General features: G+C 53.5%; 42 protein-coding genes and 1 pseudogene (1 of these 43 running past the window's edge). 18 read left to right on the plus strand and 25 right to left on the minus strand.

Annotated elements, in window-relative coordinates; all coding sequences use genetic code 11:
* Together NT140_08515 and NT140_08520 are read right to left on the minus strand one after the other, a co-directional pair.
* On the minus strand, positions 1-2,324 hold a 2,324-nt coding region (locus NT140_08515), incomplete at its 3' end, for an MMPL family transporter (protein ID MCX5831913.1).
* A gap of 50 nt (positions 2,325-2,374) precedes the next feature.
* Positions 2,375-3,430 (minus strand): YCF48-related protein, encoded by a 1,056-nt coding sequence (locus NT140_08520; GenBank protein MCX5831914.1) that lies wholly within the window; start codon positions 3,428-3,430, stop codon positions 2,375-2,377.
* A 244-nt stretch (positions 3,431-3,674) separates the two neighbouring features.
* Here NT140_08520 and NT140_08525 point away from each other — a divergent pair, with 244 nt between their 5' ends.
* The 5 genes from NT140_08525 (at position 3,675) to NT140_08545 (ending at position 11,133) form a co-directional block, all read left to right on the plus strand.
* Positions 3,675-4,313 (plus strand): TetR family transcriptional regulator, encoded by a 639-nt coding sequence (locus NT140_08525; protein ID MCX5831915.1) that lies wholly within the window; start codon positions 3,675-3,677, stop codon positions 4,311-4,313.
* A gap of 397 nt (positions 4,314-4,710) precedes the next feature.
* A complete protein-coding gene (locus NT140_08530) occupies positions 4,711-5,130 on the plus strand; it encodes a hypothetical protein (GenBank protein ID MCX5831916.1) in 420 nt (139 codons plus the stop codon).
* Positions 5,131-5,178: 48 nt separating this feature from the next.
* Positions 5,179-6,516: an efflux RND transporter periplasmic adaptor subunit gene (locus NT140_08535; protein ID MCX5831917.1), complete on the plus strand. Its 1,338-nt coding sequence runs from the start codon at positions 5,179-5,181 to the stop codon at positions 6,514-6,516.
* A gap of 12 nt (positions 6,517-6,528) precedes the next feature.
* Positions 6,529-9,660, plus strand: coding sequence for an efflux RND transporter permease subunit (locus NT140_08540; protein ID MCX5831918.1), 3,132 nt, complete (start codon positions 6,529-6,531; stop codon positions 9,658-9,660).
* Between the two features lie 39 nt (positions 9,661-9,699).
* Complete coding sequence (locus NT140_08545) at positions 9,700-11,133, plus strand: efflux transporter outer membrane subunit (GenBank protein ID MCX5831919.1); 1,434 nt, start codon at positions 9,700-9,702, stop codon at positions 11,131-11,133.
* On the opposite strand, the gene NT140_08550 is transcribed toward NT140_08545, so the two are convergent.
* The 4 genes from NT140_08550 to NT140_08565 all read right to left on the minus strand — a co-directional run bounded on the left by NT140_08550 (position 11,082) and on the right by NT140_08565 (position 17,230).
* Entirely contained in the window at positions 11,082-11,438 is a 357-nt protein-coding gene (locus NT140_08550; GenBank protein MCX5831920.1) for a ferredoxin:thioredoxin reductase, read from the minus strand. The genes NT140_08545 and NT140_08550 overlap by 52 nt on opposite strands.
* Positions 11,435-11,686 carry a glutaredoxin family protein gene (locus NT140_08555; GenBank protein ID MCX5831921.1) on the minus strand — a complete coding sequence of 84 codons (252 nt, stop codon included), beginning with the start codon at positions 11,684-11,686 and terminating at the stop codon, positions 11,435-11,437. Before NT140_08555 ends, NT140_08550 begins: the two co-directional genes overlap by 4 nt.
* 88 nt (positions 11,687-11,774) lie before the next feature.
* Positions 11,775-14,630 carry a DEAD/DEAH box helicase family protein gene (locus NT140_08560; GenBank protein ID MCX5831922.1) on the minus strand — a complete coding sequence of 952 codons (2,856 nt, stop codon included), beginning with the start codon at positions 14,628-14,630 and terminating at the stop codon, positions 11,775-11,777.
* Positions 14,630-17,230 (minus strand): DNA methyltransferase, encoded by a 2,601-nt coding sequence (locus tag NT140_08565; protein MCX5831923.1) that lies wholly within the window; start codon positions 17,228-17,230, stop codon positions 14,630-14,632. Before NT140_08565 ends, NT140_08560 begins: the two co-directional genes overlap by 1 nt.
* 342 nt (positions 17,231-17,572) lie before the next feature.
* On the opposite strand from NT140_08565, the gene NT140_08570 reads away from it, so the two are divergent.
* From NT140_08570 to NT140_08590, 5 genes are all read left to right on the plus strand, one after another.
* Positions 17,573-19,255 (plus strand): DUF262 domain-containing HNH endonuclease family protein, encoded by a 1,683-nt coding sequence (locus NT140_08570; GenBank protein MCX5831924.1) that lies wholly within the window; start codon positions 17,573-17,575, stop codon positions 19,253-19,255.
* Positions 19,256-19,334: 79 nt separating this feature from the next.
* Complete coding sequence (locus NT140_08575; protein ID MCX5831925.1) at positions 19,335-19,544, plus strand: hypothetical protein; 210 nt, start codon at positions 19,335-19,337, stop codon at positions 19,542-19,544.
* Positions 19,537-21,366 carry a hypothetical protein gene (locus NT140_08580; protein ID MCX5831926.1) on the plus strand — a complete coding sequence of 610 codons (1,830 nt, stop codon included), beginning with the start codon at positions 19,537-19,539 and terminating at the stop codon, positions 21,364-21,366. Before NT140_08575 ends, NT140_08580 begins: the two co-directional genes overlap by 8 nt.
* A gap of 157 nt (positions 21,367-21,523) precedes the next feature.
* Complete coding sequence (locus NT140_08585) at positions 21,524-21,715, plus strand: hypothetical protein (protein ID MCX5831927.1); 192 nt, start codon at positions 21,524-21,526, stop codon at positions 21,713-21,715.
* The gene (locus tag NT140_08590) at positions 21,708-21,968 is read left to right on the plus strand and encodes a type II toxin-antitoxin system RelE/ParE family toxin (GenBank protein MCX5831928.1); all 261 of its coding nucleotides are present in this window, start codon (positions 21,708-21,710) and stop codon (positions 21,966-21,968) included. The genes NT140_08585 and NT140_08590 overlap by 8 nt, the downstream gene beginning before the upstream one ends.
* 92 nt (positions 21,969-22,060) lie before the next feature.
* On the opposite strand, the gene NT140_08595 is transcribed toward NT140_08590, so the two are convergent.
* Positions 22,061-22,240, minus strand: a complete 180-nt coding sequence (locus NT140_08595) for a hypothetical protein (GenBank protein MCX5831929.1) — start codon at positions 22,238-22,240, stop codon at positions 22,061-22,063.
* A 457-nt stretch (positions 22,241-22,697) separates the two neighbouring features.
* On the opposite strand from NT140_08595, the gene NT140_08600 reads away from it, so the two are divergent.
* Complete coding sequence (locus tag NT140_08600) at positions 22,698-25,373, plus strand: UPF0182 family protein (GenBank protein MCX5831930.1); 2,676 nt, start codon at positions 22,698-22,700, stop codon at positions 25,371-25,373.
* 65 nt (positions 25,374-25,438) lie between these two features.
* Positions 25,439-27,403: an ATP-dependent helicase gene (locus NT140_08605; GenBank protein ID MCX5831931.1), complete on the plus strand. Its 1,965-nt coding sequence runs from the start codon at positions 25,439-25,441 to the stop codon at positions 27,401-27,403.
* Between the two features lie 13 nt (positions 27,404-27,416).
* Here the strand turns inward: NT140_08605 and NT140_08610 are convergent, their stop codons facing one another.
* The 5 genes from NT140_08610 to hisS are packed head-to-tail and all read right to left on the minus strand — an operon-like array spanning position 27,417 to position 34,213.
* A complete protein-coding gene (locus NT140_08610) occupies positions 27,417-27,956 on the minus strand; it encodes a PilZ domain-containing protein (GenBank protein MCX5831932.1) in 540 nt (179 codons plus the stop codon).
* Between the two features lie 11 nt (positions 27,957-27,967).
* Positions 27,968-29,197, minus strand: a complete 1,230-nt coding sequence (locus NT140_08615) for a PilT/PilU family type 4a pilus ATPase (GenBank protein MCX5831933.1) — start codon at positions 29,195-29,197, stop codon at positions 27,968-27,970.
* A gap of 12 nt (positions 29,198-29,209) precedes the next feature.
* Positions 29,210-31,099, minus strand: coding sequence for a histone-lysine N-methyltransferase (locus tag NT140_08620; GenBank protein MCX5831934.1), 1,890 nt, complete (start codon positions 31,097-31,099; stop codon positions 29,210-29,212).
* Between the two features lie 47 nt (positions 31,100-31,146).
* Positions 31,147-32,925: an aspartate--tRNA ligase gene (gene aspS, locus NT140_08625; GenBank protein MCX5831935.1), complete on the minus strand. Its 1,779-nt coding sequence runs from the start codon at positions 32,923-32,925 to the stop codon at positions 31,147-31,149.
* Between the two features lie 16 nt (positions 32,926-32,941).
* Positions 32,942-34,213 carry a histidine--tRNA ligase gene (gene hisS / locus NT140_08630; GenBank protein MCX5831936.1) on the minus strand — a complete coding sequence of 424 codons (1,272 nt, stop codon included), beginning with the start codon at positions 34,211-34,213 and terminating at the stop codon, positions 32,942-32,944.
* 193 nt (positions 34,214-34,406) lie between these two features.
* Here hisS and mtnP point away from each other — a divergent pair, with 193 nt between their 5' ends.
* Positions 34,407-35,174, plus strand: a complete 768-nt coding sequence (gene mtnP / locus NT140_08635) for an S-methyl-5'-thioadenosine phosphorylase (GenBank protein ID MCX5831937.1) — start codon at positions 34,407-34,409, stop codon at positions 35,172-35,174.
* 30 nt (positions 35,175-35,204) lie between these two features.
* Positions 35,205-36,935, plus strand: a complete 1,731-nt coding sequence (gene ade, locus NT140_08640) for an adenine deaminase (GenBank protein ID MCX5831938.1) — start codon at positions 35,205-35,207, stop codon at positions 36,933-36,935.
* Between the two features lie 40 nt (positions 36,936-36,975).
* On the opposite strand, the gene NT140_08645 is transcribed toward ade, so the two are convergent.
* The 10 genes from NT140_08645 to NT140_08690 form a co-directional block, all read right to left on the minus strand.
* Positions 36,976-38,331, minus strand: a complete 1,356-nt coding sequence (locus tag NT140_08645; GenBank protein MCX5831939.1) for a phosphomannomutase/phosphoglucomutase — start codon at positions 38,329-38,331, stop codon at positions 36,976-36,978.
* Positions 38,332-38,360: 29 nt separating this feature from the next.
* Entirely contained in the window at positions 38,361-39,350 is a 990-nt protein-coding gene (locus NT140_08650; protein ID MCX5831940.1) for a KpsF/GutQ family sugar-phosphate isomerase, read from the minus strand.
* A 168-nt stretch (positions 39,351-39,518) separates the two neighbouring features.
* Positions 39,519-40,283: a 5'/3'-nucleotidase SurE gene (gene surE, locus NT140_08655; GenBank protein MCX5831941.1), complete on the minus strand. Its 765-nt coding sequence runs from the start codon at positions 40,281-40,283 to the stop codon at positions 39,519-39,521.
* Entirely contained in the window at positions 40,280-41,545 is a 1,266-nt protein-coding gene (locus NT140_08660) for a penicillin-binding protein activator (protein MCX5831942.1), read from the minus strand. The genes surE and NT140_08660 overlap by 4 nt, the downstream gene beginning before the upstream one ends.
* Positions 41,542-42,141 (minus strand): phospholipase D-like domain-containing protein, encoded by a 600-nt coding sequence (locus tag NT140_08665; protein ID MCX5831943.1) that lies wholly within the window; start codon positions 42,139-42,141, stop codon positions 41,542-41,544. Before NT140_08665 ends, NT140_08660 begins: the two co-directional genes overlap by 4 nt.
* An 82-nt stretch (positions 42,142-42,223) precedes the next feature.
* Positions 42,224-44,149, minus strand: coding sequence for a molecular chaperone DnaK (gene dnaK, locus NT140_08670; GenBank protein MCX5831944.1), 1,926 nt, complete (start codon positions 44,147-44,149; stop codon positions 42,224-42,226).
* A gap of 42 nt (positions 44,150-44,191) precedes the next feature.
* The gene (locus tag NT140_08675; protein ID MCX5831945.1) at positions 44,192-44,758 is read right to left on the minus strand and encodes a nucleotide exchange factor GrpE; all 567 of its coding nucleotides are present in this window, start codon (positions 44,756-44,758) and stop codon (positions 44,192-44,194) included.
* A gap of 119 nt (positions 44,759-44,877) precedes the next feature.
* Positions 44,878-45,462, minus strand: coding sequence for a D-sedoheptulose 7-phosphate isomerase (locus NT140_08680; protein MCX5831946.1), 585 nt, complete (start codon positions 45,460-45,462; stop codon positions 44,878-44,880).
* Positions 45,463-45,594: 132 nt separating this feature from the next.
* Entirely contained in the window at positions 45,595-47,658 is a 2,064-nt protein-coding gene (gene nrdD, locus NT140_08685; protein ID MCX5831947.1) for an anaerobic ribonucleoside-triphosphate reductase, read from the minus strand.
* A 16-nt stretch (positions 47,659-47,674) separates the two neighbouring features.
* Positions 47,675-49,090, minus strand: coding sequence for an HD domain-containing protein (locus NT140_08690; GenBank protein MCX5831948.1), 1,416 nt, complete (start codon positions 49,088-49,090; stop codon positions 47,675-47,677).
* 154 nt (positions 49,091-49,244) lie between these two features.
* Here NT140_08690 and queF point away from each other — a divergent pair.
* Positions 49,245-49,619: pseudogene (gene queF, locus NT140_08695) on the plus strand (preQ(1) synthase).
* 352 nt (positions 49,620-49,971) lie between these two features.
* On the opposite strand, the gene NT140_08700 reads toward queF, so the two are convergent.
* Together NT140_08700 and lsrF are read right to left on the minus strand one after the other, a co-directional pair.
* Positions 49,972-51,012, minus strand: a complete 1,041-nt coding sequence (locus tag NT140_08700; protein MCX5831949.1) for an alcohol dehydrogenase catalytic domain-containing protein — start codon at positions 51,010-51,012, stop codon at positions 49,972-49,974.
* Positions 51,009-51,800, minus strand: a complete 792-nt coding sequence (lsrF, locus tag NT140_08705; protein ID MCX5831950.1) for a 3-hydroxy-5-phosphonooxypentane-2,4-dione thiolase — start codon at positions 51,798-51,800, stop codon at positions 51,009-51,011. The genes NT140_08700 and lsrF overlap by 4 nt, the downstream gene beginning before the upstream one ends.
* Positions 51,801-51,990: 190 nt before the next feature.
* Here lsrF and NT140_08710 point away from each other — a divergent pair, with 190 nt between their 5' ends.
* The 3 genes from NT140_08710 to NT140_08720 all read left to right on the plus strand — a co-directional run bounded on the left by NT140_08710 (position 51,991) and on the right by NT140_08720 (position 56,080).
* Positions 51,991-53,643 (plus strand): GAF domain-containing protein, encoded by a 1,653-nt coding sequence (locus NT140_08710; GenBank protein MCX5831951.1) that lies wholly within the window; start codon positions 51,991-51,993, stop codon positions 53,641-53,643.
* Positions 53,644-55,416, plus strand: coding sequence for an ABC transporter transmembrane domain-containing protein (locus NT140_08715; GenBank protein ID MCX5831952.1), 1,773 nt, complete (start codon positions 53,644-53,646; stop codon positions 55,414-55,416).
* A gap of 85 nt (positions 55,417-55,501) precedes the next feature.
* Positions 55,502-56,080 carry a hypothetical protein gene (locus tag NT140_08720; protein MCX5831953.1) on the plus strand — a complete coding sequence of 193 codons (579 nt, stop codon included), beginning with the start codon at positions 55,502-55,504 and terminating at the stop codon, positions 56,078-56,080.
* A 147-nt stretch (positions 56,081-56,227) separates the two neighbouring features.
* Here NT140_08720 and NT140_08725 read toward each other — a convergent pair whose 3' ends face one another.
* A protein-coding gene (locus NT140_08725; GenBank protein ID MCX5831954.1) for a DEAD/DEAH box helicase crosses the window boundary here: on the minus strand, positions 56,228-57,671 show its 3' portion. Its footprint extends 377 nt past the window's final position; 1,444 of the gene's 1,821 nt are visible here — the last part of the coding sequence; its start codon lies beyond the right edge, outside the window; it ends in the stop codon at positions 56,228-56,230.

The following is a 57,671-nucleotide window of genomic DNA, read 5'->3' on the forward strand; positions in this document are numbered from 1 at the left end:
AGCGGATGCAGGGTCATGGTGAGCACAATATTTGTCCCCATTATCATTGAAAGAAAGAAACCTACTTCTGCCTGAAACTTCATTTCCGAGAAGAAATACCAGGTGAGGATAGGCAGAATGATCGTTATTCCAGTATAGACAACTGCCTTACCGCAGGTGCAGATTGACTGCATAATAGTTTCGGTCCAGTTTCCCCCTTGAACGGGAAACTCCTCTTGACAGCGGCTATACAGATAAATGGCAAAGTCTACCCCGACACCGACCCCTATAGCTGCTACAGGAAGCGTATTGATGGAAAGACCGATGCCCTTCCATGCCATATACGCTGCTGCCACACTATTGGCGAGGACAAGAGGAAGCGTGAGCATCAGTCCCGCGGTAATGGATCGGTAGGATAGTGCGCAGAGAATAAAGATAGCCCCCAGGACTGTAAGGTCGATCAGCACATGGGCGCGCTTCATTTCTTCATTAAGAGCGATCTCCATTCCGATCCTTCCGCCGGCAAGCTTGAATTCTCCGTTTGGCATTTTCATTGGCTTTGTCTTGAAAAAATCATTGGCGGCATCACGTATACGGAGCAAGTTGTCTGAAGTGTGGTCCGAGAAGAAGAGCGTAATCTGTGTGCGCTCCAATTGATCATCAATAAAACGACCAAGAGTACTCCTGTTCGTGTTCTGTCGGACGTACCCCATAAGCCCGGTCAACATGGTCTCGTTCCGGGGAAGCTGATACCAGACTTCATCCCCATCATGAAAGATCACATTTACCATCTTCACAGTATCTATAATGGAGGTTGAGGAGCGGTAGATATCCGGCAACCTATTCTTCATGTGCCTGGCAAAGGCCTCAAAAGTAGTAAGCACGACCGGATCATAGACAGAACCCTTTTCCCCTTCATAAAAGAGCATCAGGTTTTCCGATGAGGCATCAAATGTTTTGTTGATAACGGTCTGATCCTTGTTGTAGGTATGGGTGTCATAGAAAATTGGCGAACCAGGAGTCGGATCTCCTATCTTAAGTCCCTCCATCTGCCACATGCAAAGGATTGTTAATGCAATAATAAAAAACCCAACCACATATCTGCCCCGGGGGGAGATGGAGAATCCAGCGATCCGCATCATGATCTTTGCCTTCCAGTCAACCCGGGATTTCCCCTTATCCCACTCATCGCTTGCTACCTTGATGGGGATTAGGCTGCAGACCACGGGAACCATGAAACCCGTGAGAATAATACTCATCATCCAGAAAGTCATAATGATAGCGAGATGCTGCATGAGGACGATCTTGGCAAGAATGAGGATGGCAAAACCGGCCGCATCGGTTGTTACTGCCGCAAAATTCGGCGCGAGCATAGTCCGCATGGTCTCATAACAAGCGCGGAACCTATCGCCGCCACTGGCGTTTAATTCCTCAAAATATCTATAAGCTATCTGGTGGGAGTTGCCGATCATCCGGGAGCCAACAAGGAAGGCCAGTACGTAGAGCATGGGGTTGAAATTTATCCCTGTGAAGCCTATAAACCCCAGGCCCCAGATGGTAAGAACTGCGGCGTTAACAAGGGGCGAGATCATACCGGGGATATTTCTAAAAACCAACCACAAAACAACCGCAATCCCAATGATGCTTATCGCAAACACTTGGTACATCTGCGATCTCGCTTCATAGATCCAACCCATAAGCATTGGATATCCGGTTATATGGATTGATATATTTTCGTCAGAATAATCCTTTCTCAATTTTTGCATCAGTTGAAACGCTCTCTCGTAAGAGATGTTTTCCTTAAATTCCGTTAAGATTATGGCGCCGGTTCCATCTCTCGACACCAGGGAACCATTATAGGCGGGATTAGAAAAAATGTTCGTCTTGAGTACCTCTGTTTCTGAAGGAGTCTTCGGGATATCAGGCCACATGAGTGGCGCTATTACAATTTCTCCCTTGCCTTTTGCGGTGACAATCTTGGTAGCAGGACTGGCGATGGACACCGTGAGGACTCGATAAACCTCATCCCACATTGCAACTTCCTCGGTCATCTTTTTTATTTTGCCCAGGTTAGTTTCATTAAAGATATCGCCGCTATTTGTCTTAATTGCAACAACGACTCCTGAACCGCCACTTCCGAAAACCCGGGCAAAACTGGCGTGGAGCTTGAGATATGGGTGGTCATAGGGTAGCATGTCCTGCAGCACGACTTCCCCTTTAACCTTGAACGCGCCATATAAAAAGACCCCGGTTATGGCAAGGATAACCAATAAAACCGCCAATCTATGGCGAGACAGAAACCAGGATATTTTGTCCAGCCCTTTGCGATTGTTGCTACTCTCCATGCTTACCCCTCTCCCACTGCGTTGACGATGTGGATTGAGACACCATCAGCTTAATAATTACTTCTTTGCCACAATGCCGACGCTTTACCGCCGTCGTGGCGGTAGATGGCCCCCTCTCCGCCCACCGCCGTAAAGCCTGAAGCACCTCGGCTGGTAAGTCCATAGAGCCATCCATAGGTAAAAGCTGGCTTAAATTCAGGTTTATTCCAGGTAGCGCCCCCGTCAACAGACCAGACAAATGCGCGTTTCCCCCCGATCGCAATAGTGCCGGTCTTATTTGTCGCTATGCAGAAAAGAGAGTTTTTGGGCACCGGTACCTTTACATCTTTCCAATTCTTGCCTCCGTCAACAGTCTTGGCCACGCGGCCGTCTATGCCCACCGCCCAGGCTATCTGCGGAGTAACCGCAGTAATACGGAACAGTTGATCCTCCCCTTCCACCATGCCGGTCCTTTCGGAAATAGTGAAAGAACCTGCCTCTTTAACCCAGGTTTTTCCTCCGTCTTTGGTGTGGTAAATGAGACCGTATTCACCCGCTGCCCAGCCGTTTAGAGGATCGCAGAATGAAACTGATTTGAGGATATAATCATCTTTTTTGAACTGGATATTCCAATGCTTGCCGCCATCCTCGGTGCTCAAGATATGGGTACGTTCGGTGACAATCCAACCTTTGCTCGGTGTAACGAACTGTACCGCCATCAGAAAGAAAGGCACGGGACTTATTTGTGCATTCCAGGTCTTCCCGCCATCGGCGGTGTGGATGATCGTACCCTCGTCCCCGATGGCCCACCCATGTTGCAGATCAACAAAGGATATGGAGGTGAGCGTGTAGTCCGTTCCCGTTTCCTGGCGACTCCAGGTCTTCCCGCTGTCGTCAGTGCGGAGAACAGTACCCCATCGGCCACAGGCCCAGCCGTTATTTTCTGTGGGAAAGGTGACGGAGAAAAGGTCATCACGCGATATTTGCGGTCCTTTTTTATCCGGTGAAGCCAACGCGCCCCAAACGAAAGAAAAGAGGAGCAGAAGGATGCCAAAAACGCTTACCACTTTTCTGGTCTTTGGCGTAAGAAGCGTAAGAACAAATTTTCCGGGAGCTACCAATTTCATATTGTCCCCCCATGGGTAGGTTTTTCACATTGTTTATTGCGCTATATCAATCGTTCGATCTAATGTCAAGAAAAAATGTATCAATCGTTCGATTTATTTTTTAATACGGATTTTTCTATAGGACGGAGCATAAGTAATTAGAGTTACGGCGAATTACAATTGTGGTGCATTGGCTATAAAAGATTTTCTAAACTCGGCGGACTTTTATCTTTACAATATATCGAACGTATGATATACAACCCACATGAAAGCAAAGAAATTACCGAATCAGGAAGCGGACACCGCTCAAAAGCTTATAGAGGTCGCGATCGAGCTTTTTTCAACCGCAGGCTTTGCAGGGACATCAATACGGGATATCGCAAAAGCGACTGGAATGAGCATTTCCAATATCTACTATTATTTCGGCAATAAAGATGGCTTGTTGTTGGCTATTCTGGAGCATTCGTCTAGGCATCTCGTTGATTCGCTCAGTAATGTTGCCGAGCTTGAGATGGAGCCGTTAGAGCGGTTTAAGCTGCTGGTAAGGACGCACCTTCAGCTCGTTAAATTACACAAGAGGGAATCGAAAATATTTTTTCTTGACGAAGACCACCTCACACCCGAGGGGTTTAAGATTAACAAAAAGTTCCAACTCGATATCCTGAACATTTACCGGCATGAAATAGAAATATTGAAGGAACAAGGGTACATTAACTATCAGCACCTTACCGTATTGGCCTTCAACATCCTGGGGGTAGTTAACTGGCATCTGCGCTGGTACCGTCCATCAGGTCCGTTATCATTAGATGAGTTAACCGAAGAGATCATGATCTTCATTCTCAAGGGCGTCCTCAACGGCCCTGCTTCAGTTGCGGGGCCAATTTCAACCATTGACGGGGAGTAACCATTCCTGGCAATCGCGCATTTCATTTTTCAACACCCTTCCTTGTTGGCACAATCTATATGGGCGCACCTGTAGTTAGCCAGGCCCCAATCCGGAAATAGTAAGCAGCTTGTCCACCGTTACGAATTGTATTCATTGATCTTCCGTGATACAGCCCAATGTAGGCTTGAGGTGAAAGTCCGTCATAGCGCATTCAACAGATTATAAAATCAAAAGTATGCATGAACCGGATAAACCATAAAACCCAAGGAATGATCTTTCATCGGTAAATATTTCTTGACAAGAGCCCCGCCTTGCATCAATATGAACGGCAATTCATATATTGAATCAATATTCACAAAATGAACAGAACATTAAAATAGCCAAATATTCCAGGATAAACTCTATGGAAGCAGGGATGACAAGATGTACCGATCGCTTGCAGTTCTGCCTGATAATGGTGATGATTTTGGCCATGCCTTTCTGCCCGGCCGATCTGGTTTTTAATGTTTCCTATCTGCCAATTCGGAACATGCATGCCGGCGTCACCTACCGCCTCCTGACGCCATTTAAACTCCATGCTTCCTTCGACTGGCGAAGTGAACGATATTTCCGTGTCGATCGTATTGACGAGGCGAAGCGATTGTTTTACAATGAAAAAAAGTTGACCGTCGGCGGTCAGTGGCAGGTGGGCCAGGGCGTTACTTTCGATTTTTCCGGCGGCTATACCTTTGATCGTATGTACTTTGAAGGAGAGGGCTACAGCGATCGTGACTTCAACCGGATCGCCATTGCCAACGGCCCCTTTATCGCCGTCCGGGCGGGGCTGAATTTCTGATGCATCGACTTCAGGCAAATAAAATGAACGTTCGTTATGAGGTGTCTTATGTGGATTTTTGACAGAGCTAAACGAATCACCGTGGTGGGGATTCTTGCAGGGTTTTTCATTCTGGGAGGCTGCGAACAACAGACCAAAACTGGTCCCCACACACAGGGCGGCCCTGCGGAAGTCGCCGTCGTGACCGTAAAACCGCAGCGGTTGGTTATCACGACCGAATTGGCCGGCCGGACGTCCGCCTATTTGGTTGCTGAAGTCCGTCCTCAGGTGGGTGGCATCATCCAGAAGCGCCGGTTTGTTGAAGGCTCCGATGTCAAGGCTGGCCAAGTGCTCTTTCAGATTGATGCGTCTCCCTTTCAGGCGGCGCTTGACAATGCCACGGCGAATCGCACCGCCATGCAGAAGAACGCCGCCCGCGCTCAGGCTGCTCTGCAGGCAAGCATCGCCGGCGTCACCCGGCAGCAGGCAACTATGCATTTCGCCCGGACGAACCGCGAGCGCTTCGAGGAACTGTCCAAAGACGGTGCTGTCTCCGCCAGCCAGCGCGACCAGGCCGTGGCCGAGGCCGACGTGGCTGAGGCTACTATCCGGGCGGTGGAGGCACAGGTGGAAAACGACCGTGCGGCGGTCGCGGCGGCCGAGGCGGCCATTGATCAGGCCGAAGCCGCCTTGAAGACGGCCCGCATCAATTTGGCATATACCTCCGTCACGGCACCCATCTCTGGTCGTATCGGAAGATCAAGCGTAACGGAGGGCGCCCTGGTCGCGGCATATCAGCCCGTGGCTCTGGCTACCATTCAACAAATGGATCCCATGTACGTGGATGTGCCACAATCCACGACGGCACTGCTGAGATTGCGGCGGCGCCTCGAGGAAGGCCAGCTTTATCACAACGGGCAACTCCGGGATAAGGTCCATCTGTTCTTCGAAGACAACGCCAAATATCCCTGGGAAGGGGCGCTTCAATTCCGCGACGTCACGGTAGATCCCACAACCGGATCAGTCATTCTGCGGATTGTCTTTCCCAATCCAAAAGGCGTTCTGCTGCCGGGCATGTTCGTCCGGGCGGTGGTGGAAGAGGGCATTAATCGGCACGCAATATTAATTCCTCAACAGGCCGTTTCACGCAACCCGCAAGGCAATCCCATGGCACTGATCGTGGATTCCGCAGCGAAGGTCCAACAGAGGATACTTATGCTCGATCGCGCCATCGGCGATGCATGGCTTGTTGCAGCGGGCCTGGCGCCCGGCGAGCAGGTGATTGTCGAGGGCATGCAAAAGGTCAAACCCGGCGTTTCCGTAAAGGCTGTCCCCTTTGCAAACGGTAGTGGAGAAGCGAATCGGGAAGGTAAGAAAACGATCCCGCTATCGGCAAAATCGAACTGACGGAGGCGCGCGATGTTATCGAGATTTTTTCTAAAACGGCCGGTCTTTGCCTGGGTTATCGCCATTATTCTGATGGTGGCGGGCTGCCTGGCCATCTACAACCTGCCTATATCGCAGTATCCGCCCATCGCTCCGCCTTCCATCGCCCTTACCGCTTTTTATCCGGGCGCGTCGGCTGAGACCGTGGAAAACAGTGTGACGCAGATCATCGAGCAGAAGATGACGGGTTTCGACAAGATGCTGTATCTTTCTGCCAGCAGTGATTCGGCCGGCGCTTCCCGCGTTGAGCTTACCTTTGCTCCGGGAACCGATCCGGACGTGGCCTGGGCCCAGGTGCAGAACAAGCTCCAACTCGCCATGGCGAGCCTGCCCCAGGTAGTGCAGCGCCAGGGCGTCATGGTGAGCAAGTCCACCCGGAACTATCTGTTGATGGTAGGTCTGCGCTCGGAAGACGGGAGCATGGACGGAAAAGACCTGCAAGACTATGCTCAATCCAACCTGGAGAAGGTGCTCTCAAGAGTGCCGGGGGTGGGCGAGGTACAGATCTTCGGCAGTCAGTATGCCATGCGGGTCTGGCTGGACCCAGACAGGCTTACGGGTTACCAGATGACGGTTCAAGATGTCATCACGGCACTCCAATCCTACAACGTGGAAGTGTCCGCCGGCCAGTTCGGCGGGGCGCCCGCGGTGAAGGGCCAGCGCCTGAATGCCGCCATCGTTGTTCAAAGCATGCTCAAAACGCCCGAGGAGTTTGCCGCAATTCCCCTGCGAACTAACCAGGATGGATCCATTGTGCGGGTTAAAGATGTGGGACGGACTGAGCTCGGGACCGAAGCCTACGATGCCCAAATCTACTTCAATGGAAAGCCGTCAGCCGGCCTGGCCATTCGTCAGTCGGCCGGCGCCAATGCCCTGGATACAGCCAACGCCATCAAGGCCAAATTGGCGGAGATGAGCCATTTTTTCCCCCCCGGTATGAAAGTCGTTTACCCCTTCGACACCACCCCGTTCGTCAGGGTGGCTATCATTGAGGTGGTCAAGACCCTTTTCGAAGCGATCCTGCTGGTTTTTCTCGTGATGTATCTCTTCATGGGTAACATGCGAGCGACCTTAATTCCGACTATTGCCGTGCCGGTCGTCATCCTGGGGACATTCGCGGTGCTGGGGCTCTGCGGATTCTCTATCAATATGCTCACCATGTTTGCTATCGTGCTGGCCATCGGGCTCCTGGTAGACGACGCCATCGTGGTGGTTGAGAACGTGGAACGAATCATGAGCGAGGAAGGCCTTTCACCCCGAGAGGCTACGCGCAAGTCCATGGACCAGATAACCAGCGCCCTGATCGGCATCGGGCTTGTGCTCTCTGCGGTCTTCGGCCCGATGGCGTTTTTCGCCGGTTCCACGGGGGTCATCTACCGTCAGTTCTCGATAACCATCATCGCCTCCATGTTGCTATCAGTGGTAGTCGCTCTGGTCCTGACGCCTGTGCTGTGCGCCTCACTTCTCAAGCCGGTGCCCAAAGGACATGAACCGGCAGAGTCGGGAGTCTGGTTTTTGCGACCGTTTTTCCGCTGGTTTGACCGTATCTTTTTTCGAGCCAGAGATCAGTATCTGCGACTGGTGAGGCAGTCCCTTACCAAAGAGATTCGTTACTTGGTCATATTTCTTCTGATCGTAGCGTCACTGTGGTTTTTGTTTCAGCGGATGCCCACGGCCTATCTCCCGGATGAAGACCAGGGGATACTGATGGTGCAGGCGATGCTTCCGGCAAACTCGACCCTGGAGCAGACCGACAGGGTTATGGAAGGCGTCAGAAACTATTTTTCGGAACAGGAGAAAGAAGGAGTGGAATCCGTTATGACGATTGCCGGCTCGAACTTCTCCGGCCGGGGCCAGAATGTGGGGATGGCCTTCGTCAAACTGAAGGATTGGAAACTTCGCAACCGGCCGGAGTTGAAGATCGGCGCTGTGGCGGGCAGAGCCATGGCGAAATTTTCCAAGATCAAAAACGCCATGGTGTTTGCTTTTGCGCCGCCTGCGGTTATCGAGCTGGGCATGGCCAAGGGCTTTGACTTCCAGTTACTGGACCGAGGCGGTCTGGGCCACGCGGCGCTGATGACGGCCCGCAACCAGCTCCTCGGCCTGGCTGCCAAGAACCCGGTCTTGACCAAGGTCAGGCCCAACGGCCTGGAAGATGTCCCTGAGTACCGGATTGACGTTGACTGGGAGAAAGCCGGCGCCTTGGGAGTGCCCATCGCCTCAATTCACAATACTATCTCGGCGGCCTTCGGCAGCGCCTATGTTAACGACTTCATTCAAGGCGGTCGCGTGAAGCGGGTGTACATTCAAGCCGACGCCCCTTATCGCATGTTGCCACAGGATATGGAAAGACTTCATGTGCGCAACAATGCAGGCAAGATGGTTCCCTTTTCTTCCTTTGCGTCCGGACACTGGACTTCCGGCTCTCCGAAGCTGGAACGCTTCAACGGCTTTCCTTCCCTGAACATCCAGGGCGAGGCGGCACCCGGGAGGAGCTCCGGTGAGGCGATGCTGGCCATGGAAGGGTTTGTCAGGCAACTGCCGCAGGGAATCGGCTTTGACTGGACCGGGCTTTCCTATCAGGAGCGGCAGGCCAGTTCTCATGCGGCTCCCCTTTACGCCTTTTCCATTCTGGTGATTTTTCTTTGCCTGGCGGCCCTGTATGAGAGCTGGCCCATCCCCGTTTCAATCCTGCTGGCCCTGCCCCTGGGGGTGATCGGCGGCGTGATCGGTTCGACAATTCAGGGATTGCCTAATGACGTGTATTTTCAGATCGGACTTTTGACGACCCTCGGCCTGACCACCAAGAACGCCATCCTGATTGTCCAATTCGCCAAGTCCCGAGTGGGAGAAGGGATGGGGCTGAGCGAGGCAACCCTGGAAGCGGCAAAACTGAGGCTGCGTCCCATCATCATGACCTCGCTGGCGTTCGGCTTCGGCGTTATGCCGCTGGCCTTTGCGACCGGGGCGGGCGCAGGCGCGCAAAGGGCCATCGGCACCGCGGTGCTGGGCGGAGTGGTTACCTCCACCTTCCTGGTCACCCTATTTGCACCGCTCTTCTTTGTGCTGATCGAAAAGCTCTTCGGCAAAAAAATCGGAACGTAACCACGACAGATGATGTAACTCAATCAGAGGATCGATGATATGAATAGCAAATTGTTTTTTCTCCCCCTATGGGTGATCGTAGCTTTTCTGGGGGGGTGCACCCTGACCCCGGAATACACTCGGCCTGTCTCTCCTGTTCCTGTCGCCTGGCCGACCGGCACCGCCTACCAAGCAGCAAATCTTGCAAACGGCGCAACGACAGTTTCAGAGTTGAAGTGGAAGGAATTTTTCACCGACGAGAAGCTCCGTCAAGTCATCGCAATGGCCTTGAACAACAATCGTGATCTGCGCCTTGCCGCCTTGAATGTGGAACGGGCACGTGCCCTGTACGGCATCCAGCGCGCCGGACTTCTGCCCACGGTCAACACAGTCGGAACCATCAGTAAACAGCGTGTGCCGGGTGATCTTTCGAGCTCCGGCAACGCGACGAACCTTGAACAATACAATGTCAATCTCGGTATCAGCTCCTGGGAAATAGATTTTTTCGGCCGCATCCGCAGCTTGAAAGATAACGCACTGGAACAATACCTTGCCATGGATCAAACCCGCCGCAGTGCGCAGATTCTGCTGTTGTCTGCCATTGCCAACTCCTACCTTGCCCTTGCGGCGGACCGGGAAAGTCTCGCATTGGTGACCTCTACTCTTGTGGCGCAGGAGGCCTCCTGCAAATTAGTCCGGAAGCGTTATGATGTGGGGCTTGCCTCCGAAATAGACCTGAATCGGGCGCAGAGCCAAGTGGAAACAGCCAGAGGAGACATCGCCCGCTATACGCAACTGGCCGCGCAAGATGAAAATGCCTTGAGTCTGCTGGTTGGTTCGCCGGTGCCACAGGCGCTTATGCCGCCGGAACTGGGCAGCGTCAGCCCTCCGAAGGAGATTTCTCCAGGCCTTTCCTCCGAATTGCTCCTGCAACGACCCGACGTACTGGCTGCGGAACATGGGCTTAAGGCGGCCAACGCTAATATCGGTGCCGCCCGGGCGGCTTTTTTCCCCCGCATCTCCTTGACGACCTCTATCGGGACCGCGAGCGCCGATCTCTCCGGACTCTTTAAATCCGGTCAGGGCACCTGGAGTTTCGCACCGCAGATCACGATACCGATTTTCGATGCCCGCACCTGGTCGGCCTACGACGTCACCATGATAGAACGGGAAATGTCCGTGTCCCAGTATGAGAAAGCCATCCAGGTCGCCTTCCGGGAAGTGGCCGATGCCCTCGCCGTGCAGGGCACAGTAAATCAGCAGCTAACGGCGCAGCAATCACTGGTCAATGCGGTGGCAAAAACCTACCGTCTTTCCAATCTACGGTATAATAAGGGAATTGACAGCTACCTTGACGTCCTCGATGCGCAACGCTCACTCTACGCGGCGCAACAGGGCCTCATCATGCTTCGCCTCTCCCGGCTGACGAATCTGGTAACTCTCTATAAGGTGCTGGGGTGGGGTGAGGAAGGCGGCCGCCGCTCGGGAACATAGACATGGGGCGCCTTGCCTTCGTTCCATTCCTTAGATACATAGAGGTTGCAGTAACAACTGCCGTACTCCTCAACATCCTGCTGCCGGTAGAGGCACGGACAAAAGATATCCCTGTCCTGTCCCCTGTCTCCGGAAGCGAGACGGCAGGGGCAGGCCATGTATCCATAGCGGGCCTTGTTGACGAGCAGATCACCGATAATGCTCAACGTCCACTCACGGTCCCCGTTGAGGAAATATCCCTGCGGCTCCTGGATCTTTTTTAGCAGATCGTAATACCTTTCGGCTTCCGTCACAATGGCCGTCATAATCCCAGCGCCTTTCTGATCTCGGCCTCCTTGAATCCCACGATTACCTGGTCGCCGATGATCATCGTGGGAAAGGAGCATTGCGGATTCAGTTTCCTGACCACCTCCAAAACAGCCGCCCTTTCCTGCCCCGATAACAGGTCAACATCGGTTGCTTCATACCTGACCGTGCAATCATCAAGTAACTTCTTGGTTGCCTTGCAGTGGCTGCAAGTGCTCAGTGAATATAATTTTACTTTCGGCTCCATCTTATTCCTCCTTAAAACTGATTACTTTATACCTTTTTTCCCCCGCCAGTATTGATACTCATGGGGTCATCCTTCTTTGCTACACTAATTATTTTTTTAGTCCGTCCCCAGTGTCGTGAGCTGGCAGCAGAATGTCTTTGATTTGCCCGGGCTGATACGCTGTTGCCCACCGCCAGCGCCCGAAACCGCCCTGCGTATTGACGGCCTGCACCCATTCGTCGAGATATCGCCGCTTTACCCGGTCTTGCTCCGTATCCTGTCCCTTTGTTTCGAGAATCAAGGTGTCACCCGACACCAGGCGAACCAGAAAGTCCGGCCGATATTTGCGCACCACGCCACGATAGACATAAAGCACCTCAAACCCCAGATGGTCATTTTTAACCCATGCCTCTACTGCGTCGCTTTCGTCCAGCGCAAAGGCGTCGGAGGCTTCCCACGTGCTGTCAAAGACGCAGACATTGATGTGCGACTTCTTGGTGCGTTCGCACGGCTTGCCGGTGTACCAGGTGCGCATTTCTCCTGTGGCGCGAATGGGATGATCTCTATCGAAAATCGGCTCCAGCCGCTCCGTATTTTCATAGCGCACGAATTCCCAGATGTGCTGCACGACACGGGACATATTGAGCGTAATGATCAGGCGGCGGCGCAATTCGTCCTGGTAGAACAAGGGCGGATCGATCTTAATCTTGTCGCTGCCGATAAACTTCCCCACCAACAGCACCAATTGAGCCAGCAGGAGTTCCTTGTTGCCCGGCCAGTCTCGCTTCATCTGGTCGAAAACGTCGCGCGCCGTCTCGAAGATGATCCGCTGCGTCCGAAACTCACGCGCCAGCCGTTCCAGTTCAATGCGGTTGATATTGGTTACGTCCGGCTTGCCCTCCAGGATGGGCGCCAGCTCCGCCACCTGAGCGGTTTGAGCGGCATCCAGCGTCAAGGACGGCATCTTTGAAAAATCCAGTGAAAGCGTCGGATGGAAAACGTGATCAATGCGCACCACGTTCGGCCAGCGGATTTCATACTGCCTCCTGGCCGGGTCGGGTTCAACCGCCGTCTTCGGCGCGGGTGGCGGCGGCGGGCCATCCTGTCCGCCCTCGTGGGGTAGAAAGGTGAACGGAACGCCGAAGATGTTGACATACTCCGGCTCGAATAGCTCTATTGCTTGACCTGTGTATGGATCAACGGTCTTTTTCACTTCATAGGAGGTGCGCCGCAGACCTCGCCCGACCACCTGCTCACACAGCAACTGGCTGCTGAAGGCGCGCAGCCCCATGATGTGCGTCACGGTCTTGGCGTCCCAACCTTCGCTCAGCATCCCCACCGAAATCACGCTCCGGATTTTCTCGCCCGGCTGCCCCACCCGCCCTACCGTGTCCACTGTCCGTCGCAAAAACTCCGCCTGCTCGGCCTTGGTCAGTTTACGCTCCAGTATATCCTCGTCTGCGACGGCATCATCCGCATCCGTCACCGTCTCGACGAGTTCCTCCTTGGCTTCCGCTTGGGCAAGCACCTTGGAATCAATATGCAGGATGCGCTCGGAATCGCACAGTTCGTCAATGTGAATGCGCCGGGAATCAAAGGCGTGTTTGACCCGCGCAGCCGTCTCGGTGCGGTTGCAGACCGTGATCATCACCGGCGGTGTCCGCAAGCCTGCTGCCGCCCATGCCTTGTACGCTTCGCGCCAGTCGTAGCCCAGCAGATAATAGGCATTCAGCACCAGGTCGGGCAGCGGTTCCTCCGGATTTGCCGGGCGATTCAGGTCGTCCTTTACGTCCTGGTCGTTGTAAATGTGATACAGGCGTGATTTGTAGGTTTTGGCGTCCGGTACGGCATCGTCGCGCACCACCACACGCGGTGTCTTCACCAATCCGGATTCAATGGCATCGTTCAGGCCAAAGTCGCTCACGACCCAACCGAACAGCGCTTCCTCGGAACTCTTCTTTCCCGATGGGGTGAGCGGGGTGGCGGAAAAGTCGTAGCACTGGAGGATTCCCCGCGTGCGATGAATGCGGTCCAGACCGCCGATCCACACCGTCGCTTCCTGGGCGCTGTCCTTCAGGTCGCGGGCGCGCAGATACTTCCCTTCCGCATCCAGGTTCACACGCCAGGCATGATGCGCTTCGTCGTTGATCACCAGCAGGTTGCGCGCATTGGCCATTTCCTGCAAGACTTCACGGGTGTAGGCCTGGTCGCTCTTGACGCCGCGCTTGTCCACGCTGCGGCGTTTCTTGAGCTGCACCTCGCTTTCCCAACTCAAGGCATGCCAGTTGCGGATCAATACCTTACCCTGGCGCAGCTTGTCCAGCATACCCGCCGGCACAATGCGGAACTCCTCGTAGTAGTTCCCCGCCGCCGCGGGCGCCAGCACCGCCAGACGGTTCTTTACCGTCAGTCCGGGAGCGATGACCAAAATGTTCCTGGAAAAGCGGGCATCCTGCGGATAGGCCACCTTGTTCAGGATATGCCAGGCAATCACCATCGTCATGACAATGGTCTTGCCTGATCCGGTGGCCATCTTGCAGCACTGGCGGACGAACGCGCCGCCATCGCCGGGGATCTCTATCCCCACCCGCTCGGCGGCAGGGGCCTCGGTCAGCCAGATGAGGGCTTCCACCGCTTCCAATTGGCAGAAGAAGAATCGTCGCGATTCGAATTCCTCGGGATCGCACCAGTGTTCCAACAGGCGCTTGGTGATGCTGGAAACGCCCGGCCAGCCCGCCTCGCGCCACGCCTTGACGCGGGGGCGAATCTGATTGACCAGCGGAATTTCAACGAAAATGCCCGGATCGTCAAAGGCCCTGGAGTTCTCGGAGGCCACCACATACCCGGCCGGCCGGCGGCCATCCGCAAGCGAGAAGAGCCGCGTCTCGCGCTCGTAGCGCCAGTGACGCGCCGGCTCCTCGTAGGGCGAGTTGATGATCAGGCGGTCGATGGTGCTCTGGGCCATCACGCCACCTCCATCACTTTCAGGCTCTCGATCCCCCGGTCGTCCACGATCTTGACGGCGATACGCTGATGCTTGCCTGGTTCAAAGGGCAGCGACACCGTGCCGCGATAGGCTTCGATCAGTTCTTCGTCAATCTCTGCTTTCAGGTTGCGGGCCAGTTTCGCCCAGCCTTCGCTATCTCCTGCCATCGGGAAAAAGACCTGGCGCGGGAACAGGCTGCGTCCGTCGTAGTCGGTGTCCAACAGCCAGACGGCGATACGGTCGCTGCCGCCGGACTCGATGCCGCCGGTCTTGGTGTTGTAATAGTCGAACCCCTGGACGCTGACGCGCCATTTCCCCATGTCCTCGCCGGCGGTTATCTTCTCCAGCCGCACATCGGGCTGACCGATGAGCCAGAAGGATTCGTTGCTGGCGCGCTTTTTCTTGAGGTCGTCGGTCAAAAGATCGGCGTTCATCTGGACCTTGAGGAACTGCATCCCCGCGAGTTCCGGCTTCATCTCGTCAATATCCTTGGCCGCTTCCGGATCGAACTGGAAGGCCGCAAAGACCAGCAGTTTGGGCCGCGGCACCAGTGTGCGGGCTTCTTCCCAGGCGTGCTCCACTTGCCGCTGTTCTAATGGCGCATGCTCCGGGCCGAAAGAAACAACGATGCGCTGGGGGCTGTAAGCCGTGCCATCTTCTCGCACGCGGTCGGCTCCCTCGGCGCTGGGCCTGGTCTCGCCGTCGGCGTGCAGCCAGCGGCAGCCGGGCAGCGGCTCGATACGGGCAAAGCGGAAGTGCTGACCGGCCTTGCCCCGGATGCCAGCGCGTAAGAGTTCATCCCGCCATTCGCTCTGGCGCAGGGTTTCGCCGGAACGGGCGATGGAGGCGTCTGCTGACGGCGGGGCATCGCCGATAATCTCCTCCACCGACTTTACTGTGGGGGCGGGCACCGCCTCGACGGTGAAGGGGCCGCTGACGCGGTTGCGCTTGCGGTCCACCAGCGGCTGATCGTAGAGCGTTTCCGTGGCGGGCGGCTCGTTGTTGGCAACGGACTTGAGGGTGACGTGCGGCACGGTCTTGTAGACAAAACCGCTACCCACGCCTTCCTGCGGGTGGGCCAGCTCGTAATAATCAAAGACGGCGGTCATCAACCGCTGTTTAGCCAGGGTGAGCGCCACGCGCGAGGTGTCGCAGGTAATCCACCTGCGTCCCCACTGCTCGGAAACAAAGGACGTAGTGCCCGAGCCACAGGTGATGTCCATCACCAGGTCGCCGGGGTCGGTCGTCATCAGGATACAGCGTTGGATGACCTTAGTGGCAGTTTGAACTATATACAACTTTGCTGCCACGAATGTGCTGACTACCGTGTCAGACCAGAAATTGTTGAGCGCAACGACTGGAAAATCATCTGCATATCGTTTGTAGCAAAGAGTGGAGCCCACAATCAAAAGTCTATTTAGGTTTGCTAATCTGTCTAGTCCCTCAATAGTAGTCTTCCAGTTTTTGTCGTGTCCTGTGTCAAAGGTCTTTCCCTGAAATTTATATGGCACCGATGTGTTTGTTCTAAATCCCTGTGAAAACAAACTAGACGACATGAAGCGCCGCCCTTCAGGTATTGGCTCTATTCCTATCAGTTCTCCTCTGGTTAACTTTCTCGATGTTTTATCTGCAAGTTCAATCCAAGTATACGCGCTTTGCATGGTGCTTTCGGTACGTTCTGAATAAAGTTGATGATACTTTAGATGATTAGCATCATAGCAATACCACAGAAGATAATCGCTTATGGTGGCAAGATATTTATCTGTCTGACCACTTGTCTTTACAAATGGGATTAGTGATACAAAATTCCCTGCCCCAAACACCTCATCCATTAACTCCCGCACATGATGGATGTTTTCATCGCTGATCTGCACAAAGACGCTGCCGGATTCGGTCAGCAGTTCGCGCTCCAGCAGCAGGCGGTCGCGCAGGTAGGTGAGGTAGGAGTGGATGCCCAGCTCCCAGGTGTCGCGGAAGGCGCGGATCTGCTCCGGCTCGGCAGTCAGGTCCTCGTCCTTGCCGTCCTTGACTTCGCGCTTATTGACGAAGGGCTGAAAGTTGGAGCCGTACTTGATGCCGTAAGGCGGGTCGATGAAGCTCATCTGGACCGTGCCCGCCATGCCTTCCTTTTCCAGCAAGGAGTTCATCACCAGCAGGCTGTCGCCGGCAATGAAACGGTTGCTCCAACCGTGGGCGTGCTTGTAAAACTCGATGGCCTCGCGGAGGGGCGGGTTTTCTTCAACTGTCTGGAAGAGGGAAAGTTGTGTGATCGCGGCGGGGTCAGGGGCGCGGCGCACCGCCTCGATGATGGTGCGCGGGTCAATCCGCTCATGGACGTGCAGCGAAACCGTGGGCACGTCAAATGAGGTATGCTCAGCCTTCCCCGCCCACTGCAACTGCGGGTCCAGGTGCGGGTCGTAGGCGTAGGACTTTTTCTTCTCACCCGATTCCGGGTCGGTCTCAGGCGTCACCAGCCCCACGGGCGGATTGTTGACCCGCTGCTTATCCTTGTGCTCGTAAGTTTCGATCGGGCGTTTCCCGTCGCCTGCCTGCGTGCTTGCCGTCTTCTTACGTGCCATGAATGCTCCTATTTTCGTCGTGCTGATGGGGTCAGGTGTGGAATGCCGAAAAGCTGAGTGAGTAAACTACAGTAGACCTGGATTGTCAAAGATTTTTTCGAATTTAAAAGATAAAAGAAAATGGTTGTGAAAAAATTGTCAAGAGATTAGTATTATTTCAGAATACTTAGAAAAGGATAGGGGAAGCCGGAAGTCCGCAAGTGCCAAGATAACAGATAAATGGCCATTGCATAGAGCCCTGAAGATTCCCGTGGGGCGCGGAGTTATCCGGGAACTTTAAAATAACTTGTTCGGCAACACAGGGCGAGAATGAAATAGCCCAATTAAAGGAGAATTTCCTTCATGAGTACACCATCGCGCATTGAAATAGAGATGCAGGGCTTAGGGCGAATTCTGCTCAATCGTAATGTCAGCGTTCCAGTTTACCAAAGGTCATACGCGTGGGAAGATGAGCATGTTCGGGACTTACTCAATGATATCACTGAAGCGATAAGCGGCAGCGAGAATGAGTATTTCCTCGGATCTATTGTTACAACCAATAACAAATCTCCAAGAGCGGAAGTGGTTGACGGGCAACAGCGCCTTGCCACAGCAACGATTCTCCTTGCCGCGATCCGTGATCACTTCTACATAACCAAGGACTATGAGCGGGCCAATACGATTTCTTCCGACCTATTGAGCAAGAAAGACCTCAAGACCCTGACACTGATTCCGAAGCTAAAACTGAACGATGCAGATCATGATTTCTTTGCAAGTCGAATCCTTTTGCCACCAACTGACCCAGGTAGAGGCATTGTGGCCACTAAGCCATCACATCATCGGATAGCACGTGCTGCATATCTTGCCGAAGGGCACATTGCGCGTATGGCCAAAGCAAAGGACGCAACAGAGCTCCTGACGGATCTCGTGGGCTATCTTACGGACTCTGTTAAGGTGATATGGGTTCAAGTGCCAGACGATGCGAACGCGTTTATGGTATTCGAAACGCTCAACGATCGAGGGTTGACCTTAGCTATTACAGATCTTCTGAAAAACCACCTCTTTGGTTTGTCAGGGAACAGACTTGGAGAGGTGCAACGTGCATGGGTAAGTATGACAAGCACCTTGGAGGCCGTGGACGAAGATGAGGTCGCGTTGACATTTATTCGACATTACGTCTCATCTTCGTATGGATTTGTCCGTGAAAAAGAACTGTACGCTGAAATTAAGCGTCGTGTAGACACCCAGCCCAAAGCCGTGGCGTTTGCATCAGCACTGGAGAAGAATGCTCACAAATATGCTGCAATTGTTAATACTGCCGATGCACTATGGGTCAAGTATGGTGATACATGCAGAAAGCACATGGAAACACTCAGAGCCCTCCGCATGATACAGATTCGTCCATTGATTTTGTCAGTGCTCGATACTTTAAAGGACTCTGAGGTAAAAGCAACACTTCGGAATATGGTGTCGTGGTCTGTTCGGTTTCTTGTGCATGGTGGCCTTGGTGGCGGTACGCTGGAGACACATTACTGCCAAGCCGCTAAAGAAATTCGTGCTGGGACACTTACAACAGCAAGCCAGTTGTTCAATAAGCTCAAGTCGGTTATACCCAACGACGTTCAGTTTCGCGATGCTTTCGTAACTGCCGCTGTATCAAAAACATATCTGGCGCGGTATTATTTGCGCGCCTTGGAGCAGCATCGGCGAGGAGACAGTGACCCAGAACTGGTTCCTAATGACAATGCTGATGTGATCAACCTAGAACACGTGCTTCCTCAAACACCTTCCACAGCTTGGAAACACATTCCGCTTGAAGAACAAGTAGTTTTGGTGAAACGGCTCGGGAACCTTGCTTTAATGAAGACAAAAATCAACACAAAGGTGGGCAATGACGGATATCCATTCAAGAAGCAATACTACAGAGGCTCACAATATGCACTCACCTCAAGCATTGCTACGGAGTCGACATGGGATCGAGCTGCCATTGATCGAAGGCAGAACATCATGGCCGATCTCGCAGTTAAAACATGGCCAGTCAAGTGAGAAATGAGCCAATAAATCCACCGGACCCTCGTTCCTCGGGCCGGTGATCTTTTCGTTGTGTGCAGAGGGGGCAGTAAAAATGCGTGAAAAGATCACAATACCTGCTATGCGCGAACGCGACATGCGTGATTTCCTAAAGGACCATGGTGAGATCGAATGCGTATTTTGTGGGACTACCCTCACCTGGAACGATATCGGAGGGGTCTTTGTGAAAGATGGTGGCCCAACAGTCGTGTGCGCAGCAACTGAATGCATTGAGCGCGCACGACAAGGTGGTACAGATGGATAACCTACCAGAAATCCTGGAGTTCATTTGGTCCAAGGGTTGGATAGCGGTTCTCGTTGTCATTCTTATGCTTGTAATTCTTGATCCTGATCGCGCGGAGAAGATCAAAGAAATCTTCTTCCTGCCAGCGTTCCGGTTCTTCAAGCGAGGATCACGGCAGTACATGGCGGCAAAGATTGGATACACGTCAACGCAGTTTCTGAAACGCGAATTGCTTCCGTACTTGCCGTCAACGGCAAACGTGACAATTGTGATCAAGTGGGTCAAATCTCCGTCAGACCCTGTCCTGACGGAAAATGGTAATCTCATCTTATGCATGCGCGAGACCAACGACCAGACACGCAATGTCTTGGCTGCAACACAAGCTGCCCTTCCTCGTGTTGTATGCACAACATTGAGACCCAACATCCACAAGGATCTTGAAGAAGCCATGGACCTGACCTTGCTTCAGAAGCTCGCGTCCGCACTTGGCAAGCATGCCAAGCCCGTCTTCCAACGGTATTTCTTGGGCTCGCGCACAGAGGACAGCGAGAACCTCCGAGATATATTCTCAAAACTCGTAGAATTGGACGCACACGGCACTTTCGTCGCTATTTTCTTGGAGGAGTTAGACGAGTTAGGTGAACGCTTATACACAGATGGTGACAGTTCTGACCATACAGGGGAGATTATGCGTTTCCTTGAGTTCTTGCTGGCAGAGGCACGGCGACAGGAGCATGAGGAGATTAAGCTCGACTACTTCTCTTCGGTCTTCAGCGTAGGCATCATCATATTAGCCGCATCCGACAAGGTGCAAAGAGAAGGGGTGTCACCGTATGTCAATCGAATTGACCAAAAAGTGCGTCAAGGGTGTGACTCCATTTACATCATCGCGTATCAGAAAGCATCGCGCTTTCTGGAGAAACTACTACAAGTCCTGGAAGGTGACAATCGCTTTACCTTGGCAAAAGTTGCAGTCCCACGCGTCCACAACCCAGTAACACAGCGACGCGAACAATGGAATATTGCCCAATTGCGACGGAGCCCACTGTTCTCGGACACGGACTTTGCAGAGCGTGCTGCAGCGAACGGTCTGACATCAGGAGACGAGGTCGAAGGACAGGTTTTAGATGTTTCCGCGACACAGGCGTTCGTCGACGCACTTGGTCTCAACGCGATTATCCAAAGAGGTGACTGCGGGTGGCGGACAGTAAAAGATTGCAGGGACGTTATCTCAAATGGCGAGCGAAGGAAATTCATTCTGTCTTCAATAGACACTGAAAGAGGTAAACTAGTCTTATCTTTGCGCTTTCCAAATACTGATCCATGGAAGCGAGCCGACCTGCCACTCGTCGGACAAAGGGTAGAAGTAAAGGCGAGTTTCTGCGATGGGGTGAACTACTATTGCCATACTAGCGATGATGTTGAAGTGCTGCTGCCGCGATGTGAAATATCTTGGACCGATCATGTAGATCCGGCAGATACCGCTTTGGTCGGACAGCAGCTGTCACTTGTGATCTTCGAAAAGAATGACGATGAACGAATTCTGAAGGGAAGCATACGTCAGCAAGAAGGAGATCCTTGGCCCCTAATACACAAACGTCTTCTTAAAGGAACGCAACTTCGTGGGACAGTCGTTGAAGTTACACCCCTTTTTGTGCGCGTGAAGCTGCCCGATGGGCTTCAAGGCATCTTGCCCGACTCATCCCTACGAAAAGCAGGCTTTGAGTTAGCAGACTTCACAAAGACAGTAGTGGAGGGGCAGGGATTAGATGTCGTGGTCACCAAGGTTTTCTTAGAAAAGCGCCGTATACGCTTGGATTTGATGCGCAACGTAGACGATTAATGAGCACGCAACAATCGCATTGAGCACTGTGGGAAACCCGGGGCGGGCTCACCGAGGCTCATGCGTGCCGTTACACATAAAAAAAGAAAGACTGATTAAAAGTTATATCCTGGTTCTGGTACAATATGTTATTACTATAAGCGAGGAGATATTTTTTATGCAAGGTATACAATATGTTACAGATGAAAAAGGGCAAAAAGTAGCAGTGCAAATTAACCTGAGAAAATTTGGTGAGATTTGGGAAGATTTTTTCGATAATTTACTTTCAAGGCAACGTGCAGAGGAACCAAGAGAATCTATTGAATCCGTCAGGGAACGGCTAAAAAAACAAGGCAAGTTGCATGTCTAAATACCTGATAACTTTTGCCCGATCTGCCCGTAAAGAACTGGAAGCTCTCGATGTGAAACTGGTGAATAGGATTTTTCCTAAAATTGAAAATCTTTCTATAGAACCTCGACCTGCAGGTTGTCGAAAATTGGCCGGCAATAAGCATCTCTGGCGGTTAAGAGTCGGTGATTACCGCATTGTTTATTCAATCGATGACGATAAAAATCTCGTAGACATCATTGCTGTGCGTGACAGAAAAGAAGCATACAGATAGTATAAACGGGTAGTCCCGAAGATTCTTTCACAGGTTCCGCTCATTGTGAGCTTGCTCTGGCCGCTTTCGACATGACGCCCGTTCGTTCGCTATTACTTTTTCTTGTAAACATTCAAACCCACCTTGATCTCCTCATGCCCATCAACGGCAACATTCCCTTCTGACGATGCAATGATGATCGTCTTTCCTGATGATGACGGGCCAAATTCTTTGGTAAGATCAACCTTCATGGTCAGGATATTGCCTTCTAACTTCATCTCTATGTTCTTCATGGTTATTCTCCTCCTCGTAATATGACTGTGTGTTAGCATAGCACTCTCAGCCAATTGGTCAAGAGGAAATATGTGAATCTGTTTGAAATCTGTGTGGAATCTGCGTACGGACACCATACTGGTTTCCGAAAATAACTGGTATGGTGTCCCCCGGATTTCCAGAAAAATGTTACCGAAGGGTGAGATATTTTGGATGACAATATCCCTTGACAAGCCAAGACAGCCCCCCTATACTCCTGACCTCGGAAAGAAATATCTTAATAGAAAATATATCAATGATTGTAGTGCGTTAAAATAAGTACCATAGGTATCCCTGCATCTGCTTGCGCTAATCTGCAAGGTTTTTACACCCATGCTAGGCGCGGGCAAAACGAAACATGAAAATCCCCCCTTAACCCCCCTTTGCTAAAGGGGGGATGGGGGGGATTTTCATATTAATTCTCTCTGGAGTAGTGACATGTTTAAAAGTAAGTATATTATCATTCTGATTATTGTCTTCGTGCTTTCTCCCTTTCTTTTGAGCCTGCTTGATTTGTACACCGATTGGCTCTTTTTCGTCGAGACCGGTTTCTCATCGGTGTTCAGTACGACCCTGTATGCCAAGTCAGGGGCCGGGCTGCTCTTCGGGGGGATGTTCTTCATATTCATGCTGGTCAATCTTTATTTTGCGAACAAGGCCCGCTTTCCTCTGTCCGGTATATACATCCTGGGAGGCGGCAACATCCGGGTAAACAAGGATGAAGTAGCTCGCCTTGTTAAACCGGTCAGCGTACTCATCAGTATCGTCCTGGCCGTCTTTACCGGCTCCTGGGGCGCCATGCAATGGGAGGAGATGCTGCTTTTCACAAATGGGCTGGCGGTCGGAACGGTAGATCCGGTCATCGGCGAGGATATCGGTTTCTACCTGTTCAGCCTGCCGTTTATGGAGACACTCCAGTCCTTCGCCGGCTTTATGCTAATAGCAACGATGCTCTTGGCGGCGGCGGTGTATTATGTTCGGGGCGGTATTATCCTGACGGAGCGGGGCGCGGCGGTAGATGAAAAGGTCCGGCGACATCTGGCAATTCTTACGGGTGGCTTTGCCTGTGTGATCGCCGCCGGTTTCTATCTGGACAGCTTCGGGCTGCTGTTTTCCAACAACGTCGCCTTTAATGGCGCGGGCTATGTGGATGTCAACTCCCGTCTGCTGACCTACCGGGTTCTGACTTTCCTGACACCTCTGGCGGGGGCCATGCTGGCCGTCGGGATATGGAAAAGCGCCTGGCGGATGGCGTTGCTGCCGCCCGTCATCGTGATTGCAGTTTACATAATCGGCATCCGGGTCTATCCAGGGGTGCTCCAAAAATTAAAGGTTGCGCCCAACGAGTTGGCCCTGGAAACGCCATACATTAAGAATAACCTTCAATTTACGCGTTTCGGCTACGATCTGGACAAGATTGAAACGGTGCCTTTCGATGTTGATACGAAGCTTGCCGCTGCCGATATCGCCAACAACGATGCCACTATCAAGAACATCCGGCTCTGGGATCATGCCCCGCTGCTCAAGACCTACAGTCAGTTGCAGCAGATCCGGACCTATTACAAGTTTTTTGATGTGGATAATGACCGCTACCTGGTGAATGGTCAGTACACCCAGGTCATGCTCTCGCCGCGCGAGCTTTCCTACGGCGACCTGCCCAGCAAAAACTGGATCAACGAACGGCTTATCTTTACCCACGGCAACGGCATCACCTTCGGTCCGGTCAGCCGGATCAGCAAGGAGGGACTGCCAGAGTTTTTCGTCAAGGATATCCCGGCGGTAAGCCTGGCCGATATCAAGGTAACCAGACCCGAAATCTATTATGGGGAGCTATCCAACGACTATGTTGTCGTCAAGACCAGAATTCCGGAATTCAGCTATCCGACCACCACCGGCAATATAAATACCACCTATGCCGGCAAAGGCGGGGTGCCCATTGATTCGCTGCTCAAAAAAGTCCTCTTCGCCGCCAAATTCAGAACAGAAAAAATTCTGCTTTCTTCCGATATCACATCGGAGAGCCGCATCCTCTATAACCGCAACATCAACGAGCGAGTCAGGGCGGTGGCGCCCTTCCTCCGCTTCGACGGCGATCCCTACATGGTCGTTGCGGAAAACGGCAGGCTCCAATGGATCATAGATGCCTACACCTTATCGGATCGTCTCCCCTATTCAAAGCCGATCAAGGGGGGCGTCAACTACATGCGGAATTCCGTCAAGGCGGTTGTGGATGCCTACGACGGCACGCTCAGCTTCTATATCAGCGACCCGCATGATATCCTGGTAAAGGTCTATAGCCGGATGTTCCCGCAGCTCTTTAAACCGATAGCGGCCATGCCGGAGGATCTGCGCCAGCATATCCGCTACCCGCACCAGTTCCTTCAGCTTCAGGCCGCCATGTTCGCCGCCTACCACATGACCGATCCGAAGGTCTTCTACAACAAGGAGAACCTCTGGCAGATTCCGGCGCTGGGCGAAAAACCGATGGAACCTTACTACACGATTATGAAGCTGCCGGGTGAAAAGGTGGAGGAGTATGTCCTGCTGCTGCCGTTTACCCCCTCTAATCGGGACAACCTGGCGGCCTGGCTGACGGCACGTTGTGACGGGGCGAATTACGGTAAGATCCGCGCCTACACCTTCCCGCGCGACCGCCTGATCTATGGCCCAAAACAGATAGATGCCCGTATCAATCAGGATTCCTTTATATCCCAGCAGTTGTCGCTCTGGAACCAGCGCGGCTCAGAGGTCATCCGGGGGAGCCTGCTCGTGATACCGATCGAAAAGTCGCTGCTGTATGTTCAACCGCTGTTTCTGGCGGCAGACAAGGCCGCTCTACCCGAACTGAAGCGCGTGATAGTCGCCTTCGGCGATCAGGTTGTCATGGAGGAAAACCTGGAGATGGCCCTGCAGCGGCTCTTCGGCGGGAAAACTGCCATCAGGGAAGTCGCCCGGGCGGTCACGACGGATCCGAAAGCATCACCCGCCACACTGGCCAGGGAAGCGATGGTCATCTATGATAAGGCGACCAACCTGCAACGCCAGGGTGACTGGGCCGGCTATGGCGAGGAGTTGCGGAAACTGGGTCAGGTTCTGAAGCGCATGGCGCAGTAGAGAGAATATCATTTTCCCTGATTTCGTCCGATATGCAGATTGTCTCTAATTTAAGGTAACGGTATTTGATCAATTACGAAAAACATCTTAATGATGAGCAGTTGCAGGTAGTGATGGAAGAGGGCGGGCCGATTCTCGTTATCGCGGGCGCCGGCAGCGGGAAGACCAGGGCCTTGACGTATCGGGTGGCGCGCCTGATTGAAACCGGCGTGCCGCCGGAGCGGATTCTGCTGGCCACATTTACCAACAAGGCGGCCAAGGCCATGCTGGCCAGGGTTAAAACGCTCGTGACCGAGGACGTCAGCCGTCTGTGCGGAGGCACCTTTCATCACAATGCCCACCTTATCTTACGGCACAATGCCCACCTGCTGGGTTATCAGAACAATTTCTCCATCATGGACGGCGATGATGCGAAGCAACTGATGGCCAGCTCCCTGGCGGAGATCAGGGGCAAGGTGGAGGGCGATAAATTTCCGAAAGGCAATATCCTGGCCGATATCATCAGCCTTTCCCACAACCGGACGGTAGATATTGCTGCGGTGTTGCAGGACCGGTACCCCTTTTTTTATCGTTATCTGGAAGACATCGCCGCCGTAGCCGCCCGGTACGAGTTCCGCAAGAAAACCCTTAATTTCATGGATTTTGATGACCTCCTCCTGAATCTGAGAAAGCTGCTGCGCGATTTTCCGGAAGTAAAGCGCCATTACGCGGAACGCTTTTCCCATGTGCTCGTGGATGAATATCAGGATACGAATCTCTTGCAGGCGGAAATTGTTGACCTGCTCGCTTCCCATCATCGCAACCTGATGGTAGTGGGCGACGATTCCCAGAGCATTTATTCCTTCCGCGGGGCAAATTTTGCCAATATTATCGAGTTTCCGGAGCGTTACCCCGACTGCCGGATCTTCAAGCTGGAGACTAACTACCGCAGCACGCCGGAGATCCTCCACCTTGCCAATTTAAGCATTACGAACAATGAGCGGCAATTTCAGAAAACCCTGAAACCCGTGCGCGAATGCGGCATCAAGCCCATCCTGATCCCGGCGCGCAATGTTTTTCAGCAGGCGGTTTTTGTGGCGCAGCGGATCCGGGAGTTGGATCGCGATGGCCTCCCTCTCAATGAAATAGCGGTGTTATATCGGGCACATTATCATTCCATGGAGCTTCAGATGGAATTGACCCGCTGGGGAATCCCGTTTGAAATCCGCTCGGGCATCCGCTTTTTTGAACAGGCGCACATCAAGGACGTCGTCTGCTACCTCCGCATTCTGGCTAATCCTTACGATGAATTGGCCTGGAAAAGGTTGCTCGGTCTTTACAGCAAGATTGGGAAGGCGACGGCCGGCAAGGTTTGGCAATTTATCTCCCGGCAGCAGGAAGCGCTCGCGGTAGTAGCGGGTGAGGATTTCATCAAATGTGCCGGCAAAGGCGCCGTCCCGGGGCTGACGCAATGTCGGGAGACGCTGAGAAAACTCCTGGCCGCAGATGGCAGCCAGGGGGACATACCCGCGCTGATTCAGGTTGTGCTTGATTCCGGCTATTTGGAATACATGCAGGGGAAATTTACCGATACGGCGCAGCGGGAGGATGATCTTACGCAACTGGCCGGTTATGCCGAAAAGTTTTTTTCTCTGGAAAATTTCTTGAGCGAACTGGCCCTGATGACGAATGCGGACGAAGAGGAAGATAAGATCGAAACCGAAAACAGCGGGAGGATTGTTTTGAGTTCCATTCACCAGGCGAAGGGACTGGAATGGTCGGTGGTCTTTATGCTCTGGTGCGCCGAGGGAATGATGCCTCTGGCCCGTGCGCTTTCGGAACCGGAGGGGGAGGAGGAAGAGCGACGGCTTTTCTATGTGGCCGTAACCAGGGCTAAAGATGAGCTTTATCTCTGCTATCCGCTCGTAGACTATGGTCGCGGGATGGGCAACCTGACCATCAGTCCTTCCCGGTTCATCAGGGAGCTGGCGCCGGCCGAGATGCGCCATCGGGATCGCCCCTATGAACAATGGGTGGTTGATGAAGAATGAGCTACTGTCGAGGTCAAGAGTACAGCTTTTTTTTCGTCAGCAGTTTTTCACCATGTTTTTTAAATTCAAATTTGAGGATTTCGTTTCTCACCTCTTCCGTCATGCCGAGAAACTTTATCCCCACCGTGAGCATATCGGGGAGATGCGGCGTTTCATCAATGCGGATTACCTCTCCGTAGAGATAGAGGATCTTCGCCGGATAGACCTGCAGTATCATCTTTATTTCCATGATATCGCCGATCTGGAAGGATTCTGCCATAATCATCATCATGCCGCTGCCGCTGATATTCACGGGTGCGAAGTCTATGGAGGCGCCGATTTCATGTTGGGCGGGGGCCAGACGAATCAGGTAGTCCAGCTTCGTATTAATCATGTTTAACCAGGCGTTCATCCGTTCATCCTTGACCGGCAGGGGGGCGGTTTCATCAATGACAATGTCGCCCTTGGACATGCGGCATTGCAGCCCCCCGTCCTTCTTGATATCGAGACGGCGCGCTCCAAAGGGTAACAGGGTGTTCATGCGCTGATAATTTCTCTTGTTTTCAATTTTCATGGCGGCCTCTCCTAGCGAATACCCATTTTACTGATAACGTCATGCAACGATGCATCTTCATCTATGGTTAGGATTTGCTCCATATCTTGGGCGCTATATTCAGTCCTGATTACAATCGGTTCCGGTCCCTTGCGGGTTGCCTGGCGCTCTAATGGCATCTGTTCCAGATTGCCTTCTGTAAGCGGAGACCGATAGACGATATCATCTATAATCTCGTTGGAGGGGCGGAAGGTCAGCATGGGCGGCGTGAATTTCTCGCGGGATTCCAGATATTCGCTATAATATCTTTCACTGCTGAACATCCCATCATTTTTACCCACTTGAATAGCGCTGGGGAGTTGGTGCAGCTTGTTTTCACGGATAGTATTTTTGACTGATGGCGTACCCCTGACAATGGTCAGCAAGGGCACTCGAAAACCGACCCTGGCAATATATGTCAGTTGCTGGACGATCAGCCAGCTCAAGGTTGAAGCCAACTGGAAGCGGATCTCATTTTGCGCATCCACGGGTACGGAATTGCACAAGCGGTAGATGGCCTCCTCCGGGCTGGAGGCATGCATCGTGGCCAGGACCAGATGTCCCGACTCGGCGGCGTTAAGGGTCAGTCGCATCGTTTCCGGCTCTCTCATCTCACCGACAACGATCACATCGGGGTTTTCCCGCAAGACATCGAGGAGCCCCTGGGAGAAGGAGGGCATATGGGTATCCAACTCCCGCTGCTGGATAAAGGCTTTGTTCGATTGAAAACGATACTCGATGGGATTTTCGAGTGTTATGATGTGGGAAAAACGGGTATTGTTGATTTCATTGATAATGGCGGCAACAGAAGTGGTCTTGCCAACGCCGGTCGGGCCGCAGTAGAGAACGAGGCCGGACTTGAGGGTGGCGATTTCGTTTAGGGAAGGATGGAGATTTAATTCCTCAATGGTGGGTATATGTCCGGGCAGGATGCGGATCGCCAGGCTTAATCCCCGAGTCGTAGTGAAAACGTTAATCCGCAACCGGGCCTGACTGATTGAGATTGCGAAATCAACGGATTTCCTGCTCTGCAGAGAGGTGAGCTGATGGGCGGTAAGCAGCTTACGCGCTAAAGCATCCACTTCCTGGTGCGACCATTTGACGGTCGGGTGAAACTCGATGTTGCCATGCTTCCTTGATACCATGGGGTGACCGCCCGCGATGTAGATATCGGAGATCACTTCCTTGATGGCACTGTTGATGATATTTTTAAATCGTTCCATCGGCACCCCTCCTTATAGCCGCCAATCAGACTTGCTTTTAGACTCATATTCCGATTTCAGGGCGATTTGCGTGGCCTCGGCCATATCTTCCGCCCGCTTCACCCAGTCTTCGAACTTGATGTCCACGCCGAAGATGCCGGCCATGTCGTCACTTTCGTTGACGATCGGGGCGGAAACGGTGATGCATAAGGCGCCTGTCATTTTCGAAATGTAGAACTCCGTAACATGAATTTTGCCGCTTTGCAAAGGTTTGATGAACCATTCGCGATCCGACTGATCCGTGCCCACGCCATAGTTTTCATATTTGGCCCGGTCGGCGATGTTGGTGATGTTGCGCGTAATTTTTTTGCCATTCAAATCCACAACATAGGCAAACTGAATGGAGGGATTCTCTTCAATAAACTTCTGCATCACTGGTTCCTGGAGGTCCGGTTGCATGGTCTTCATCACCGCGTGCTCAATAACTTGTTTGACCACGGCTACGGCAGCTTCGGAGGCCATCAGTTTTATTCGATCCAGCTCGGACATGAAGAGTTCAGGGATGTATTTACGGACCAGTCTGTCCATCTCATCATGGGATATGGAGGTCACGCGGCCGGCCTCGTACTGTTCCATGACCTTTTTGTGAATTTTGGAAACACCGGGATGCCGCTTGTCCACTATGTTTTCCCCGGTCAAATTCAGGTGTTGATTTAACCATAATGAAATACCGGCATTGCCCGATTTGTCGGTGATGGTGGCCGTGATCGGTCTCTTCAGGATCTTTGTGGTGTCGAAGATATTGTAAATTTCCTCGTTCTTGATCAGGCCGTCGGCATGGACGCCCGCCATGGTCACATTGAATTCGGACCCGATGAAAGGATAATTGGAGGGAATCCGGACCCCGATCTCTTTTTCGAAATATTCGGCAATATCGGTGATAACAGTGGTGTCAATGCCGTTTTGATGCCCTTTTAACGAAATGTATTCGATGATCAGGCCTTCGATCGGGGGATTGCCCGTTCTCTCTCCCATGCCGAGCAGGGTGGAGTTGGCGGCGGCGCAGCCGTAAAGCCAGGCGGTGGTGGCGTTGATCATGGCCTTGTGAAAGTCGTTGTGGCCGTGCCATTCCATGAGATGACCGGGAACGCCGGCATCGTCAATAAAGGCGCGCACCAGCTTATCCACACTGCGCGGCAGCGATGCGCCGGGGTAGGTCACCCCGTAACCGAGGGTGTCGCAGAGGCGGATCTTGATATCTACGCCGCTTTCTTCCCTAAGTTTCATCAATTCGATGGCAAAGGGGATACAGAAGCCGTGAATATCGGCCCGCGTGATGTCTTCAAAATGGCAGCGCGGCCTGACGCCGGCGTCGAGGATGGATTTGACGATGCCGAGATATTCATCGAGGGCCTGTTTCCGTGTTTTGTTGAGCTTCAGGAAGATGTGATAATCCGAGGCGGAGGTCAAAATGCCCGTCTCCTTCAGACCGGCGTTCTTGACCAATTGCACGTCCTCTTTGTTGGCCCTGATCCAGCCCGTGACTTCCGGATAGCGCAGGCCTAAAGCCAGGCATTCGGCAACCGCTTCACGGTCTTTGTTGCTGTACAGAAAGAATTCCGATTGCCGGATAACGCCGTTTTCGCCGCCCAGCTTGCTCAGGAGCGTGAATAAATCAACGACCTGTTTTACCGTGTAAGGAGGCCGGGCTTGCTGGCCATCCCGGAAAGTGGTGTCGGTTATGAAGATATCCTCGGCCGGACTGATCGGATAGATCTTGTGATCAAAATCTATTCTGGCAATTTCCGTATAGGGAAAAACGTCCTTCTGCAGGTTGGGCTCGGCAACATCCTTCAGCTCAAATTTCCAGAATATGCTATGCTCGTGCTCGAGGACTTTTTTGTCTGCATTCCATTTCGCCATGTGTGTTTCTCCATTATGGGGACAAATTTTAAGTCTGTCCCCGCATTCTATGTTACGATCTTCAGGGAAAGCTCCAGCAACTGTTCCATGGCCACCTCGGATGGTGCGTCGGTCAGGGGGCAGGTAGCCTTTTGCGTCTTCGGAAAAGCGATCACATCGCGGATGGATTCCGCACCCGTCATCATCATGATGAGACGGTCGAGTCCAAAGGCGATGCCTCCGTGGGGCGGAGTGCCGTATTCGAGGGCATCCAGCAGAAAGCCGAACTTGCTGCGGGCATCGGCCTCGTTGATGCCCAGCGCCCGAAAGATCAGGGACTGGACCTGCTGTTGATGAATGCGGATGCTCCCGCCGCCTATCTCCGCACCGTTTAGCACCAGGTCATAGGCCCTGGCCTTCACGCGGCCGGGATCGGCGGTGATCAGTGCCACGTCAGCCAGGTCGGGCGAGGTGAAGGGGTGGTGGGTTGATACGAAGCGTTTTTCCGTATCGCTGTACTCGAAGAGCGGGAAGGCCGTGACCCAGGTAAAGCCTAGATCCTTTTCCGCGATCAGGTTCAGCTTTTTGGCCAGATGGAGGCGCAGATTTCCGAGAGAAGCGTTGGCAATCGCCGGAGTGTCGGCCATAAAGAAGACGACGTCGCCTTCGCGAACCGCCATCTTTTCGTTAATCTGCAGCACTTCCGCCGGCGTCAGAAACTTGAAGATGGGCGACGTCCAGCCGGCGGCGGTAATTCTGACCCAGGCCAGACCCTTGGCGCCGTAGGCGGCCACATAATCCTTCAGGTCATCCATGTCTTTGCGCGACAGGCTTTGCGCATTTTCAACCTTGATCGCCTTTACCACGCCGCCGCCGGCAATGACCTCACGAAACAGCTTGAAGTCTGAATTCCTGACGATATCAGTAAGATCACGTAATTCGAGCCCAAAGCGAACGTCGGGGTTGTCCTTGCCGTAGCGGGATATGGCCTCGGCGTACGACAGTCTGGGAAAGGGCAGGCAAAGTTCCCGCTGCAGGCAACCCCGGAACAGATGAGCCATCAGACCTTCCATGACGTTTATGATGTCCTCCTCATCAATAAAGGACATCTCCACATCTATCTGGGTGAACTCCGGCTGCCGGTCGGCCCGCAGGTCTTCATCGCGGAAGCATTTAACAATCTGGTAGTAACGGTCGAAGCCTGAGACCATGAGCAACTGTTTGAACAATTGCGGAGATTGGGGCAGGGCGTAAAACATCCCCTTGTTGACGCGGCTCGGGACCAGATAATCGCGAGCGCCTTCGGGGGTGCTTTTGGTCAGAAAGGGCGTCTCTATCTCCGTAAAGCCGGACCGGTCAAAATATTCTCGCGTGGCGGCGGCCACTTTGCTCCGCAGCAGCAGGTTTTTCTGCATCTCCGGGCGGCGCAAATCTAAGTAGCGGTATTTCAGCCGCACCGTCTCCGAGATATCAGTCCAATCATCAAGGGAAAAAGGAGGCGTTTTGGCTTCATTGAGAATTTCCAGTTCCTCCACCATGACCTCTATGGCGCCGGATTTCATCTGCGGGTTTTCCATCCCCTCCGGGCGCCGGCGAACGATTCCCCGGACGGCCAGGACGAATTCGCTTCTGATCTTTTGCGCTTCACTGTGGGCGCCGGGACTTGTTTCGGGATTGAAAACCACCTGGACAATGCCTTCCCGGTCTCTCAAGTCAACAAAGATGACGCCGCCATGATCCCGGCGCCGGTGCGCCCAGCCCATGAGGACAACTTCCGTGCCCTCCTGATCCAGGGACACGTTCCCGGCGTAGTGGGTTCTTTTTTGCCTGGTTATAAAGTTGGACAAGTTCATTCACCTCAATTTATAATGTAGGGGCACGTTGCAACGTAAGCAAAGTTTCTTCCATGTTGTCAAAGGCCAAGGTTGACTGCGTGCTGTTAGCCATGTCTCTGAGCTCGGCGGTTCTGTCGTTCATTTCCTTTTCCCCGAGAATCAGGGCATAGCGGCAGCCGAATTTATCCGCCCGTTTCATCTGGCTTTTCAGGCTCTTGCCAGTGTAATCCATTTCCACTGTGAGTCCTTGCATCCGCAAACGGTTGCCGAGGGCAAAAGCCGTATCAAAGGCCTCGACGCCGAGCGCGACAATGAAAAGATGCGGCCGTTGCTTAAACGACTCATCATCCTGCGGAAGCAAGGCCAGCAAACGTTCCATACCGATCGCAAACCCGATGCCGGCGATCTTTGGTCCGCCCAGCTCGGCCACCAAGCCGTCGTACCGTCCTCCCCCGGCGATGGCGTTTTGCGCGCCCAGGGATTCCGTTGTTACCTCGAAGGCGGTGCGGGTATAGTAATCCAGGCCGCGCACCATCCGCGGATTAATCTGATAGGCAAGGCCAAAATTTGCCAGTATGTCCAGTACCTTGGCCTGATGCGTCTCGCAAGAGGCGCAGAGAAAACCGCCCAGCTCCGGAGCGCCCGTCATGAGCTCGCGACAGCCTGCCACCTTGCAATCCAGCACCCGGAGCGGATTGGTGTGCAGACGACGCCGGCAATCTTCGCACAGCCCAGCTTCCCGGCCGGCCAGAAACTTCTGGATGGCTTCCCGGAAGGCGGGACGGCAGACCAGACAGCCCAGGGAATTGATCTCCAGACCCAGGTCCGTAAGTCCCAAACTTTTTAGCAAATGCGTAAGCAGCAGAATGATTTCCCCATCCGCCTGCGGACCGTCCAGGCCGAGGAACTCCACATTTATCTGGTGGAACTGCCGGAACCGGCCCTTCTGGGGCCTTTCGCGGCGAAACATGGGGCCGATGGTAAAGAGTTTGGCCACGGGGTCGGCGGCGTACAGGCTGTGCTCCACATAGGCCCGAATTACCGAGGCCGTGGCTTCCGGGCGCAGCGTCAGGTACTCATCGCCGCGGTCCAGAAAGGTGTACATCTCCTTTTCCACAATATCCGTCGCGGCGCCAATGCCCCGCTGGAAGAGTTCCGTCCTTTCGAGCAAAGGCGTCCTGATCTCGAACACCCCGAAGCTCGCAAATATGTCCCGGGCCTTTTCTTCCACATAGCGCCATTTGCCCGTCTCACCGGGCAAGATGTCTTTGCAACCCTTCACTGCTCTGATCATGGCCATGAAATTATAATCTCTTTAGTCCTTTTTTAAGCTGTGATATCTAGCACAGGACAGGCAAAAAGACAATGAAAAGGTTATGTAACAAAAATTATCCCCCACCCCTCTTTGACATAGAGGGGTGGTCCTTGCCGTCTTGACATTACCAACCAGTTCTTATATCTTCCTCAACAAAACATCTTACAGGGGAGATTCTATGGGGAATATCAAGATAGGCATTATCGGCGGCTCCGGTATGGATGATCCTTGCCTGATGCAAAATATCAAGGAAAAAAAGGTAAAGACTCCCTATGGCAGCCCGTCTTCCCAGCTTACTATCGGCAAGATAAACGGCGTTGATACGGTAATCTTGGCCAGGCACGGAAAGGATCATTCCGTGTACCCGACCGGGATTAATTTCAGGGCCAATATCTTTGCGCTGAAAAAGGAAGGCTGTACCCATATCCTGGCAACCACCGCGGTCGGTTCTTTGCGCGAAAAGATAAAACCCGGAGACCTTGTATTTGTGGATCAGTTCATAGATTTTACCAAGCAAAGAGCCCTCACATTCCACGATGAAAAGGTGATTCACACGCCGATGAGCGAACCTTTTTGCCATAACCTGCGCTCGGTCCTTGTTCAAAGCGCGAAGGCGCTCAAACTCAAGCATCATGGGTCTGGAACGGTTATAACTATTGAAGGCCCGCGATTTTCTACAAAGGCGGAATCTCATATGTTCAGAGGCTTTGGCGCTGATGTGATCAACATGTCAACGGTGCCCGAAGTGATCCTCGCGCGGGAGATCGGGATCTGTTATCAGAGCATTGCCATGTCTACCGATTATGACTGCTGGAAAGAGGAAGAAGCCCCGGTCACCTGGGAGATGATCGTTGCCATCATGGGTAATAATGCCGATAACGTAAAAAAGCTGATTCTTCTGACGATTCCAAAAATTCTGGATGCTGCGTGCAATTGCAAACAATAAGGAGAAACAATAAATTGAAAGGAAGTCGGGATGTTACAGCGCCGTAAAAAGTTAATTGCCGTTGCCGGAGGCCGGGAGCATCCCGATCTGATCCTGAAAGGCGGCACAATTGTCAATGTTTTTTCCGGTGAGATGATCGAAGCCGATGTGGCCATCGCCGATGGCTTTATCGCCGGCATTGGCAATTATGAGGGGCCGGAGATATTGGATGTGCGGGGCGGAATAATCTGTCCGGGTTTTATTGAAGGGCACCTGCACCTGGAGAGTACGATGCTGGCTCTGCCGGAACTGGCGCGCGCAGTTCTCTCCCACGGCACAACGGCCATTATTGCCGATCCCCATGAAATAGCCAACGTCATGGGCAAAGACGGCATCCGGTATTTCCTCGACAGCGCGGCCGGCCTCCCCGTGGACATCTATTTCATGCTTCCTTCCTGTGTCCCCGCCACCCATCTGGAGACTTCTGGCTCCCGTCTGGAAGTGAGCGATCTGATATCTTTACGGGGGGAACCGTCTGTTTTGGGTCTGGCCGAAGTGATGAATTATCCGGGCGTAGTAAATGGTGATGAGCAGGTGCTCGCCAAGGTCGCAGCTTTTGCCGATTGCATCGTTGACGGTCACGCGCCGCTGCTTTCGGGAAAAGCTCTGAACGCCTATGTGGCGGCTGGCATCCGTTCCGATCATGAATGCTCGGGTCTGGAAGAGGCTCGGGAAAAGCTCAGGCTGGGGATGCACATCATGATAAGGGAAGGAACGCTGGCCAAAAACATGCACACGCTCCTTCCCTTGATAACACCCCATTCCCTGCCGCATTTTTCTTTGGTTGCCGATGATCTTAATCCCGCCGATCTGCTTCAGCACGGGCATCTTGATCATCTGCTCAAACTGGCCATTGACCGTGGCATGGATCCGGTTTCCGCCCTCATGATGGTCTCCCATAACACGGCCCGTTACTTCGGTTTGAAAAATAAGGGCGCCATTGCCCCCGGTTATCAGGCCGATTTGACGATACTCTCCTCCTGGCGTCACCTGCAGGTGCAAAGCGTCATCAAAAATGGTTGTCTGGTTTATGATCAAGGGGTGGTGGTTGGTAATTCTAAACGAGCAAATATATCCTATGATTTCGATACCATGCATATAAAACCCTGGGGGCCGGCAGCGTTGGCCATGCCTTGGGAAGGAAGGGAAATTCGGGTTATGGAACTGATCCCGGGTCAGTTATTGACCAGAGAGGTACTTGTGGAGACATCGCCCAGAGAGGGATTGCTCGCAACGGATCCCGAACGGGACATACTGAAGATCATCGTGGTAGAGCGCCACCATAATACGGGCAACATCGGCATCGGAATGGTGCGTGGTTTCGGACTGAAGCAGGGGGCCATCGCGTCCTCTGTTGCCCACGATTCTCATAATATCATTTGCGTGGGTGTGAACGATGGGGACATGTATCAGGCCGTTAAAACGGTGGAAGCCATGCAGGGGGGGCTGGCGGTTGTCGCCGCGGGCGAGGTTCTGGCCAGCCTGTCTCTGCCCATCGCCGGCCTCATGTCGGATGCCCCAGTTGCTGCCGTTGCCTGCAACTGGGAAGAGTTGAAGCATGCGGCAAAATCCCTGGGATGTCCTCTGTCAGAGCCATTTATGACGCTTTCCTTCCTGGCCCTGCCCGTGATACCGGAGCTGAAGATAACTGACCGGGGGCTGGTGGATGTGCGGCAATTCAAGCATGTTCCTCTTTTTGTCGCAAATAATTTCCCCCTTTAGAAAAGGGGGATTTAACTGTTATTAAAGCTACTGTGCTACTCTAAGAGTATTTTCCCATGATCAAAGCGAGTTCCTGTTCAATCATGCTTTTGATTTCCTGGAGCCTCGCCTCTGTAAAGGCCTCGAAACGGAGCACGAGTACGGGTTGGGTATTGGAGGCCCTGATCAATCCCCAGCCGTCGGCAAAGGGTATCCGGACTCCGTCAATGTCAATAATGGCGTATTTTTTCTCGAAGTAGGCCTTGATATCACTTATCACCTGGAATTTAATGTGGTCGGGGCAATCCACCCTGATTTCCGGCGTGCTAAAGGTATGGGGCACATCGGCCAGTATCGCGCTGATTTTTTTATCCGAGCTGGCAAGAATTTCCAGCAGGCGGGCGGAGGCGTAGATAGCATCGTCATAGCCGAAGTAACGGTCGGCAAAAAACAGGTGCCCGCTCATTTCTCCGGCAAGGAGCGCGTGTTCTTCCTTCATCTTGCCCTTGATGAGCGAGTGACCAGCCTTCCACATGATCGGACGGCCGCCGTGTTTGGCGATATCATCGTAGAGCTTCTGCGAGCACTTTACCTCGCCGATGATGGCCGCGCCGGGGTTGTCCTTCAAGACAAACCGGGCAAAGAAAAGCAGAATTTCATCTCCCCAAAGGATCTCTCCCCTGTCGGTAACCAGGCCGAGACGATCGGCGTCGCCGTCATAGGCGATGCCCGCATCGGCCTCCTTTTCCTTTACCAGCTTAACCAGCTCGCGCAGGTTGGCGGGGATCGTGGGATCGGGGAAGTGGTTGGGAAAGCGGCCGTCCGGATCACAGTAGATGTCTGTCACCTCACAGCCCCATCTTTTGAACAGGGGCAGGGCAAAGATTCCCCCCACACCGTTCCCGCCATCCACGACGATCTTTAAACTTCTGCCGATCTTGATATTGCCAAAAAGATAATCCTCGTAAGTCTGCGTGACATCCTGAGATTGCCTCGTTCCCGTGCCGCTTTCATAACTGCCGGCTTCCATGATCTTTCTTAATTCCTGAATTTCTGCCCCGTAGATGGTATCCGGTCCAATGCAAATTTTGAAACCATTGAATTCAGGTGGGTTATGGCTCCCCGTGACCATGACGCCGCCGTCGGCATTGAGGTGGCGGATGGAAAAGTACAGCATCGGCGTGGCGCAAAGATCGATAGTGATGATGTTTATCCCGCTGGCCATCAACCCCTTGCCGATTGCCTCCTGATAAGCTTCCGAGCTGAGACGGCAATCCCTCCCCAGGGTCATGGTCTTGGCGCCATGGCGACGGGCGTAGGTCCCGATCGCCCGCCCGAGATCATAGACAAAATCGCTATTCAAATCCCTGTCAACGAGGCCTCTTACATCGTATTCTCTAAATACTTCCACATTCATGGCCGGATTCCTTTCGCGTTTTTCTATGGTTAGGGGAGGGAAATTTTCAGGCTTCCCCCGCGGCCCAGGATATCATGCAGGTGGATGTAGCCCTGGAGTTTCATTTTTTTATCAACCACGGCCAGCGTGGTTATTTCATCACGCTGCATGAATTCGATAGTTTCGGCCAGGGAAGCGCTCGCCTCGATAGTCTTGGGCGACCCGGTCATCAGCTCCTCGACTTTCTTTCCTTTGAAATCAACATCTTTCCTGATCAGGCGGCGCAGATCGCCATCCGTCAATATTCCTGCCAGCCGGTTCTTGCCGTCCGTCACCAGGACAAAGCCCTTGTTTTTGATGTCCATCTCTTCGATGGCGGTAAGCGCGGTGGCATCCTGGGTCACCATGGGCATTTGCCGCCCCGTGATCATCACGTCGCCTACCTTGGCGCGCAGGCGCAGGCCAAGATTGCCGCCGGGATGAAACCGGAAGAAATCACTTTCCTTGAATTCCCTTTTTTCGATCAGGGCGACCGCCAGGGCGTCACCCATTGCCAAGGCGGCGGTGGTGCTGGAAGTTGGCGCCAGGCCGAAGGGGCAGGCCTCTTTCTCTACGCCGACGTCTATGGTCACGTCTGCAGATCGCGCCAACTGGGAAGAGAGGTTGCCCGTCAAGGCGATGATGGGCGTGCCGATCTGGTGTATGGCGCTGACGATCAGGTTGAGTTCGTTTGTTTCGCCGCTGTTGGACATGGCGATCACGACGTCATCCTTGGTGACGATCCCCAGATCCCCGTGTATTCCTTCCACGGGATGGAGGAAGATGGCCTGGGTGCCGGTGCTGGTAAGCGTGGCAACAATTTTTTTTCCGATCAGACCCGACTTCCCGATGCCGGTGATAATTACCCGGCCGGTGGAGCGGTAAATAATATTCACTGCCTGGGCGAAACTGTCATCAACTTTGTCAACGAGGTGCAGGATGCCCTCCGCCTCTATTTTCAGGACCTCCCGAGCCGTGGCTAATAACTTCTCATCAGTCATTTATGGTTTTGCCTTTCAACGGTGCTTTCTGGGGTTTGCCGTTCTTTATGCTTTCCTTGGGCAAGCTAACAAAATTTGTCACGACTTACAAGATGGATTTTTGTTTACACGACCTTGCCCGGCCTCACAAGTATACTGTCCCCGTATCTGAAGCGTCTGCTTTCTGCTTTAAAAAAACCTCTGTACCCTGCTCTTCAGGTCGGCCAGGGCGTCATGACGGGTCAGGTCATAATGCAGCGGCGTGATGCTGATCAGGCCGCGGTGGAGAGCGCCGGCATCGGAATCCGGCTCGGCTGTGCCTGGACGCTGCACCTCTCCGGCCAACCAGTAGTAGGTATTATCACGGGGATTTGTTCTTTTATCGAAGGTCTGCATCGGCATGTTTTGCCCTTGCCTGGTAACGGCAATCCCCTTAATCTCTGCTTCGGGCAGGGCGGGGACATTCACGTTGAGTACCGTATTGATAAAGGGACCTTTGGCGATCATGAAAGCGGCCATTTTCCGGGCAAACCGGGCAGCAAAGGTAAAGTCCGCATCCTGGTGCGTATCGAGCGAAATGGCCAAGGAGGGCACGCCCAGCATAACCCCTTCCGCGGCGGCGGACACCGTTCCGGAGTAGAGGATATTAACACCCAAATTGGCGCCCATGTTGATCCCCGACACCACGAGAGCGATGGGCCCGTCCGACAGCTCATGGATGCCTATCTTGACGCAGTCTGCCGGCGTGCCGGCCACCGCATAGCCCCGGAAGCGGCCGTTCTTTCCGGCTCGTCGTACCATCAGGGGTCGGGCAATGGTAATGGCATGACTCGCTGCGCTCTGTTCCACCTCGGGAGCCACAATCAGGCAGTCCGCGTCCTTGGATAATTCTTCGTAGAGGGCGCTTAATCCCCGGGAATAAATGCCGTCATCATTCGTAAGCAGATACCTCATTTGTCACCCTGTTTTACCTGGATTATTTTCCCGTCTTTGACCGTCAGGACAAAGGCATCTTTTTCGGCTTCGCGCGTCGCAGAAAATGAGGTCCGGCCCGTGACTCCCGGGTAGGCCCTGATTCCCTGCAGACCGTCCCGGAACTTTTCCCTCGTTGCGCCCTTGTTTTCCAGGATATTCGAAACTGCCATGCCGGCCGTATCGAAGACCTGGGCTTCCATCACATCCGGTTCCCGGCCATAGGCTGCATAAAACTTATCAACAAAGTCTATCACTCCCGGATAGCTGCTTTCGACAAAAAAACCGTCGGTAAATATCGCCCCCTCCAGATAACCATCCTCCATGGCCAGCAGCTCCCGTGAATTCCAGCCATTCAGACCCAGGAGACGCACTCCCCGAATATCGTTGTAAACAAGCTGTGGCACGATCATCTTGACGGCCGGATAGGAATCAGGAATAAAAAGGGCCTCGAAATTGATAGTCTTAGACGGAGGCTGGTCCGCAACCTCATCTCCCGCCCGGGTTATTTCCATCGTGCCGACCAGTTTCCTGATCTGTTCGCTGAAATTGGTCTGATCATTTTTATAGGGCTCCGCCCAGACAATACTTCCTTTACGCCTCGTCACCTCTTGATAAAATAATTTCACAATCTCGGGAGCATGACCGTCATCAGGATATAAAACGGCAAACTTCCTGAGTTGCAAATCCCCCATGGCGAACTTTACCAGCGTCTTGACCTGCAGGGAACCGGAGAGAAAGTTGCGGAAGACATAAGGTCCCGCATCCGTAATTCCCTCTTTCTGTGTCAAGGTCAGGAGAGGGATTTTCCAGCGCTGCGCCTCCGGGGCCGCCACCTCGGACTCATCGCTTCCGAGGGGACCGATAATGGCCACCGCACCGGCGTTAACCAGTTTGAACACTGCTTCGCGGACCTTTTCCGGTCGGCTCTCGGAATCCTCGATTAGCAGCTTTACGGGGCTTTGCTTGTGCGGATCAAAAAGACCGGCGGCCAGAATAATCGCCTCCAGCACCCGGTTGCCATAGGCGGCAAACCGGCCTGTAAGGGGAAGAATGCAGCCCAGGGGCTGAGGATCTGTTCGGTCTGCCGATGTTTCGGCAACTAAAGGACCTGCGGCGGCTTTAGCCTTGTCCGTCGCTACTTGCGCAGAATTTACGGCAGTCGGCCCCGCTACCGCTGAAATGGCAGAGAACAAGAGGACAATCAGTATAATAACCGAAGATTTTGGTAAGTTATTTTTCATCGTGGTATAAGCGACTCTATGTAGCCCAGAGCCTCGGCCGCCACCTGCGGCGATTCGATCAGCACCGAAATTTCGTTGTTATATTTCAGGGCGGACTGCGTCATGTTATGGCTCCCGACAAAAGTATATTTCCCGTCAATTACGGCCATTTTCGTATGGGTAGTTGTCAAGGGTGAATCAAGATGCACAATCACTCCCATCTTCCTTAACCGCTCCATCGTCTGCCTATTCTCCCGGGTGTTGTCCTCGTCCGGATTCCGGCCCTGTTCAAGCAGGACCAGCACCTTGACTCCCCGTTGGGAGGCTGCAATCAGGCTCGCCATGATGACGTCGGGATAACTGTCCCTGCTCCCCTTAGTCTTGAAATGGAAAAATGACAAGGTTATTTCTTTTTTGGCCTTAGCAATCGCATCTTTCAGGGCCGGCAAATAGTCCCTGTTTACCAGGACAGTTATGGAACTGTTGGGATAAACGACTGGTTTCCTGCTCTCCCCTTTTTTAACCCCGGCGCTGATGGCATTGGTTGGCGACGTGAAAAAAGAGAAAATCAATAACCAGCCCAAGGCCAGGTAAATATTATGTTTCCGACGAGACATAAATTCCTTATAAAAACGCCCGGGTGATTGATCATCCCGGGCGCCATTTATAACAATTCGATAACTGTTGAATATTAAACCGTTATTTCACATCTTCAAAGTCCGCATCAACTACATCGTCATCCTTCTTGCCTGCTCCGGCTCCGGCGCGACCGCCGGCCTCTGGTCCACCCTGAGCTCCTGCTGCGCCGGCGTGGAGTTCGGAGGCCTTCGCATACATAGCCTCAGCCAGCTTGTGCGAGGCATTGGTCAATTCTTCCTGGGCCGCCTTTATTTCCGTCAGATCATCGCCTTCCATGGCTTTCTTGACTCTGGCAATCGCCTCTTCTATTCTGGTTTTTTCGGCGGCGCTGATCTTTTCGCCAAATTCCTTGACGTTCTTCTCCACACTGTAAATCAGGGAATCGGCCTGATTCCTGGCCTCAATCATTTCCTTTTTCTTACTGTCTTCTTCAGTATGGGCTTCCGCTTCCCGAATGAATTTCTTTATCTCTTCTTCTGAAAGTCCGCTGGAGGCGGTAATCTTGATGCTCTGCTCCTTGCCGGTGCCAAGGTCTTTGGCTGAAACATGCACGATCCCGTTGGCGTCAATGTCGAAGGTAACTTCAATCTGCGGCAATCCTCGCGGCGCCGGCGGGAGGCCCACCAACTCAAACCTGCCCAGCGTGCGGTTATCGCCGGCCATAGAGCGTTCCCCCTGGAGAACGTGAATGCTGACGGCCGGCTGATTATCGGAGGCCGTTGAGAAAATCTGGCTCTTTTTGGTAGGAATGGTGGTGTTCTTCTCGATGAGCTTGGTCATCACCCCGCCCAAGGTCTCGATGCCCAGCGACAGGGGCGTAACATCCAGCAGCAGCACGTCCTTCACGTCACCGGCCAGAACCCCGCCCTGAATGGAGGCCCCGATCGCGACTACCTCATCGGGGTTGACACCCCGGTGGGGCTCCTTAGCGAATATCTCCTTTACCTTTTGCTGCACACGCGGCATCCGCGTCATTCCACCGACAAGAATAACCTCATCAATGTCCTTGGGAGTCAAATTTGCGTCCTTTAGAGCCGTAAGACAGGGGGCCATTGTTTTTTCGATCAGCTCCTCGACCAACGACTCCAGCTTGGCACGGGTAAGTTTGATATTCATATGCTTGGGACCGGCGGCGTCGGCGGTGATGAAGGGCAGATTGACATCCGTTTCCATGGCTGTGGAAAGCTCCATCTTCGCCTTTTCCGCTGCTTCCTTGACTCGCTGTAGGGCCATTTTGTCGTTCCTGATATCAATCCCCTGGTCTTTTTTGAACTCCGCGGCCAGATACTCCATCAACCGCTGGTCAAAGTCTTCACCGCCCAGATGCGTATCGCCATTGGTCGCCTTGACCTCAAAAACTCCCTCACCCAGCTCCAGAATGGAGATATCAAAAGTTCCGCCGCCCAGGTCATAGACGGCGATTTTCTCGTCTTTTTTCTTATCCAGACCGTAGGCCAGAGCGGCCGCGGTCGGTTCGTTGATGATCCGCAGGACATTCAGCCCGGCAATCTTGCCCGCGTCTTTGGTGGCTTGCCGCTGGGAGTCATTAAAATAGGCGGGCACGGTAATCACGGCATCGGTTACCTTTTCGCCCAGATAGTCTTCGGCCGTCTGCTTCATCTTGACGAGAATCATGGATGATATCTCGGCGGGGCTATAATTCTTGTCCCTGATTGTGACCTGGGCATCGCTGTTTTTCGCCTCGGTAATCTTGAAGGGGCTGACCTTGATGTCGTACTGCACTTCTTTAGTGCTGAATTTACGTCCGATCAGCCTTTTCACGGCATAGACCGTATTCTCAGAATTGGTCACAGCTTGTCGCTTGGCCACCTGCCCCACCAGACGCTCGCCGCTTTCCGTAAAGGCCACCATGGAAGGAGTCGTCCGGTTCCCTTCCTGATTGGCGATTACCACAGGGTCTCCGCCTTCCATAATAGCGACGCATGAATTTGTTGTTCCCAAATCAATCCCAATAATCTTACCCATATAATAATTCCTCCTTAACCGCTGATAAGTGCTGATTTGACTTTATTTATTATTATTCCCCTGGGCCGGCGCTCTGCCCACCGACACCTTGGCAGCTTTCAACAATCGGCCCTTCAGGAGATAACCCTTTTCAAATTCTTCGACAACCTTGCCGTGTCCCTCAGCTTCACTTTCCACCTGCAACATGGCATCGTGCAGCTCAGGATTGAAATCTGTGGCCACCGAATCTATCGCTTCCACACCGTGCTTGCCGAGGCAACACAACAACTGATCCTTGACTAATTTAAAGCCCTCCTTGAATGCCCCTACATCCGCAGCCTTACCGGCATGTTCCGCAGCCCGGTCGAGGCTGTCAATAATGGGCAAGACATCCCGAATGAGCGTTTCATTGCCGTAGGCTATGGCATCGGCCCTTTCTCTGGCGGCCCGCTTGCGATAGTTTTCCAGCTCCGCCAGAGCCCTCACGTACTTGTCATAATTTTCCGCAGCCTTTTTTTCCGCTTCCTCAAGTCTGGCCAGCAAATTATCGCCCTGCCCTTCACCATCCGGCTCCTTAGCCGCTGGCGCTTCCTGCTCAGTTGTTGTTTCCTTCTTGGTTTTCTTCACCATATTTGTCTATTAAAACTCCTTTTGCCGAAATCACTGCTGCCGTTAGTAAGTTAGAAATCATATTCTGCGTATTTTTGCAGAGTGTGATTTTGTCAACTTACTTATCCCGTTTATCGGGGCTATATAATGTCCGGCTGCTGAAAAAGCTTATAATCAACCATTTCGCAGATCACATGACCGACGGTAATATGCGTTTCCTGTATTCGGGGCGTATTACTTGAGGAGACTTTCAACGAATGATCCACGATCCGGGCAATCGCCCCGCCATCCTTGCCCGTTAAACCGATTGTCACCAGTCCCATCTTCCTGGCTGTCTCCAGGCCTTTAATAACATTGGGGGAGTTGCCGCTGGTGCTGATTCCCCAGGCCACATCGCCCTCCTGACCCAAGGCCCTGATCTGCTTACTGAAAATCTCGGAAAAATCATAATCATTGCCGATGGCCGTAATAATCGAAGTATCGGTACTCAGGGCCATAGCTGACAGCGGCGGTCTTTCAATGAGAAAGCGGTTGACGAATTCGGCTGCCAGATGCTGGGCATCGGCCGCTGATCCGCCATTGCCAAAAATCATTATTTTATTGCCCCTTTTGAGGGCTGCCGTAAGAGCCTCAACTACTGCGACAATCTTCAGCAGGTTCTCGTTGACAAAAACTTCCTTGACCTGACTGCTTTCCTTAAACGACCTGACAATGTGATCTTCCATTTTATTCCTGACAGAGGATATTTCCCACATCCTGATGAATTTTGGCCTAATATATTTACCCGCTCCCCCCATGTCAAGGGAGGCAGGCTTGATAAATTCATGGGAAAAATGGGCAAGGGGGGTGGGGAGAAGTTACAAATCGTTTAAATCCGTATGTTTTTTTCTATCCTGCAGTTCCGCCAGTTTACCTTTGTTCCAGCCCGCTGTGCGGCTGAAATATTGCGTTATCCGGGCGATCCCGGCCAAATCTCTGGCACCGCAAAACGGACAGATTTCTTTGAGTCCGCGGGAGGTTGTGCCGCAATCGTTACACGTGCTGAATTCGGGAGAAAATACGATCTGATCGTTACTTGTTTCCTCGAAAACACGGGCAACAAAAGCGGCCAATTTCTCGGGATCGGGCAAGTAATCGTTCAGCCAAACGTTAGTCATTACGCCCCCCCGGATCAACGGATGGAAAATCCCTTCCTGCTTTGCCCTTTCCAAAGGACTTACGGGCGCTGCAACGGCCAGGTGCGTGGAGTTGGTGTAATAGATTTCTCCCGTCGCCAGATTTCCCTTGACGATATGCCCGGCTTCTGGGGAAAAATATTTCAGATCCAGGCGCGCAAAACGGTAAGCCGTCGTTTCGGCAGGCGTCTGCTCCAGGAGAAACTGCATGCCGTGCTGCCGACCGAGTCTCTCCGCCTCGGCCAGCAGATGGGAAATGATTTTATATCCGCAGGCCAGCGCCTCCGGCTGATGCAACTCCTGGCCCCGGTGAATCTGGACCAGCTCATTGAGTCCCGTCACTCCCGTCAGATAGACGGCGTTCTTCATCCGGAGGTAGGAAAAGCCGTCGTTCTTCATGGTCAGCATGGCGAGCGGCCCTGATTCGCCATAGGAAAGGAGCTTCTCCATAAAATCCCGCTTCTCACAGTGGGCCTGCGCCGCCAGTTCCATGGCCTGGGTTGCCAGGGTCATTAACCGGCCATCATCACGGCCGGCCTTATAACCCAGACGCGGCAGGTTCAGGGTCACATTCTGGATGGCGAAGCTGCGGCGTTCCCAGGCAGCCCGGGCCGCTTCCGGGCAATTTTCCTCTGCGGCGCTGTTGATGGAACCGCAGGAATTTCTTATCCAGTTCCCGCGGTCAAAGACGAAACAGGTATTCCCCTTCTCGCCGGCCACGGCACAGATATGGTTGAGGAATTCACTGTGTCCCGGCGACTCGAAAAATGTCTTTCCGATGTGGACCAGCGGCCGGGGGAAGATAAACGGGCGCCCCTTGGCATCTCCCTCCTTGAATACCTCGAAAATTGCCCAGGCAAACCGCCGGGCATCAGCCAAATAGTCGCCATAAGTCTTGCCGGCCATTTCACCTTGCGGGCCGATGACCGGGCTGCCTTCCAGATGCCGGGGCAAATCCCAGTAAAGATGGATGTCCGTAAACATGGACTGCCCCCCCCGGGCCGACGTCAGTTGGGAAAACTCATAAATGAGCATCTGCGCGAACTGTCTGACCTCTTTATCATTCATGGCGGCCAGATAGGGGGCAAAAGAAAAGTTTATGGCGTCCCAGGCAATCACGCCGGCAAAATGACCCTGCAGCGTGGCGCTGAATCTTACCATGTGGGCCAGCAGGACTTCCGCATGTTTGGCCGGCTTGGCCACCGTCAGGGCATGGGGGAGATCAAGCCCGAATCTTTTTAAATATTCCAGCGACTGGCAGGCACTGTAGGGCCGATCAACGTATCCCAAACCATGAATATGAATATCTCCCGTAATATGGGCCTTGGCCACGTCAGCGGAAAAAACATCCAGCAACGCATATTCTCTTTTGATGCCCTCGGCCAGAATAAGGTTTGTACCCTCCGGGCTGTGGGGCAGGTTGGCGTTTTCCTTGTTCTCCAGCAAAATGAGCTGGCTGACATCATAGAGGGGGAAACCGATGCGGGCATGCCTGTTGCCGGCACGCTCCAAACCACGCTCGATGAGCCTGGCGCCCACCAGTTCCCTGATCAGGGACGACGTCAGCAGGTTGATGCCCGATGATAATAGCTGTTTTTCCACTTCCCGGCTGATCTCTTCGGCCGTGATCACATCAATATCGGTCTCGCGGAGCAGGGCATCAACAACCCGCTGACGATTCCAGCGGGAGACGTCTTCTGCGGACGTGCGCACAAAGAGGGTCAAGTCCGTAGTCTCAGGCGGCATGATTATCTTCCTGTCATCAGATGTTGGTCTTGTCGCCCTCGCCAAAGGTACTGAGAGTTTTTTCCGCGGCGACGGTAAGCTCTTCATCATAATCATGGCTGAGGGAAAACACCCGGAAGTGCACGACCCGGGCGGGTATGAACCGGTAGATGTCGCGCAGGGGCTCCGGCGATGTAAGCCCCGTCACGGGATTAAAAATATTGATTCTTTTTTCTGTCTCCGCCATCGGGTTCAAGGGGCGCGGGTCCTGAGTTGCCTGATCTACCCGAAAGGGCAATCTTTTAAGCGATGCGGGCAGATAGAACCGTATCCGCTCCTCATAGTCTTTACTGCCGGCGAAGGCGGCGCCCCTGGTAATCTGGTCAATGGAAAATTCCGTAGTAAAAGACATTTTCCACTTCACCTCCCGATTGTGGAGTTTCGCCCACTCCTGACCGAGCTTTCTCTTCTTGCTGTCCTTGTCATTTTGCCAACCCTGCACCTCTTGAAACAGGCGCCATTCGTCGAGACGGAGGTACGCATCCAATGCCTCAAGGGGGTTAAAGGGAAAAATAATATTCATGGTGTCGCGGAATATCTCCTGCAGATGCAGATCCAGCGCCCGGGTAGTTCGATGAAAATAGACATTCGTGTAAAGGTTCAACCGGGCATTCAAAAACCGGCTCAAGGTGGAAATGCCGGCCTGATGGAGGGTCAGACCGTCGCCTGTAAAAAATGAGTAATAGCGGAGCCGGGCAATATCCACGATATCCACGGAAAATCCCGTCGTGTAGGCGTCTCTCTGCACATAGTCAAGGTTATCCACGGTGTAAATACCGGAAAAAAGCTGCCGCAACAACTGCAACCACCGGGGCTGCTTGACGCTGCGCTCCGTGGGCAGCTTGATCAGGAAGGCCACTTGCTTCGGGTCCAGGCGCTCGCCGGATGCAAAGGCGCCGCTGGGGCTCCTCATGATCTGACTGATAATCTTCCCGAGTTTTCTCGTAATGATCTGCTGACCCAATACTTCGTGGTTCAGATTATAGGCGTTGAGAAAATTATCGTCAAAGAAGTGCCCGTAAGGGCCATGCCCCACATCGTGCAGCAATCCCGCGATCCGCAGCAACTCCTCGACATGATTCAAAGAGGGGACGTCCTTGCATACCTCACGCAGGCTCGGATAAAGATGCCGTCCAAATTCGCCGGCCATATGCATTGTGCCGAGCGAATGCTGGAAGCGGGTGTGCTCGGCAGCTGGATAGACCCACCGGGCGCTCTGCAACTGAAAAATCCGGCGCAGCCGCTGCACCCAGGGTGAATCAATCAGTTCCTTCTCCGTCTTTTCCAAAGGGAAATCGGGCGTCGGCACGGTGAAGGAAACATAATGATAGATGGGATCGGCAATCAGCGCCATCCCCTTATAGACATTGGCATATTCATGCAGCGGTTTCATAGGCCCATATCTACAATAATACGGACAAAATATCAAACCTTTATCCATCGGGCCTTTTTTATTGTAATGTTGTGATAAATGCTATAGTGTCGAGTATTAAATCACTAAATTCGGGAGATAGATGTAATTGGATGAATTTACGAACGAATCAGATATGGAAGGTTTAACTCTCCTGGGCAGCGAAGCTAAGCCCGCACGAGTACTGGAAATATTTCCCAACCATCATCAGGAGCGCGATTACACGGTAACGCTGGTGACAGGCGAGTTTACCTGTCTTTGCCCAAAGACGGGGCAACCTGATTTCGCCCGTATCACCATCAAGTACACACCGGACAAGTCGCTCGTAGAATCGAAGTCCCTGAAGCTTTATCTCGCCTCCTTCCGCAACGAAAGCACATTTCACGAACACGTGACCAACGTAATACTGGACGACCTCGTGCAGACGATGGCGCCGCGCTGGTGCAAGGTGAGCGCGGAATTCGCCGTGCGGGGGGGCATAGCCATCACGGTGGACGCCGAATACAAAAAAGCCGTCCCCCCTCCGCCCCGACCGAAAACCCCGGACGAGCCGGAGAAGCCGAGATGGATCGCCGCAGACAAAAGAACGGGCGGGGATAATTATCGCCCGCCCGCCGCCCGCTGGGACAGGGATCAAAGCCGCCCGGAAAGGAAAGCATATCCGCCCGCAAGGGAGACCGGAAGAGAGACCCCGGGAGAAAGAAAATGGCCGGAAAAAAGGGAATATCGCCCCGAGCAAGATAAACGTTGGCCGGCGCAAGGGGGACCTCGCCCCGAGGGAGAATACAAGCGTTCTGAGCGTAAGACTACGAAGTCTTTGGGAGAAACCAGAACCTGGCGGAAAAGGACGTAGGATAAAGTTACTAAGGCAAAATAATAACCTTCATGGACTCGCCGCCTGCTGCAACGAGGGCGAAACCCTTGCCTGCTTCTTTGAGAGGCAGGCGATGGGTGATCATCTCCCGCACCGCCACCCGCCCGCTCCGGATGAGTTCAATAGCAATAACAGCGTCTTTGGGACTGTTGCCATAGGAAGGCATCAGCCTGATCTCATTCCGCCAGAAGTCGTTGATGGGCAAGGGCAGCGTTATCCCGGGGTCGGTGGTGGCAAAGCAGAGAATCGTCCCGCCGCGATCCACGGCATGCATGGCTTGCGTGAATGCCGCCGGGGCTCCGGTGCAGACGATGACCAGATCGGCCAGCCTGCCGCCGTTGATCGCACGCAGACGGGCCGGAATGTCGTCGGCGGCGGAGAGCGTCATGTCGGCGCCGAGCTGCCTGGCCATGCCCAGTCGGTAGGCATTGATGTCCGTGACGATAACCCGACCCGCCCCGGTGGTGCGGGCCAAGAGCAGATGCAACAACCCGGAGATGCCGCCTCCCAGAATGAGGACGGTCTGACCGGATTGCAGCCCCGCCAGCCTCTGCCCGCGCACGACGCAGGCCAGCGGTTCGATGAAGACGCCTTCCTCAAAAGAAACTCCTTCCGGCAGGATGAAGACGCCCCGATCCACATTGATTGGGGGCACGCGGATAAATTCCGCAAATCCGCCGGGATCGTAATTGGTTGTATGCAGGGTCTCGCAGGCGGTATGATGATCGCTCAGACAATAATGACAGGTATTGCAGGGAACGTGGTGGGAAACAAAGACCGGATCACCTTTTTTATAGCCAGTCACCCCTTCGCCCAGGGCCGCGATAACGCCGGCAATTTCATGCCCCAGCACCAGCGGCGCTTTCTGCAAGCGATACCACTCCAGCACATCGCTGCCGCAGATCCCACTGGCGATGGTCTTGACTAAGATCTCACCCGACCCGATTTGCGGTACCTGCATTTCCTGCAACCGCACGTCCCGGTTGTTGTAGTACATGGCGACCTGCATCACTTCCCGCTCCAAATTCATCTGCCTTCTTTAATGCTCATAAACATGTCATCGGCGGCGGCGACAGTATAATTTTCATGAATGATGGCCTGCAAGGCCCTGATCATGGCCACCGGATGGGGATGCTGCCAGACGTTTCTGCCCAGATTTAGGCCGATGGCGCCCCTCTGTATGCCATCATGAACGAAATCAAATACTTCCCGTTCTGTTTCGCATTTCGGCCCGCCCGCCATAACCACGGGAACCGGACAGCCGTTAATGACCTTCTCAAAGTTTTCACACCAGTAGGTCTTAACCACCCGGGCGCCCAGCTCGGCCGCGATCCGGCAGCTCAAGGCCAGGTAGCGGGCATCCCGCTTGGCCAGCTCCTTACCTACCGCCGTTACCGCCATGACCGGCAGACCGTAGTTTTCGCACTCATTAACCAAGTTGGACAGATTGACCAGCGATTCCCGCTCATAGTCGCTGCCCACAAAAATAGACATGCCCACGGCGGACGCATTGAGGCGCAATATTTCCTCGATGGAGACAACAACCCGTTCATCGGCCAGATCCCGTCCCACCACGCTGGTCCCGCCCGAAACCCGGAGGATGATGGGTTTTTCCCCCAAGGGATCTACGCAAGACCGCAAAACGCCGCGCGTCACGAAAAGGGCGTCACAGTAGGGCAATAGCGGCTTGATCGTCTCCCCGGGTTTTTCCAGACAGGAAGTTGGTCCCTGGAAGTAGCCGTGATCAATAGGTAAAAAAAAGCAGTGCCCATCCGGCTGGATGAGCTGCGCCAAACGATTCTTCATTCCCCAATCCATTTCCATTCACCTCCCTTGCGGAAATTATTTTCTTGGGGTACATATATTAATTAGTCTGGAACTGCAACCTTAAGGTTGCTATCACCAGGCAAATCTTATTGACACAATACAACTATTTGCGTATGGAGGGGGGGCTGATTTGAAATCTGTTCCCCTTGTACAGCCCGATAATAATTTACAGGCGGCCCCGATGGCATTTTTTTCCTCCTTGAAAGGCGTTAGAGCGAAGCAGAGATTCCTGGCCTTCTTTGCGCTGTCGTTCCTCTTTCCCATCCTGATAGCCATTTTCATCATAAACAATTACATCGAGCCCGTTGTCGGCAAGGACCAATACGCACTTTTCCACAATGCCTTTGATTTAGGCATTGCGGCCATGCTTTTCTTCCCCCTGATCAGTTTCTTCCTTATGTACCGCTGGCTTAGCACACTTGAAAATGTAACCGCCAATATTATGTCCAGGTCAGAGGCGATCGCCAGACGGGAAGATGAATTTGTAACCCAGCATATTGAAGAAGATCATGAATTTGCTGTACCGGCCACGGAGCATCATCCGGAAGAAAACGAAGTACAAACCCTTATCCGGTCCTTCAATACCATTTTCCAGACTGCGGCAGACCAACTGGCGGAGCGGAACCATCTGCGCGAACTCCTGGCGCGCTTGATCGGCATTGCCTCCAGCCTGACGGCGGAACTGGATTTTGACCGTCTCTTTCCCCTTGTTGTCGGCAATGTCACAGAGGCCATGCTGGCGGAGCGAACCAGCATGTACGTTGTGGACTGGGAGAACCGGGAACTATGGACCAAGGTTTCAGAAGGGGTAAGGCAGATCCGCCTCCCCATGGGGCAGGGAATCAGTGGCCGCGTTGCCGAAACGGGAGAGATGCTCAATGTCATTGACGCTTGGGAATTACCCTACTTTGACCGCTCCTTCGATCTGAATAATAACTTCCGAACCCGCTCCGTGCTCTGTCTGCCCATTAAGAACCGCGCCGGAGAAACCATTGGCGTGCTTCAGGTTATCAATAAGAAAGGCAAGGATCGTTTCGATGAGGAAGATGAGACTTTCATGAGAGGGCTAACCTCTCAGATCGCCATTGCCCTCGAGAATTCAATCCTCGTTGACGAAATTCTGCTCTCCTTCAACAGTTCGATGACCACTCTGTCCGCCATCGTTGATGCGCGACATCACTTTACGGCGGGCCATTCCGACCGGGTTAAGGAATATTCCCTGATGATTGCGACAGAAATGAACCTGCCCAAAGAAAAAATCGAGCCTCTGAAATATGCCGCCCTGCTGCATGACATCGGCAAGATCGGCATTCGGGACGACGTCCTGATGAAGGCCGGCGCTTTCACTCCGGAGGACTGGGTGGAGATGAAGGCTCACCCCTCCAAAACGAGGACGATCCTGGACAATTTCCACTTCTCCCGCAACTTGAGACAGGTCCCGGAGATCGCCTGCCGGCACCATGAAAAGATGGATGGAACCGGTTATCCCGATGGTCTTACGGGCGATCATTTACCACTGGGTTCCAGAATTATTGCCGTGGCCGATGTGTTCGACGCCCTGACCTCGCGGCGGGATTATCCCAAATATGCCTTTGGTGAAACCATGGATAGTGAACCCATGCCGCTGCACCGGGTGATTGCAATTCTCCGGCAGGATGCCGGCAATCATTATGACCCGCAGGTTGTGTCCGCCTTTATGAAGACGCTCCCTCAAGCCCTGCTCCGGTACCGCGGTGAACATTTTACTGCCGCTTACGTTGATGACACGCTCCAGGAACTCAGCCCGGAACTATTATCGGGGAAGATAATTTCGTCTCCTGTGAACATTAAATAAATGCCACATCACAGCCGTGACTTCAATCGCCCTCCCGGCAGCTCTTTAAAGCCCTTGCGGGCCATGGTCCCTTTGCTGCGACCCTACTTGGGCGTCGTACTTGGGGCGCTGGTCGCCTTATTGCTTGCCTCGGGCGCCTTTCTGGCGCTGCCCGTCGCAGTGCGTTATGTCATTGATTTCGGTTTCTCCGCCTCTAATGCTGCCACGATTGATCGGTATTTCACGCTTTTTCTGGGCATCGCCCTGCTGTTCGGGATCTTCGGCGCGGCGCGCACCTACCTGGTAAACTGGCTCGGTGAGCGGGTGGCGGCGGACCTGCGAAAAAAAGTTTATGATCATGTGATCCGCATGGACCTGACCTTTTTCGAAGTCACCAAGACCGGCGAGGTGCTTTCGCGCCTGGCCGCCGATACAACGCTGATTCAAGCGATCTCCGGGGCCGGGCTCTCGATCATTCTGCGCTCTTCCATCCAGCTTGGCGGCGCCCTGGTGCTGCTCGCCATTACCAATCCGCGGCTCATGAGTTACATCGTGGTATTGGTGCCGGCGGTGCTGGCACCCATCCTGGCCGTCGGCCGCTGGGTAAGGCGCTTATCCCGGGCTTCTCAGGACCGCCTGGCCGAGGCGGGCGGGTTGGCCGGCGAGACCATAAACGCGATTCAAACAGTGCAGGCGTTTACCGCAGAGGAGTCGTCCAGCCACCGCTTCAGCGGGATGGTCCAGGTAAGCTTCGCCACCGCCGTGCGCCGCATCAAGGCCCGAGCCCTGTTTTCCACCGTGGCCACAACCGGCCTGTTCGGCGCGCTGATTGTAGTGCTTTGGATCGGCGCCCGGGCGGTGCTGGGGGGCGAGATGACGGGGGGCGAACTGGGTCAGTTCGTCATTTATGCAATGGTGGTGGCCATGTCGGCGGCCTCCTTGAGCGAGGTGTGGGGTGAACTGCAGCAGGCGGCCGGCGCGATGGAACGGCTCCTGGAACTGCTCAATGCTAAACCAGCAATTGAGTCCCCCGTAAATCCCACGGCACTGCCTGACACCCGCGCCGGCCGCATTCGCTTCGACAAAGTTTCCTTCAGTTACCCGTCGCGCCCCGATACCCTGGCGATAAATGATTTTGACCTGGAGATTTTGCCCGGCGAGAAGGTGGCCTTTGTCGGTCCATCCGGCGCAGGCAAGAGTACGGTCTTCCAGTTACTGCTGCGCTTCTACTCACCCAGGGAGGGACGTATTATCATCAACGGCGTTGATATCGCCAGGGCGCGGCCGGAAGACGTGCGCGCCCGCGTCGGCATCGTCCCTCAGGAAACGGTTATCTTTGGGGCCAGCGCCCGGGAAAACATCCGCTTCGGTCGCCCAGGGGCGACAGATGAAGAGATAGGAGCGGCGGCCCGAGCGGCGGCGGCGGATGGATTTATCCGGCGCCTGCCGCTGGGCTACGACTCTTTCCTCGGAGAACGCGGAACGCGGCTATCGGGAGGGCAGAAACAGCGGATCGCCATTGCCCGGGCGATCCTCAAGGATCCGCCGATCCTGCTGCTCGACGAAGCGACCAGTTCCTTGGACGCCGCAAGCGAACGTCTGGTGCAGGAGGCGCTGGAATACCTGGAGAAGGGCCGCACGACAATTGTTATCGCCCATCGTCTGGCCACGGTGCTGAAAGCTGACCGCATCGTCGTCATGCAGGAAGGGAGAATTATCGCCATCGGCCGTCATGAAGAATTGGTCCGCCGCAATGCTCTGTATGCCAGACTCGCCGAACTGCAATTTGTCTAACCCCTATATCGGGCGTTGCTTTATCCGTCCTCATTTGTTAGCCTGCGAACTGAAACAAGATGTCAACGGGAGGTTGACGCTTTTTATGACCGATGTCGTATGGCATATTTACCTCGGTGAAATACCCCATGGTCGGGAAGGGAATTATTGGGTGAGCTTTGAAAGCGATCCGGCACTGAAAGTGACGAAGGCCAATATCTATGGCCGCTGTCTGCCCTGCATCCAAAATCTTTATGAGCATCTGCAGCAAGGTCGTCAAGAGATCGCCCTCGGCACGGCCCTCCATTGCTGGAAGATAACTGCGGTCGTTCGGGACTTGGATGAAGCCGTGGCCCTGCTTACGGAGTTTGAAAAGAGATTCCCCCAGGGGCATGTTTACGGGAAAATGGGCAATGGCAGGCCCGGCGCAACGACTAATGTCGTTGTCTTCCATGCGGAAAACGAAGCGGAGAGGGATCGCCTGCAAGATGCTCTGACTCAGTGCGTAGAGTCGCTGGACATTAGTGCGCCCGTACAGATCTCACGAGGTTGCGCCGTCCTCTACCACGATATCCTGGGCGATGGAAGGAATTGGCAGCCCGTGACCGCGATCAAACATCCGGAAAACGTGGCCCCGTTGCTGGCAAAAATTAAAGAACTTCTGTACCGATCGGCAATCTCGTGAAGTTTTCACAATTATCGGACCGGCAAGGATCATATGAATTACTTCCCTCCCGCATATATTTCATTGATAATGAACGTGGTTTTGGTTACCGGGAGGAGTTGCTGCTGCCGACTTAGTAACAGGTTCATTCACCTCTTCCTAAAACATCTATTGCCGCTTACGGTCTTTGCCGGGGTACGTTAACACCTTGCTTTTCTGGTAAGTTCGCGCTCCCTCATTGGTCGGCCTTTTAGGATAATCCGGCCGTTTGTCTTTGGCGGGACTGATGACGACGTGTTTGCCGTTGATCATGAGGCCCGCAAAGGCTCCCAAAACCTGGGAAGAGAAGGTGTTTTCCACTTCCAGCATCGTTGACGTGTTCATGATTTCTATCTTGCCGAACCGGATGCCGCGATTGCCCGTGGCGTCGTTGATCTCGCCGATCAGGCGGCCCGGATTGGCGCCGTCTTTCTTGCCCACATTGATGATGAAGCGGGTAAATTGCCCGGTGGAGGCTGATTTGGCGATCTTACCTGGGGACAGATTTGAAATCTGCCCCTTCCTGTTGGCAGGCAAACTTGCAACCTGTCCCCTCCCCTGCTTTGAAATCTGTCCCCCCTTGTACTGGCCTCCCCCCCTGATTTCGTGGCTTTTCTTATATTCCACTACATTCAGATCCGGGGCGTTCCGGTAATATTCCAGGAAACGATTGAACTCAACGGAAACAAATCTTTTGATCAGCTCCTCGCGATCCAGATCCGCCAGGGTGGCCATGATAGCCGGCAGAAAGGGATCAATCTGCTTATGCTCAACTTCGACCTGTTTCATGATTTCGATCAGCCGGAGCAGTTGTTTTTCGCAGACCTCCTGTCCCGATGGGATAGGTTGCTTCTGGAATGTCCTTTTGAGCTTGCCTTCGATCTCGGCAATCCGATGCTTTTCCCGCAGATGGATAATGGCAATGGAGATCCCCGCCTTGCCAGCCCGGCCAGTGCGGCCACTCCGGTGGATGTATTGGGAGGTTTCGTCGGGCAGATTGTAATTGATCACGTGGGTCAGGTCAGTGACATCGAGACCGCGGGCGGCGACATCGGTGGCCACCAGCAACTGCAGATTCCTGCGGCGGAATTTATTCATCACCAGGTCCCGCTGGGCTTGCGAAAGTTCACCGTGCAGGGCGTCGGCATTATAGCCGTCCTGCATAAGCTTGTCGGCCACTTCCTGGGTCTCCTGGCGCGTGCGGCAGAAGATAATGGAATAGATATCCGGGTTGCTGTCCACGATTCTTTTTAAGGCCGGATAACGGTCTTTGGCCTGGACCATGTAATAGACATGATCCACGTTCTCGGCGCCTGCATTACGGCGGCCCACGGTTACCTCAACCGGGTCGGTCATGTATTTGTCGGCAATGGCGGACACTTCCCGGGACATGGTGGCCGAGAACAGCAGGGTATTCTTCTCTGCCGGCGTTTCGGCCAGGATGGCGTTCAGTTCATCCTGAAAGCCCATCTGCAGCATCTCTTCGGCTTCGTCCAGAACAACCGTGCGGATGGCTTTGATATTTACTTTGCCGCGCCGCATCAGATCGTGCAGCCGTCCGGGAGTGGCGACG

The sequence above is a fragment of the Deltaproteobacteria bacterium genome, assembly GCA_026388415.1.
GTDB lineage: Bacteria > Desulfobacterota > Syntrophia > Syntrophales > JACQWR01 > JAPLJV01.

What these genes read in the sequence shown, in the direction of transcription:
- NT140_08520 (MCX5831914.1), bottom strand. Translation starts at nt 3,430, where the DNA reads ATGAAATTGGTAGCTCCCGGAAAATTTGTTCTTACGCTTCTTACGCCA.
- NT140_08525 (MCX5831915.1), top strand. Translation starts at nt 3,675, where the DNA reads ATGAAAGCAAAGAAATTACCGAATCAGGAAGCGGACACCGCTCAAAAG.
- NT140_08530 (MCX5831916.1), top strand. Translation starts at nt 4,711, where the DNA reads ATGACAAGATGTACCGATCGCTTGCAGTTCTGCCTGATAATGGTGATG.
- NT140_08535 (MCX5831917.1), top strand. Translation starts at nt 5,179, where the DNA reads ATGTGGATTTTTGACAGAGCTAAACGAATCACCGTGGTGGGGATTCTT.
- NT140_08540 (MCX5831918.1), top strand. Translation starts at nt 6,529, where the DNA reads ATGTTATCGAGATTTTTTCTAAAACGGCCGGTCTTTGCCTGGGTTATC.
- NT140_08545 (MCX5831919.1), top strand. Translation starts at nt 9,700, where the DNA reads ATGAATAGCAAATTGTTTTTTCTCCCCCTATGGGTGATCGTAGCTTTT.
- NT140_08550 (MCX5831920.1), bottom strand. Translation starts at nt 11,438, where the DNA reads ATGACGGCCATTGTGACGGAAGCCGAAAGGTATTACGATCTGCTAAAA.
- NT140_08555 (MCX5831921.1), bottom strand. Translation starts at nt 11,686, where the DNA reads ATGGAGCCGAAAGTAAAATTATATTCACTGAGCACTTGCAGCCACTGC.
- NT140_08560 (MCX5831922.1), bottom strand. Translation starts at nt 14,630, where the DNA reads ATGGCCCAGAGCACCATCGACCGCCTGATCATCAACTCGCCCTACGAG.
- NT140_08565 (MCX5831923.1), bottom strand. Translation starts at nt 17,230, where the DNA reads ATGGCACGTAAGAAGACGGCAAGCACGCAGGCAGGCGACGGGAAACGC.
- NT140_08570 (MCX5831924.1), top strand. Translation starts at nt 17,573, where the DNA reads ATGAGTACACCATCGCGCATTGAAATAGAGATGCAGGGCTTAGGGCGA.
- NT140_08575 (MCX5831925.1), top strand. Translation starts at nt 19,335, where the DNA reads ATGCGTGAAAAGATCACAATACCTGCTATGCGCGAACGCGACATGCGT.
- NT140_08580 (MCX5831926.1), top strand. Translation starts at nt 19,537, where the DNA reads ATGGATAACCTACCAGAAATCCTGGAGTTCATTTGGTCCAAGGGTTGG.
- NT140_08585 (MCX5831927.1), top strand. Translation starts at nt 21,524, where the DNA reads ATGCAAGGTATACAATATGTTACAGATGAAAAAGGGCAAAAAGTAGCA.
- NT140_08590 (MCX5831928.1), top strand. Translation starts at nt 21,708, where the DNA reads ATGTCTAAATACCTGATAACTTTTGCCCGATCTGCCCGTAAAGAACTG.
- NT140_08595 (MCX5831929.1), bottom strand. Translation starts at nt 22,240, where the DNA reads ATGAAGAACATAGAGATGAAGTTAGAAGGCAATATCCTGACCATGAAG.
- NT140_08600 (MCX5831930.1), top strand. Translation starts at nt 22,698, where the DNA reads ATGTTTAAAAGTAAGTATATTATCATTCTGATTATTGTCTTCGTGCTT.
- NT140_08610 (MCX5831932.1), bottom strand. Translation starts at nt 27,956, where the DNA reads ATGAAAATTGAAAACAAGAGAAATTATCAGCGCATGAACACCCTGTTA.
- NT140_08615 (MCX5831933.1), bottom strand. Translation starts at nt 29,197, where the DNA reads ATGGAACGATTTAAAAATATCATCAACAGTGCCATCAAGGAAGTGATC.
- NT140_08620 (MCX5831934.1), bottom strand. Translation starts at nt 31,099, where the DNA reads ATGGCGAAATGGAATGCAGACAAAAAAGTCCTCGAGCACGAGCATAGC.
- hisS (MCX5831936.1), bottom strand. Translation starts at nt 34,213, where the DNA reads ATGGCCATGATCAGAGCAGTGAAGGGTTGCAAAGACATCTTGCCCGGT.
- mtnP (MCX5831937.1), top strand. Translation starts at nt 34,407, where the DNA reads ATGGGGAATATCAAGATAGGCATTATCGGCGGCTCCGGTATGGATGAT.
- ade (MCX5831938.1), top strand. Translation starts at nt 35,205, where the DNA reads ATGTTACAGCGCCGTAAAAAGTTAATTGCCGTTGCCGGAGGCCGGGAG.
- NT140_08645 (MCX5831939.1), bottom strand. Translation starts at nt 38,331, where the DNA reads ATGAATGTGGAAGTATTTAGAGAATACGATGTAAGAGGCCTCGTTGAC.
- NT140_08650 (MCX5831940.1), bottom strand. Translation starts at nt 39,350, where the DNA reads ATGACTGATGAGAAGTTATTAGCCACGGCTCGGGAGGTCCTGAAAATA.
- surE (MCX5831941.1), bottom strand. Translation starts at nt 40,283, where the DNA reads ATGAGGTATCTGCTTACGAATGATGACGGCATTTATTCCCGGGGATTA.
- NT140_08660 (MCX5831942.1), bottom strand. Translation starts at nt 41,545, where the DNA reads ATGAAAAATAACTTACCAAAATCTTCGGTTATTATACTGATTGTCCTC.
- NT140_08665 (MCX5831943.1), bottom strand. Translation starts at nt 42,141, where the DNA reads ATGTCTCGTCGGAAACATAATATTTACCTGGCCTTGGGCTGGTTATTG.
- dnaK (MCX5831944.1), bottom strand. Translation starts at nt 44,149, where the DNA reads ATGGGTAAGATTATTGGGATTGATTTGGGAACAACAAATTCATGCGTC.
- NT140_08675 (MCX5831945.1), bottom strand. Translation starts at nt 44,758, where the DNA reads ATGGTGAAGAAAACCAAGAAGGAAACAACAACTGAGCAGGAAGCGCCA.
- NT140_08680 (MCX5831946.1), bottom strand. Translation starts at nt 45,462, where the DNA reads ATGGAAGATCACATTGTCAGGTCGTTTAAGGAAAGCAGTCAGGTCAAG.
- nrdD (MCX5831947.1), bottom strand. Translation starts at nt 47,658, where the DNA reads ATGCCGCCTGAGACTACGGACTTGACCCTCTTTGTGCGCACGTCCGCA.
- NT140_08690 (MCX5831948.1), bottom strand. Translation starts at nt 49,090, where the DNA reads ATGAAACCGCTGCATGAATATGCCAATGTCTATAAGGGGATGGCGCTG.
- NT140_08700 (MCX5831949.1), bottom strand. Translation starts at nt 51,012, where the DNA reads ATGAATTTGGAGCGGGAAGTGATGCAGGTCGCCATGTACTACAACAAC.
- lsrF (MCX5831950.1), bottom strand. Translation starts at nt 51,800, where the DNA reads ATGGATTGGGGAATGAAGAATCGTTTGGCGCAGCTCATCCAGCCGGAT.
- NT140_08710 (MCX5831951.1), top strand. Translation starts at nt 51,991, where the DNA reads ATGGCATTTTTTTCCTCCTTGAAAGGCGTTAGAGCGAAGCAGAGATTC.
- NT140_08715 (MCX5831952.1), top strand. Translation starts at nt 53,644, where the DNA reads ATGCCACATCACAGCCGTGACTTCAATCGCCCTCCCGGCAGCTCTTTA.
- NT140_08720 (MCX5831953.1), top strand. Translation starts at nt 55,502, where the DNA reads ATGACCGATGTCGTATGGCATATTTACCTCGGTGAAATACCCCATGGT.